Annotated in this window: 43 protein-coding genes and 1 riboswitch (1 of these 44 running past the window's edge); of the genes, 21 read left to right on the forward strand and 22 right to left on the reverse strand. The window is 49.8% G+C overall.

Annotation, left to right across the window (positions count from 1 at the left end; genetic code table 11):
* The 5 genes from AC5I6P_RS29660 to AC5I6P_RS29680 all read left to right on the forward strand — a co-directional run.
* On the forward strand, positions 1-352 hold a 352-nt coding region (locus tag AC5I6P_RS29660; RefSeq protein WP_495697383.1), incomplete at its 5' end, for a hypothetical protein.
* A gap of 29 nt (positions 353-381) precedes the next feature.
* Positions 382-651, forward strand: a complete 270-nt coding sequence (locus AC5I6P_RS29665; RefSeq protein ID WP_495697384.1) for a hypothetical protein — start codon at positions 382-384, stop codon at positions 649-651.
* Positions 644-904, forward strand: coding sequence for a type II toxin-antitoxin system RelE family toxin (locus AC5I6P_RS29670; RefSeq protein WP_495697385.1), 261 nt, complete (start codon positions 644-646; stop codon positions 902-904). Before AC5I6P_RS29665 ends, AC5I6P_RS29670 begins: the two co-directional genes overlap by 8 nt.
* Entirely contained in the window at positions 904-1,293 is a 390-nt protein-coding gene (locus AC5I6P_RS29675; RefSeq protein WP_495697386.1) for a hypothetical protein, read from the forward strand. Before AC5I6P_RS29670 ends, AC5I6P_RS29675 begins: the two co-directional genes overlap by 1 nt.
* 3 nt (positions 1,294-1,296) lie before the next feature.
* On the forward strand, positions 1,297-1,455 hold the full coding sequence (locus tag AC5I6P_RS29680) for a hypothetical protein (protein WP_495697387.1): 159 nt from the start codon (positions 1,297-1,299) through the stop codon (positions 1,453-1,455).
* A 45-nt stretch (positions 1,456-1,500) separates the two neighbouring features.
* Here AC5I6P_RS29680 and AC5I6P_RS29685 read toward each other — a convergent pair whose 3' ends face one another.
* From AC5I6P_RS29685 to AC5I6P_RS29695, 3 genes are all read right to left on the reverse strand, one after another.
* Positions 1,501-3,825: a S8 family serine peptidase gene (locus AC5I6P_RS29685; protein WP_495697388.1), complete on the reverse strand. Its 2,325-nt coding sequence runs from the start codon at positions 3,823-3,825 to the stop codon at positions 1,501-1,503.
* Positions 3,826-3,889: 64 nt separating this feature from the next.
* Positions 3,890-4,741, reverse strand: a complete 852-nt coding sequence (locus AC5I6P_RS29690; protein WP_495697389.1) for a S8 family serine peptidase — start codon at positions 4,739-4,741, stop codon at positions 3,890-3,892.
* Positions 4,742-4,885: 144 nt separating this feature from the next.
* The gene (locus AC5I6P_RS29695; RefSeq protein ID WP_495697390.1) at positions 4,886-6,190 is read right to left on the reverse strand and encodes a hypothetical protein; all 1,305 of its coding nucleotides are present in this window, start codon (positions 6,188-6,190) and stop codon (positions 4,886-4,888) included.
* Positions 6,191-6,939: 749 nt separating this feature from the next.
* On the opposite strand from AC5I6P_RS29695, the gene AC5I6P_RS29700 reads away from it, so the two are divergent.
* Positions 6,940-10,560 (forward strand): ATP-binding protein, encoded by a 3,621-nt coding sequence (locus tag AC5I6P_RS29700; protein WP_495697391.1) that lies wholly within the window; start codon positions 6,940-6,942, stop codon positions 10,558-10,560.
* On the opposite strand, the gene AC5I6P_RS29705 is transcribed toward AC5I6P_RS29700, so the two are convergent.
* From AC5I6P_RS29705 to AC5I6P_RS29725, 5 genes are all read right to left on the reverse strand, one after another.
* The gene (locus tag AC5I6P_RS29705) at positions 10,557-10,982 is read right to left on the reverse strand and encodes an allophanate hydrolase-related protein (protein WP_495697392.1); all 426 of its coding nucleotides are present in this window, start codon (positions 10,980-10,982) and stop codon (positions 10,557-10,559) included. The two genes, AC5I6P_RS29700 and AC5I6P_RS29705, sit on opposite strands and share 4 nt — an antisense overlap.
* A 126-nt stretch (positions 10,983-11,108) precedes the next feature.
* Complete coding sequence (atzF, locus tag AC5I6P_RS29710) at positions 11,109-12,494, reverse strand: allophanate hydrolase (protein ID WP_495697393.1); 1,386 nt, start codon at positions 12,492-12,494, stop codon at positions 11,109-11,111.
* A 99-nt stretch (positions 12,495-12,593) separates the two neighbouring features.
* Complete coding sequence (gene uca / locus AC5I6P_RS29715) at positions 12,594-16,199, reverse strand: urea carboxylase (protein ID WP_495697394.1); 3,606 nt, start codon at positions 16,197-16,199, stop codon at positions 12,594-12,596.
* Positions 16,200-16,429: 230 nt separating this feature from the next.
* Complete coding sequence (locus AC5I6P_RS29720) at positions 16,430-17,068, reverse strand: urea amidolyase associated protein UAAP2 (RefSeq protein ID WP_495697395.1); 639 nt, start codon at positions 17,066-17,068, stop codon at positions 16,430-16,432.
* Positions 17,069-17,150: 82 nt separating this feature from the next.
* Positions 17,151-17,882, reverse strand: coding sequence for an urea amidolyase associated protein UAAP1 (locus tag AC5I6P_RS29725; protein WP_495697396.1), 732 nt, complete (start codon positions 17,880-17,882; stop codon positions 17,151-17,153).
* Between the two features lie 105 nt (positions 17,883-17,987).
* Positions 17,988-18,116, reverse strand: a riboswitch (guanidine-I (ykkC/yxkD leader).
* 230 nt (positions 18,117-18,346) lie between these two features.
* Here AC5I6P_RS29725 and AC5I6P_RS29730 point away from each other — a divergent pair.
* Together AC5I6P_RS29730 and bioA are read left to right on the forward strand one after the other, a co-directional pair.
* A complete protein-coding gene (locus AC5I6P_RS29730; protein ID WP_495697397.1) occupies positions 18,347-19,213 on the forward strand; it encodes a biotin--[acetyl-CoA-carboxylase] ligase in 867 nt (288 codons plus the stop codon).
* 4 nt (positions 19,214-19,217) lie between these two features.
* Positions 19,218-20,501 carry an adenosylmethionine--8-amino-7-oxononanoate transaminase gene (gene bioA, locus AC5I6P_RS29735; RefSeq protein WP_495697398.1) on the forward strand — a complete coding sequence of 428 codons (1,284 nt, stop codon included), beginning with the start codon at positions 19,218-19,220 and terminating at the stop codon, positions 20,499-20,501.
* Positions 20,502-20,606: 105 nt separating this feature from the next.
* Here the strand turns inward: bioA and AC5I6P_RS29740 are convergent, their stop codons facing one another.
* Positions 20,607-21,263 carry a hypothetical protein gene (locus tag AC5I6P_RS29740; RefSeq protein ID WP_495697399.1) on the reverse strand — a complete coding sequence of 219 codons (657 nt, stop codon included), beginning with the start codon at positions 21,261-21,263 and terminating at the stop codon, positions 20,607-20,609.
* Positions 21,264-21,561: 298 nt separating this feature from the next.
* Complete coding sequence (locus AC5I6P_RS29745) at positions 21,562-22,158, reverse strand: Uma2 family endonuclease (protein WP_495697400.1); 597 nt, start codon at positions 22,156-22,158, stop codon at positions 21,562-21,564.
* Between the two features lie 242 nt (positions 22,159-22,400).
* Between AC5I6P_RS29745 and AC5I6P_RS29750 the strand changes: the two genes are divergently transcribed.
* The gene (locus AC5I6P_RS29750) at positions 22,401-22,964 is read left to right on the forward strand and encodes a 2'-5' RNA ligase family protein (RefSeq protein WP_495697401.1); all 564 of its coding nucleotides are present in this window, start codon (positions 22,401-22,403) and stop codon (positions 22,962-22,964) included.
* Here AC5I6P_RS29750 and glpK read toward each other — a convergent pair.
* Positions 22,915-24,438 carry a glycerol kinase GlpK gene (gene glpK, locus AC5I6P_RS29755; RefSeq protein WP_495697402.1) on the reverse strand — a complete coding sequence of 508 codons (1,524 nt, stop codon included), beginning with the start codon at positions 24,436-24,438 and terminating at the stop codon, positions 22,915-22,917. The two genes, AC5I6P_RS29750 and glpK, sit on opposite strands and share 50 nt — an antisense overlap.
* Before the next feature lie 307 nt (positions 24,439-24,745).
* On the opposite strand from glpK, the gene AC5I6P_RS29760 reads away from it, so the two are divergent.
* From AC5I6P_RS29760 to AC5I6P_RS29770, 3 genes are read left to right on the forward strand one after another with little or no spacing between them, the layout of a single operon-like run.
* Positions 24,746-27,988 (forward strand): non-ribosomal peptide synthetase, encoded by a 3,243-nt coding sequence (locus AC5I6P_RS29760; protein WP_495697403.1) that lies wholly within the window; start codon positions 24,746-24,748, stop codon positions 27,986-27,988.
* A complete protein-coding gene (locus tag AC5I6P_RS29765) occupies positions 27,985-32,655 on the forward strand; it encodes an amino acid adenylation domain-containing protein (protein ID WP_495697404.1) in 4,671 nt (1,556 codons plus the stop codon). Before AC5I6P_RS29760 ends, AC5I6P_RS29765 begins: the two co-directional genes overlap by 4 nt.
* Complete coding sequence (locus AC5I6P_RS29770; protein ID WP_495697405.1) at positions 32,652-36,785, forward strand: non-ribosomal peptide synthetase; 4,134 nt, start codon at positions 32,652-32,654, stop codon at positions 36,783-36,785. The genes AC5I6P_RS29765 and AC5I6P_RS29770 overlap by 4 nt, the downstream gene beginning before the upstream one ends.
* Before the next feature lie 198 nt (positions 36,786-36,983).
* Here the strand turns inward: AC5I6P_RS29770 and AC5I6P_RS29775 are convergent, their stop codons facing one another.
* The gene (locus AC5I6P_RS29775) at positions 36,984-37,217 is read right to left on the reverse strand and encodes a hypothetical protein (protein ID WP_495697406.1); all 234 of its coding nucleotides are present in this window, start codon (positions 37,215-37,217) and stop codon (positions 36,984-36,986) included.
* Positions 37,218-37,326: 109 nt separating this feature from the next.
* Here AC5I6P_RS29775 and AC5I6P_RS29780 point away from each other — a divergent pair, with 109 nt between their 5' ends.
* The gene (locus AC5I6P_RS29780; protein WP_495697407.1) at positions 37,327-40,182 is read left to right on the forward strand and encodes a glycerol-3-phosphate acyltransferase; all 2,856 of its coding nucleotides are present in this window, start codon (positions 37,327-37,329) and stop codon (positions 40,180-40,182) included.
* Between the two features lie 156 nt (positions 40,183-40,338).
* Here the strand turns inward: AC5I6P_RS29780 and AC5I6P_RS29785 are convergent, their stop codons facing one another.
* On the reverse strand, positions 40,339-41,112 hold the full coding sequence (locus AC5I6P_RS29785; RefSeq protein ID WP_495697408.1) for a M15 family metallopeptidase: 774 nt from the start codon (positions 41,110-41,112) through the stop codon (positions 40,339-40,341).
* Between the two features lie 121 nt (positions 41,113-41,233).
* Here AC5I6P_RS29785 and AC5I6P_RS29790 point away from each other — a divergent pair, with 121 nt between their 5' ends.
* Positions 41,234-41,437 carry a type II toxin-antitoxin system HicB family antitoxin gene (locus AC5I6P_RS29790; RefSeq protein WP_495697409.1) on the forward strand — a complete coding sequence of 68 codons (204 nt, stop codon included), beginning with the start codon at positions 41,234-41,236 and terminating at the stop codon, positions 41,435-41,437.
* Complete coding sequence (locus tag AC5I6P_RS29795) at positions 41,434-41,658, forward strand: type II toxin-antitoxin system HicA family toxin (RefSeq protein ID WP_495697410.1); 225 nt, start codon at positions 41,434-41,436, stop codon at positions 41,656-41,658. Before AC5I6P_RS29790 ends, AC5I6P_RS29795 begins: the two co-directional genes overlap by 4 nt.
* On the opposite strand, the gene pcrA is transcribed toward AC5I6P_RS29795, so the two are convergent.
* Both pcrA and AC5I6P_RS29805 read right to left on the reverse strand, forming a co-directional pair.
* Positions 41,655-44,006, reverse strand: a complete 2,352-nt coding sequence (gene pcrA, locus AC5I6P_RS29800) for a DNA helicase PcrA (RefSeq protein ID WP_495697411.1) — start codon at positions 44,004-44,006, stop codon at positions 41,655-41,657. The genes AC5I6P_RS29795 and pcrA overlap by 4 nt on opposite strands.
* A gap of 173 nt (positions 44,007-44,179) precedes the next feature.
* The gene (locus AC5I6P_RS29805; RefSeq protein WP_495697412.1) at positions 44,180-44,332 is read right to left on the reverse strand and encodes a hypothetical protein; all 153 of its coding nucleotides are present in this window, start codon (positions 44,330-44,332) and stop codon (positions 44,180-44,182) included.
* Positions 44,333-44,661: 329 nt separating this feature from the next.
* On the opposite strand from AC5I6P_RS29805, the gene AC5I6P_RS29810 reads away from it, so the two are divergent.
* Together AC5I6P_RS29810 and AC5I6P_RS29815 are read left to right on the forward strand one after the other, a co-directional pair.
* On the forward strand, positions 44,662-46,134 hold the full coding sequence (locus AC5I6P_RS29810; RefSeq protein WP_495697413.1) for a TldD/PmbA family protein: 1,473 nt from the start codon (positions 44,662-44,664) through the stop codon (positions 46,132-46,134).
* An 89-nt stretch (positions 46,135-46,223) separates the two neighbouring features.
* Positions 46,224-47,567 carry a TldD/PmbA family protein gene (locus AC5I6P_RS29815; RefSeq protein ID WP_495697414.1) on the forward strand — a complete coding sequence of 448 codons (1,344 nt, stop codon included), beginning with the start codon at positions 46,224-46,226 and terminating at the stop codon, positions 47,565-47,567.
* Positions 47,568-47,669: 102 nt separating this feature from the next.
* Here AC5I6P_RS29815 and rimM read toward each other — a convergent pair whose 3' ends face one another.
* The 4 genes from rimM to AC5I6P_RS29835 form a co-directional block, all read right to left on the reverse strand.
* On the reverse strand, positions 47,670-48,194 hold the full coding sequence (rimM, locus tag AC5I6P_RS29820; protein WP_495697415.1) for a ribosome maturation factor RimM: 525 nt from the start codon (positions 48,192-48,194) through the stop codon (positions 47,670-47,672).
* Between the two features lie 86 nt (positions 48,195-48,280).
* Positions 48,281-48,706, reverse strand: coding sequence for a hypothetical protein (locus AC5I6P_RS29825; protein ID WP_495697416.1), 426 nt, complete (start codon positions 48,704-48,706; stop codon positions 48,281-48,283).
* Between the two features lie 220 nt (positions 48,707-48,926).
* Positions 48,927-49,526: a hypothetical protein gene (locus AC5I6P_RS29830; RefSeq protein ID WP_495697417.1), complete on the reverse strand. Its 600-nt coding sequence runs from the start codon at positions 49,524-49,526 to the stop codon at positions 48,927-48,929.
* Between the two features lie 92 nt (positions 49,527-49,618).
* Complete coding sequence (locus AC5I6P_RS29835; protein WP_495697418.1) at positions 49,619-50,254, reverse strand: hypothetical protein; 636 nt, start codon at positions 50,252-50,254, stop codon at positions 49,619-49,621.
* Between the two features lie 123 nt (positions 50,255-50,377).
* Here AC5I6P_RS29835 and AC5I6P_RS29840 point away from each other — a divergent pair, with 123 nt between their 5' ends.
* Together AC5I6P_RS29840 and AC5I6P_RS29845 are read left to right on the forward strand one after the other, a co-directional pair.
* Entirely contained in the window at positions 50,378-51,619 is a 1,242-nt protein-coding gene (locus tag AC5I6P_RS29840; protein ID WP_495697419.1) for a serine hydrolase, read from the forward strand.
* Between the two features lie 85 nt (positions 51,620-51,704).
* Positions 51,705-52,193, forward strand: a complete 489-nt coding sequence (locus AC5I6P_RS29845; protein ID WP_495697420.1) for a crossover junction endodeoxyribonuclease RuvC — start codon at positions 51,705-51,707, stop codon at positions 52,191-52,193.
* 3 nt (positions 52,194-52,196) lie between these two features.
* Here AC5I6P_RS29845 and AC5I6P_RS29850 read toward each other — a convergent pair whose 3' ends face one another.
* A complete protein-coding gene (locus AC5I6P_RS29850) occupies positions 52,197-52,919 on the reverse strand; it encodes a Uma2 family endonuclease (RefSeq protein WP_495697421.1) in 723 nt (240 codons plus the stop codon).
* Positions 52,920-53,066: 147 nt separating this feature from the next.
* On the opposite strand from AC5I6P_RS29850, the gene AC5I6P_RS29855 reads away from it, so the two are divergent.
* Together AC5I6P_RS29855 and AC5I6P_RS29860 are read left to right on the forward strand one after the other, a co-directional pair.
* Positions 53,067-53,951, forward strand: coding sequence for an alpha/beta fold hydrolase (locus AC5I6P_RS29855; protein WP_495697422.1), 885 nt, complete (start codon positions 53,067-53,069; stop codon positions 53,949-53,951).
* Between the two features lie 65 nt (positions 53,952-54,016).
* A complete protein-coding gene (locus AC5I6P_RS29860; RefSeq protein WP_495697423.1) occupies positions 54,017-55,726 on the forward strand; it encodes an asparagine synthetase B family protein in 1,710 nt (569 codons plus the stop codon).
* Here AC5I6P_RS29860 and AC5I6P_RS29865 read toward each other — a convergent pair.
* Together AC5I6P_RS29865 and AC5I6P_RS29870 are read right to left on the reverse strand one after the other, a co-directional pair.
* Positions 55,723-57,024: a toprim domain-containing protein gene (locus AC5I6P_RS29865; protein WP_495697424.1), complete on the reverse strand. Its 1,302-nt coding sequence runs from the start codon at positions 57,022-57,024 to the stop codon at positions 55,723-55,725. The genes AC5I6P_RS29860 and AC5I6P_RS29865 overlap by 4 nt on opposite strands.
* 9 nt (positions 57,025-57,033) lie before the next feature.
* Positions 57,034-57,671: the 3' portion of a diaminopimelate decarboxylase family protein gene (locus AC5I6P_RS29870; protein WP_495697425.1), read on the reverse strand. It continues 667 nt past the right edge of the window; 638 of the gene's 1,305 nt are visible here — the last part of the coding sequence; its start codon lies off the right edge, out of view; its stop codon occupies positions 57,034-57,036.

Genomic DNA, 57,671 nt, shown 5'->3' on the forward strand with positions numbered 1-57,671 from the left:
ACTCGTGGAAGATTCCGATTCCGATGTGCGTTGGAGGGCGGCAGAGGCGTTAGGCGGAATCGCGAAGAAATACACAAACTCGATTGCTCAACATCTCCCCCATCTCCTAACCTTAATCCCATCCGATTCAGGTCAAGATGCTCATCGCACCATCCTCGCCATCCAAGAGAACTGTAAATACTATAACTACGAAATCTTTCAAGCCTATTTAGAAGCACAGAAAGCCGATCGACAAAAAAGCCAAACCAGCGATCGCTCTCTCATCACTCAAAACTTTTACGCTCCAGTCGATACCGTCGTGGGCAACGTCGAAGGTAACCTCATTGCCCCTCCATCCGATTCAGTAAACTAAACTTAGACACCCATTCCCAAAGCCATCTCATGAACCTAGCTAACTCTAGCGACACAACTGATACCGCGATCGCCCAATCTCAAACACTCCAAGCCCAACTCACTGAGATTGCACCCCAACTCTCGATCGAACATCTCCAAACCCTCACCGACTTCGCCACCTTCCTACTCGACAAAGAATCTACCGAAGCAACCGAAGAACTCAGCAGACATCCCAATCTCCTCAACGAACTCAAGCAAGCCCAAGCAACACCAATCAATCAGTTCAAAAATTGGAGAAACCTTCGCTCCGATGTATGAAGTCGTCCTATCTGCCAACGCCGAAGCGCTTTACATCAAACTCGATCTCGCTACCGCCAAGAAAGTCTCTCGATGCTTCATTCATCTTGAGCAGAACCCCCGCATCCACCCCAACATCAAACCGCTCAAAGGCGACTTCTCAGGCATCTACCGTTTTCGCACAGGCGACTACCGCGTTTTATACGCGATTGACGACGAAACCAAGATCGTTTCCATCCTCACCATCAAACATCGCAGCGAGGCATACGACTGATGAGCGATATCGCCAAAGTTCAACAAAATTTCAATGCACCTGTCTCAGGAGTCGCAGGCAATGTCGAAGGTGACATGATTGTTCATGCACCCGCCCCACAAGTCGCAGCAGCCTCACAAAAGCTCACTGACTTACTCACCCAACTCCGTCAGAAATATCCCACCGCCACAGACGAACAACTCTTCGATAGACTGATCAACGGCTTCCAGCAAATGCCTCAAACCAATCTTCAGAATTGGCAACGCTGGCAAGATACCTTCAGCGTTCTATTTGCGGGAGGCATTGAAGCCACTAAAATTCTTGTTCCAGTTGCAGGCATTCCGATTGAAGTTCTCAAACGCCTCTACGAGATCTACGATCGCAATCGAAGACAACTTCCAGGAGCCTAACCGATGCAAATTACAATTAACCTGCCCGATAACTTATCTCTTACAGAAGCAGACTTACGCCAAGAACTCGCGGTCAGCTTCGCTGTGCCAACGGCAACACACTCTTTCAACAAGACCACGGCATCCTCGGCATACTGCCGATTGCAAAACAACGTCAACTGATTCCTCAAGTTCAGCCGATTCTAAATGCCTTGTGCATCCCAATCGTCAAACCGTAATCTTTGTTTTGATTTGTCCGATCGTCCAGGCACTCACACCTGCTAAAGAGAGTCCCCAAATGCTGCTAAAGAAGCCGTGAGTAGCGCGATATTTCACAATGCGATCGGCTAACCAACTACCAATAGAAGGTAAGGTCATCAGTTCTGCCAGCGTTGCCAAATTAATGTTCAATCGACCTGCTGAATCATAATGGCTGGGTTCTGCCCCTTGGGGAGCAAATTGCACAGCGATCGCATGAGCCGTCGTGATGTTTTTGAAGGTATAAGACGGGGCAATATCGATGGAATTGCCGTCTATCAACAGTTCTGCAATCTGGTAATCGGCATCTGGCGCGATCGCAAAGGTCTGGTCTGCTCCGTGCTGAACCACAATGGAACCTTTTGGAGTAATTTGACCGTGTGATCCGGCAGTTGCAGTGATTGTATAGGTTCTATTCTGCGAGGGAACCAGCCGCTCTAGTGCTGCTCGTGCATTGATCCGACCTGCGCCCAGCATCCCGGCATACGGCGCATTCACCGCATCGATCGGATCGGCAGTGTCTTTAATGATTGCGATCGCATCTGCCGGACTTAGATCGGGTTTGACCGAGAATAACAGCGCAATCAGCCCTGCAACATGAGGCGCTGCAAAGGATGTCCCGCAGGTGTACACATATTTTTCTGGAGTCGATGTCGTGTAAATTCCGGCTCCTGCGCTGCCTTTTTCACCACCTGGTGCGGCAACAGTAATGCTCTGCTGCCCATAGTAAGAATAGCTAGCTTTGCGATCGCCTACCCCAACAGCGGCGACGGTACAAAGATTGGTCAACTGCGGATCGCGGTAAGTATGAGCAGACGGATAGTGGAGTTCATCGGGTCGTTGAGCAGCACCAGGGGCATAGTTACCCGCAGAAGCAACCACGGCAACCCCTCGATTTTGTGCCTCAACCAACGCCTCGCGAATCCCGATGTGTTCGCCATTGGTACGCCAGCTTAGATTGATCACTGCCCGCTCTCCGGGCTGGAGATACGTGAGTGCCTGGCGAATCGCAGCGGCTCTTAAGCCATAAGCTGGAGACGCAAACTGACCCGGAATTTTGATCGGCAGAATACGACAATTAGGCGCAACGGCATACGCAGCAGCATCTTGCCGACTGATCACCCCCGCAACTTTTGTACCATGGGCAATCACCGCTTCATTGGGCGATCGCTCGCTATCGAGAACACCTAAATCAAAATTGAGATCTAATGTCTGCCAATCGGAACGAAATGCGGGTTTCAACGCTTCATGATCAGTACGAGCGCCGCTATCGATAATGATGATCGTGACATTTGATGATCCTTTTGTGATCAGATGAGCTTCTGAGAGATGAATGGCATCGTAGTTCCAATAGCGATCGGACTCCTCAAACTCCTCATCGTTCGCCACAACTGATTGATCCAAACCAAAATCTTCAAATCCGACCTGATCGATTTCAGCAAAGAGAACGTCGTCTTGCTGTTGGGCGCGATCGATCGCTGCAAGTACCGCCCGAACTACATCCCGATCCTCTGGCATAACGCCCAACTTGGTGCGGTAATACCCCACTCCCGGTATGGCATTTGTCACTTGAAGTCCCAAGGCTTGAATCATTGACCAACACTGGGCCTCAGCAACATCGGGGCGAACCCACAAGTCGAGCGATCCTGGCACAAGATACCGCTCAAATCCTTCGGCGTCTCGCAATACGGGATGAACATTGCCTGCAAAAGCAGCTTTAAGATCATGGGGAGCGGGATCGGCTTCAAATTCGCTGGGTTGCACAATCCGAAAGTCAAACTCTGGTAGGGAAGGCAACACTTCGACATAGCCTGTCGCTTCCAGAGGATCAGTGGTTTCTAAATCGGTTTTTGCCGGAATTAAGTAGCGTCCCAAAACAGGTGTAAACGTGATTTCCTTGTGCGCTTGCTTATCCTGATAGCTCAGCGGAGCAATCAGAAATAGCTGGTCTAATAGAGCACGAGGGAGCGCAGTAGCCGCTTCTAGTTCTGCGATCGCATAATACGGTCGCCCTTGAGCCACGATTTTTGCCCGTTCAGATCTGAGATGAGGAATCCGAGCAATTTGAGTGGAGGTAATGCGGTTGGGGTTTAAGCGGAGTTGTCGAACGGCGGCGGGATTTTGCAACACGCGATCGACCGTGACGCGATCTAGATGCGTGCGATCGCAAATCGTTTTTGCTGGGATAACCAGCCGTCTTTCAAGGACGGCTTGGGCTTCTGCTGCACTCAGGCTAAGAACAAAGCATAGGGTTTCTTGCAGCGACACGCGCTGAAATGGTGGAGTGCTATTCATACTAAAGTTCAGTTTGAAGATTGGTGGGTTTGGAAAGGGATGAGGTAAGCATCATTCCGCATCCCTACTTTGATGACGAATCTGATGACGAAGCGCTAGTAAGCTGTGTCTGATCGAACGATGAACGCCAATCTACTTCATCCCTCGTCTTTGCTGACCTTGCCATTCGTAGCGCCGCGACTCCTGCTGCCAAAACCGTTGCGGCTGACGAACCATTAATGCTACTACCCCCTGCCAGATCGCTAGGAAAAACATCTTGTCCAGGAGCATAACAATCGACTTGAGATTGACAGCACCAAGACAGGGGCACACCCGCTAAAGTTGTGGCTGAGACAGCAACTACACCCGGTAATCGAGCTGGAAATAGGCAGACATCAACGCCATAATTTCCAGCCGCCGCAAAGATCTTGCAGCCTTTTGCTAGGGCTTGACGCACGGCTTGCTGCACGAGCGGTGAACTCTGACGCCGACCCAGAGGGAGCGCGATCACCTGAGCGCCTTGAGCCAGTGCCCAACGAATGCCTTGAGCGATCGCAACCGCGCTAGTCTCGCGATCTCCGCCCAAAACCTTGCCGACTAGCAATGTGCAGGCAGGCACAAGCCCTCTCAAATCCGTTTGTCCCACTAGTAATGCTGCACCTTTAGTTCCGTGTCCGCTTCGATCAAAGACACCGCCACTACCTGTAAAGTCTCGCGCCTGTATCTGAGCGCCTTTTAGCAATGGATGTTGCAACTGAATGCCGGAGTCAAGTAAGGCAACTCGAATACCAGCACCATCTTCTTGCTCTAGAGCGGTATCCCAGCGGAGAAAGGGGGAATGGTCAGTCGCAATAGTAAAGTCATGCAGCAAGTGGCGAAGATCGATCACGTTCTTTGACCATTGCTGCATGACAGCCAGAGGAAGAGTAATGCTCATAGAGGGAGGCGTGTTATGAATCTCTGTTCCTTAAACTTCGCCAAGATTCAGATCGAAGAATTGGGAAGAAATAGGGAGAGATGGCACCAGCGATCGCCCATTCTCCCTAGCTCTAATCAATCTGAGCGATTTAAAGTTGGCAGACTAGGCGTATAGCTTCCAGTAGTAGTTGACGATGTAGTGCCCACCATGCCCATAGAAGTGAGCGGTACGCACATCAGATGTTGGGCTGCCCCATGTGCCGTTAGGATAGTTCCACCGCGCATTAAAGCTAGGTACGGTACAACTTGCGGTGAAGACTGGGAAAATGTCATCTTGGAATGCAGTGATAATCCAACCAACAAGTTTGTCAACGATCCAAGCAACCGCTTGACCAATGGCTGCAGCAATGGCAGGGCCAACATATCCAGAAAGCGCACCCGTCACGGCCTTCGCGATCGCTTCTTTCACCTTTTCACCAATTTTTTCCCAAATGGTGTTGAGGGCAGTCGAGAGTCCACCATTGTCTTTCTCGGCGAGCATCAGCGCGACTTTGTAAGCCTTGGGCCAATAGTTGCCTTCTTGCATACTGAACCAGTGATAGTTCCAATTGGGGGAATAGTTCTTTTCATCCCCATCATCAAATCCGCCTCCTACATAATGTTCGGAGATTTTTTTGCTGTCGCCGTCTTCATCGACCGACACGCCTGCGATCGCAATTTCATCGCTGCCCCAGAACTCAGGGTTGGTTTCATCCACACACTTAACGCGGGTGACGTAGAACCCTAATTTGTCGGTAACGGCTTGCTCCTCAAACTCGTCCGCGCCCGCACCCGCAAACGGATCGGTCGAGTAGACGGGGCCCCAAATTTCTTGAAGCTTTTCTGCGTTATAAACATGAGATTCTGCCGCTCTCTGAGTAGACATGTCGATCGCATCTTCAAAATCTTCAAACCCCTGAGGCAGGTTTGCCGCCGGAATCAAAAGTCCTTCGGGTGTCATTCGTCCAACGCCTTGAGGAATCGAGAGGTGGGACGTTCTGATGCCGAGTAGCTTCTGATCGATGGCTAGAGGAGCGAGTCCTTCATGGGCACGGTCGAACCCAATGCTCACAAACTCTTTACTCTCAAGTTGTCCATACCGTCCAAATAGAGTAGTTCGCAGTTCTGGTGCAGCGCTCACGAGTTGTGTCGCTTTTGTTTGCACTCGCTCTAGCTTTGCCGCATCCATTCGCTTGAACGTTTGCTGAAATGTTTCTTCTAACGTATCGGCACGAACCGCTTGATTAGGATTAGCAGCAACCGAAGCAAAGGAATACTGCACAGCTTGAAGCACGTCGTTGGCAATCTTCCGAATCTCGCTATTGTCTGGTTCGGGAGCTCCAGAGGTATCTGTGGCGGTGGGTCTTAGAAGTTCAATCGGGAGGCGATCGAGGGGGAGGCGATCGAGGCGAGTGATCGATGTAGGCATATCAGTTTCCTTAATTTAGATTAAAGCGATTAGCGCAAGGCTCAACTCAAGGAACCGCATTAATCCACAAACGTTTTGAGTTTTGGCAGTGAATCAACGCAAGTAGCCGTCGTTGATTTCATCCTAAAAACTCAAGAGCGCTTTGGCAGTGCCCATTGGGGTACTCGTCGCAGTTAGATTGTAAAAACCGAAATGACGATCAACTAGGGAACGCAAGCCTCATTCCCTGCACATCTTAAATAGCGATTTTAATGAATATGATAGCGATTTTAATGAATATGATAGCGATTTTAATGAATATGATTCGGAAAGAAAATTTGAAAAAGTTACTTAAGGTGTCAATACAAATGCCGTGAGATTTACAAATATATTTTTAGAAGGATCACTTGCTAAAATGCGAGTAAAACGAGTTTATATTAATAGGACTAGTAATATAACTATTTAAGCGTAATAGTATTATGAACACATATTCAGTAAAATGAGATAATGAGGTCTATATTGGAAGTCATGCTACTTAAAATGAAGATGAGGTAAATGAGAACAATGATAAATGACAGAGTTTCGCAGCGTATTATCTTCTTTGACCCAACCCATCTTCAAACCAATAAGGAAGATCAATCGTCTCATTTATCAAGCTTTATAATTGGGTAGCAGTATCCTCCCGGTGGCTAGGGGCACATCGTAGCAGCGAAGATACTGTGACAAGCCGCCCAACAATCTGCCCCATCGAGTAGAATTTCTTTCCACCCATGCAGCACCCGATTGAGCAAAAGCCGGAGCCGTTATCTGCTTCAAGTGAAACAACAACTGAAACCGAGGGTTTAACATATCCGCACTGTGAGTTACTCGGAACTGGAAGCGAGATGGCGAGCCGAATCAGCTCCTTCGATTGGTCGCAAACTCCCGTTGGCGCGATCGCAACCTGGTCGCCAAGCTTTAAATCGCTGATCAAAACGATGCTTGCCTCACGCTACCCGATGGTGCTGACCTGGGGACGCGAATTTACGCAGTTCTACAACGATGCCTACTCACAGTTGATTGGCGATAAGCATCCCGCTGCCCTCGGACTCGACATCCGCATCACGCTTGCCGAGGCGTGGGACACGTTAGGCCCCATGATTCAAACGGTAATGGCAACGGGAAGCGCCAACTGGACGCCTGCTTTGCTGCTCTTGCTAGAGCGATCGGGCTACCGAGAAGAATCCTATTTCAGCGTCTCTCATGCCCCCGCTGAGGATGATGCAGGGCAAATCGTCGGCATGCTGGCCGTGTGTAGCGAAGTGACGCAGCAGGTTTTGGGAGAGCGGAGGCTGCGGCTATTGCGCGATTTATCCTCGAAAGCAGGCGAGACTCGCAGTGTTGAGGCAACCTGTCACGATGTGGTCGCGGCGATTGGGCTGCATCCGCTCGATGTCCCTTTTGCTCTACTTTACTTACGAGAACCAGATGGTACGCTGACTTTACGCGCCTCGGTGGGACTAGACGTGAATGATGTCATTCCACGATCGATTACCTTAGCCTCCTCCGATGAAATTTGGTCATTGGCGCGGGCGGCGGCAGGTGAAACTGTTGTCGTTGAGACCCTCGATCGCTTCATAACCGTTCTGGGCGGTCCGGGGGATGAGGCTGTTCATTCTGCTTTGGTCATGCCGATCGCGGCGTCTACTCAAACGGCCTCGCTCGGCGTTTTAGTTGCAGGCGTTAGCCCCAATCGTGCCCTCGATGAAGGCTATCGCTCATTCTATGAGTTGCTCGTTAGTCAAGTTTCAGTCTCGATTCGCAACGCTCAGGTCTACGAAGAAGAACGACGGCGGGGCGAGGCACTCGCTGAGCTAGACCGCGCCAAAACCATGTTCTTTAACAATGTCTCTCACGAGTTCCGCACACCTCTAACCTTGATGCTTGCCCCGGCTGAAGATGCGCTGGCAGATGTTGAGCATCCCCTTTCCCCACCGCAACGCCGCCGAATTGAAGTGCTGCATCGCAACAGTTTACGTCTGCTGAAACTGGTCAACACCCTCCTCGATTTCTCGCGGATTGAGGCAGGACGGACGCAAGCAACGTTTGAGCCAACGGATCTACCAACCCTTACTGTAGAACTCGCTAGCGTCTTTCGATCGGCGATCGAGCAAGCGGGTCTGCGCTTGACCGTAGACTGTCCCCCTCTACCAGAAGCTGTGTATGTCGATCGCGACCTGTGGGAAAAAATTGTCTTGAATTTGCTCTCCAATGCTTTTAAGTTCACCTTTGAAGGAGAGATTGCTGTTGCACTGCGTTGGGTTGGTAGTTCTGATGGAGACGGACAAGGCCCCAATCGGGTTGAGTTAGAAGTGCGGGATACAGGAACAGGCATTCCGGCTGAGGAGTTGCCCTGCCTATTTGAGCGGTTCCATCGTGTCCAGGGAGCGAGAGGACGCACGTTTGAAGGATCGGGCATTGGGCTATCACTGGTGCAAGAACTGGTGCATCTGCATGGCGGCGCGATTAGCGCAAAGCGCAACTCCGAAGGAACCGCGGTGCGCAGCGTGGTGAATCAAGGAACGAGCTTTACGGTATCCATTCCAACAGGTTGTGCTCATTTGCCAAGCGCAGCACTTCAAACGGGCACTGATTCTATACGAGCTGATGGTTCGGCCCCATTGACTAGGGCTTTGCCCTATCTCGAAGAAGCGTTGCGCTGGTTACCCCAGAACCCGGTTGAAAACACTAATGAAAACACGAAACTCGCGCCTCGGACGCATGAACAGCCAACAAGTCTGGACAGAACAGACAACGGGACGGAACGGAGCCAATCGCGCATTCTAATCGTGGACGATAATGCCGACATGCGCGATTACCTCAAGCGGCTGCTTCAGCCCCACTATGATGTAGATATTGCCGCAGATGGGGAAGCCGCGATCGCGCTGATCGCATCGTCAAATAACGCCACATCCCGACTGCCCGATCTCGTTCTCAGCGATGTGATGATGCCAAAGCTGGATGGACTCCAGCTACTCCAAGCGTTGCGAGCTGATCCTGCAACGAGAGAAGTGCCCATTATCTTGCTATCGGCGCGAGCCGGCGAAGAATCGCGGCTAGAAGGGTTAGAAACAGGGGCAGATGACTATTTGATCAAGCCCTTCTCCGCTCGCGAACTCTTAGCGCGAGTGCGGGCAAGTTTAGAGATGTCTCGACTCCGCAAACAAGCGGAACTAGAGCGGGCCGAGCGCATTCGAGAGCAGGCGGCGCGGGTAGAAGCAGAGACGGCTAACCGCATGAAGGACGAGTTTCTGCAAGTTCTTTCTCACGAAATTCGCACGCCCCTGAACGGGATGTTGGGCTGGGCGCAGATGTTGAAACAAGGGAAATTAGACGCTTCGACGAGCCTTCGGGCGTTAGATGCGATCGAGCGCAGTGCCAAAACGCAGGCGCAGCTTGTCGATGATCTGCTGGATGTTTCTCGCATCATTCGCGGGCAGCTACGCCTGGATCTTCAGCCCGTCTCGCTCCCCTCCATCATTACGGCTGCGATCGATGCGGTGCGCCCCAGTGCCGACGCAAAATCCATTCAGATCCAAACCCTACTCGATCCGGATGCAAGTCTTGTCTCTGGAGATGCAAATCGTTTACAGCAGGTGGTCTGGAATTTGCTCTCCAATGCAATTAAGTTCACGCCGCCCTCTGGACGGATTGAAGTTTGGTTAGAGCTGGTAGGTGAGTGGGTTCAGATCCAAGTTAAGGATACGGGAATTGGTATTCGCGCCGATTTTCTGCCTCACGTGTTTGAGCGGTTCCGTCAAGCCGACAGCAGTACGACGCGATCGCAGGGCGGACTGGGGCTAGGACTCACGATTGTGCGTCATTTGGTCGAACTGCATGGAGGAACGGTACGAGTAGACAGCGAGGGAACGGGACAGGGCGCGACGTTCAGCGTGCGGTTGCCAGGGTTACAGGTTCAACCCTCCTCTCCTAACCAGCAGCCGTCGATCTCAACTCAGCCGATTGGTTCCCTAAGCGGGCTGCGAGTGATTACCGTCGATGACGATGCTGACAGTCTCGCCCTTATCACCTTCATTCTTGAGCAGGCGGGCGCTGAGGTTACCGCCGTCACATCAGCCGTCGAAGCCCTCAACGCGCTACGTCAGGTTAAGCCTGATCTGTTGGTGTCCGATCTGGGAATGCCCGATCAGGACGGCTTTTCGCTGATTCGCCAAATTAGGGCATTGCCCGCCGAGCGGGGTGGCAGAATTCCCGCGATCGCGCTGACGGCCTATGCCAAAGAAGAAGACCGGAGACAAGCGTTGTTGTCTGGGTTCCAGACCCATATTCCCAAGCCAGTTTCACCAGAAGAGCTAGTCGTCGTTGTGGCAAATCTTGCGGCTAAACCTTAAGATTCGGTTTGGCGCATTTGGTCGAGGTACGCTCGCCAGCCTCCTAAGTGAGAAATATCGCGGGCGTCTGCCACGGCGTAAGACTCGCAGATAAAGCCCTGAACCGTTTCGCCATCTTCTAGAACCAGAGTGCCAATGCCAAGCGGAGACGGGATTTGAGCGACAAAGCGCCCATAGCCCGCGATCGCAAGTTCCCATACTTCGAGTGCGATTGCGCTACCCCCCTCGCGCTGACGAATCAAGCCAGGTTTAGGGATCGTTCCTCCGGTCAGGGCATAGAGGCGATAGATCGGGCTAGTGTTGCAGGCACGCACTAGGGTTGCCCCTTCGTCCGTCAGTTGATAGTTGAGCGGCTGTCCGGTGAGATGTGCTCCCACGACCGCCACTTTTACCCGTTCGAGTGGAGAAGATTGAGAGGTCATAGCGTCGTCACTTAATAAACTTAATGGAGTTGGAAAGGGAGAAGGAACGGAAAAACCTTTGGTTAATCTGTTGATTGAACTGGTTAATCTATGAATTGACTAATGAAAGAATGATTGTACTTAACTTCATCCCTCATGCCTTCTTAGAGGAACCTTGGTCGCGCCGAGAGTGCCACCAAGAAGGTCATGATAGGCGGCTCCTAGATGGCAAAGGGAGGCATCATGCCATGCAAGCGCGATCAGCGTTAAGCCAGTTGGTAGTCCGTTCGATTGAAACCCGCTTGGTACTGCCACAGCACAGAGATCCAGCAGATTCACAAAGTTTGTGTAGCGTCCTAGATTGCTGTTGAGGGCGATCGGTTCTGCTTCGACTTCTGCCACGGTGTAGATCGTGCCCGTGGTGGGAACAGCTAACACATCCATCGCTTGCCACTGGGTATCGGCTAACTGACGCAGATCGGCTAAGCGGTAGATCCCGCGAAAAGCATCCACGGCATCGTAGCGTTTGCCCCCGTTAATAATCTCATACACGGTCGGATTCATCAGGGCGGGGTTAAGAAAGTCTGCGATCGCGGCGAGCCGTTCTGCTACCCATGCCCCGCCGTACAGCAGTTGAGCCGCCTCTGCAAAGGGCTGGAAGTCGATTGGCACTATTGTGCATCCTAAGGTTTGGAGATGAGCGATCGCATCTCGATACTGCTGTTCTGCGGAGTGATTTCCGAAGAACGTCAAATCCTGATCGCCGGGAATGCCGACACGCAATTTAGCAATCTCTGGCAATGCGTTTACGGTTGGTTGACGCGAGAATCCATCTTCTGCATCGTAGTCGCCCGCCACTTGCAGCACCGCCGCCGCATCCTCGCACGTCAGAGCAAAGATCGACACACAATCTAACGTTCGCACTGCTGGAACGAGACCACGGGTGCTGATCAAGCCCTTTGTTGGCTTGAGTCCAATGATATTTGTGAACGCCGCTGGAACCCGCCCTGAACCAGCCGTATCCGTTCCTAGGGCAAAGCTAACAAGTCCGGCAGATACAGCGGCTCCTGACCCTGCGCTAGAGCCACCCGGAATGTAGTCTGAATTAAATGGGTTCCGACAGACACCGTAGGGGGTGCGAGTTCCTACTAATCCAGTAGCAAACTGATCTAGGTTTGTTTTGCCAATTGGAATTGCACCCGCTGCGCACAGTCGCTCAAGAACAGTGGCGCTGCGTTCTGGAGTGTAGGCATAAGCTGGACAGCCTGCGGTTGTGGGAATGCCTGCCCAATCTAAATTGTCTTTGATCGCAAATGGAATTCCGTACAGAGGAAGGCGGCGAGGATCTCGATCGGCAAGGGCTTTGGCACGAGCTAACGACTGAGCGATCGGGGCGAGGTAAATCCACACCGCCGGATCAGCGTACTGCTCAATGCGATCGTAGACGAGCTTGATGACAGCTTCCGGAGTGGTTTGTCCTGTTGCATATTGGTGAGCCAGCGATCGCAGGTCTAAACTCTCTGTCCAATCCATACCGTTGTTATCCTTTCAAGTAGTGCCGTTAGGACGATTGGTTTTTGTTCAGCAAGGGATGAATTCAATCTTGCTTCATTCCTCATCGCTCGCTCTTGCTCAATCCCCAAGCTGAATCGCCGCAAGAACTTGTCCTGCTGTCACTGTCTGCCCTGGTTGACAGAACACTTCCGCGATCGTGCCTGGTTCATCCGCGATGACCGCTATTTCCATTTTCATCGCTTCTAAAATCATCAGTTGATCGCCTTCTGCAACCGCATCTCCAGGCTTGACCAGCACTTGCCAGACATTCGCCGAAACGTGAGCAACGATCGCTTCTGTTCCGGGCGGCAAGGTAATTGCCACTTCATCTGCTGCGTCTAACGCTTCTTCTGCCTTGGCTTCGGCCTCAAATTCTCCGGCGGCTGACCAGCGATCGCGCTCTGCATTAAAGGCAGCTTGCTGAGTCGCTTTAAACTGAGTGATTTGAGGCGCGATCGCGTCTAAAGACTCGTAGTATTGCTTGAGGCTGAAGGTGGTTTCTTCAATTTTGAGTTGCACTTTTCCTTCTAGGAAAGCAGCGCGATCGCGCTGCAATTCCTCATGCGAAACGGGATAGAACCGGATTTGGTCAAAAAAGCGCAGCAACCACGGTTGACTGAAATCAGCGGTTTGTTTGAAGCGATTCCACATTTGCAGCGTGCGTCCTACAAATTGATAGCCGCCCGGGCCTTCCATCCCGTACACACAGAGATAAGCGCCACCAATGCCGACCGCATTTTCCGGTGTCCAGGTTCTCGCGGGGTTATATTTGGTCGTTACCAAGCGTTGACGCGGATCAAGTGGAGTGGCAACGGGCGCGCCGAGATACACATCTCCCAACCCCATCACCAGATAGCTGGCGCTGAAGACAATCTCTTTCACCTGTTCGACGCTTTCCAGCCCATTAATCCGACGAATAAATTCAATATTGCTCGGACACCAAGGCGCATCAGAACGCACAGATTGGATGTACTTCTGAATGGCTAATTGTGTTGCTTCATCATCCCAGGACAGGGGTAGATGTACGATTCGTGTTGGTACTTCTGCTTCCATCACGGAGGGCAGTTCGTTTTCGGCAGCAATCAGAGCATCGAGCAACGCTTGTTGTGACAACACACGACTGTCGTAGTGGACTTGCAGCGATCGCATTCCGGGCGTGAGATCCAAAATCCCCGGTATGTGATGGGCGATTAACCAGTCCATTAGGATATGAGCGCAAAAGCGCAGTTTGAGATCGAGGATTTGAGATCCGTATTCGATCAGCACGTACTTGTCTCCTGCCTGTCGATAAGTGACCCCAATGTGATCAGGAGAATCAGGAATGCAATGGAGAATGGGAGAATGAACAGTTTGGGAAACGCCAGATTGCACTGGCGGCGTGACTTGTAGCGTTGCAATTTGCTGGTCTTGCGCCAGTTCACGCTGCAAGGCTTCTGCAAACGTTAGACGGTAGAAGCGAACCGTATCGCCTGGTTTAAGTTGTCCAATTTTCCACAGTTCTGCCTGAACGATCGTGGCAGGGCAAACAAACCCGCCGAGACTCGGACCATCTAGCCCTAAGATGATCGGCATATCGCCCGTGAAATCAATGGTGCCGATCGCGTAGGCATTATCGTGAATATTAGATGGGTGGAGTCCAGCTTCGCCGCCGTCAGAACGGGCCCATTTCGGTTTTGGCCCAATCAACCGAATGCCGGTGCGCGTTGAGTTGTAGTGAATTTTCCAATCGGTCGAGAAGAACAGAGCGATATCTTCTTGGGTAAAGAAATCGGGCGCACCGTGAGGACCGTAGAGGACACCAATTTCCCAATGGTTGGTATAGGTTGGAATCAGTTCCGTTGGCAGCGTAGACTCCGCGTGTTCCAATTCAGCCGACTGATTCAGCTTAAGGACATCTCCCGGACGCAGGGTTCGTCCTGCATGTCCGCCAAATTTGCCTAATGCAAATGTCGATTTGCTCCCCAAATAATCGGGGACATCAAACCCATGTTTGACCGCTAAATAGGTACGATAGCCATCTCCCTGAACGCCTTTTAGCTTCAAGGTACTTCCCGCCTGAACCGGAACAGCGCTCCAAAAGGGTACGGGTTCACCATTCAGCGTTGCTTTCATCTCAGCACCCGTGAGACAAATGACGGTATCGGTATTGAAACGCAACGTTGGACCTGTAACCGTAAACTCCAACCCTGCTGTCGATTCAGGGTTGTCGAGCACCCGATTTGCCAATCGAAACGCGAGATGATCCATCGGACCTGACGGCGGCACACCTACATTCCAATAGCCAACCCGTCCTGGATAGTCTTGAATGCTGCTATAGGTTCCCGCATCCAGAACATCGATCGTGAGCGGCGCATAGTGAAAGGAATTTAGAAAGCGGGTACTCAGGTCTCCCCGACTGAAACTAGAATCGTCTAGAATTTGGCGCAAATACGCCAGATTGGTTTCGATGCCATCAATGCGGCTGTTGTCGATCGCTGTTTTGAGATGCGCGATCGCGTCCTCACGATTGTCCGCGTGAACAATCACTTTTGCTAATAGGGGATCATAGTACGGCGTGACTTCCGTTCCCGTCTCGATCCAGCGATCGCAGCGCACCGTGTCGGGAAACGTGACTTGATGCAACGTGCCAGAACTCGGTTGGAAATTTTTCGCTGGATCTTCAGCATAAATCCGTACCTGAATCGAGTGTCCTTGTGGCTGATACTGAAACTCTGATAGGGGAAACAGATCGCCCGATGCCTGCTTGACCATCCACTCGACTAAATCAACTCCGTTAACGGCTTCAGTAACGCCATGTTCAACCTGCAAGCGGGTATTGACTTCTAAAAAATAAAACTGCTGCGTTTGCACATCAAACACATATTCCACTGTTCCAGCCGATTGGTAATGGACAGCTTTTCCCAGCCGCACGGCTGCATCTGACAGTTCTTTTCTTAATTCATCAGTGATATTCGGTGCAGGCGTTTCTTCAATCACTTTTTGGTTGCGGCGCTGTGCTGAACAATCGCGCTCACCGAGGGCAACAACATTGCCGTTTCCGTCTCCAAAGATTTGCACTTCAATGTGTCGAGCCGTTTGAATGTATTTCTCTAAAAATACTCCGCTCTGTTTGAAGTTGCTTTGGCTTAAGCGTTGAACTTTCTCAAACGCCTCTGTTAGATCATGTTCGGTGTGACACACCTGCAACCCAATCCCGCCGCCGCCTGCTGTACTTTTAAGCATGATTGGATAACCAATTGCGATCGCGGCGGTTTGGGCTGCCTCTAAGCTTTCTAGCAAAGGCGTTCCGGGCGTGAGGGGCACTTGATTCGCCTCTGCTAGTTCCCGCGCAGTATGCTTCAGACCAAACTGACGCAACTGAGTAGGCGTCGGCCCAATGAATACAATACTGTCTCGTGCACACGCCTCCGCAAACTCAGCATTCTCGCTCAAGAAGCCATAGCCCGGATGAATGGCTTCCGCCCCGGTTTGCTTTGCTACTTCTAGGATGCGATCGTAGTTCAAATAGCTTTTCGCCACGGCGGCTTCACCGATACACACCGCTTCTGTTGCCATGAGCACGTGTTTTGCGTGAGCATCTGCTTCTGAGTAGACCGCAACAGAAGCGATCCCTAAGCGATCGAGCGTGCGAATAATCCGACAGGCAATTTCACCTCGATTGGCAATCAGAATTTTGTTGAACATGTGTGCTTTTGAACTCAGGAGTTTGAAGACGGCATAGAGGCCGGTTGACTAACAAATTTTCAATTGCCCTCACCCTACTGCTCCCCTAGGAGAAGGAACAAGAATTGGATTGACTTCCTAAATGGGGGATGAGGGCAAAGAAATTGTGTCACCACAGGAATTCACAGAGTAAATCAAGGGCAACATAACAGAGGGACAGACGTTTTTTCTTATGCCTTCTCTGTTGTGACTTACATCGCGTCCCAGATGATTAACCGAATCGGAGTGGGATTGTAAGCATTACAGGGGTTGTTCATTTGCGGACAATTAGAAATAGCAACCAGCACGTTCATCTCAGCCCGCAGATCTACAATACTGCCTGACGCGGAAATCCCATCAACAATCTCTAATGTGCCATCTTCTGACACCGGGACATTCATAAAGAAATTGATGTTACTGACCATATCGCGTTTGCCTAGCCCGTAAGGAGCCAGTGCTGTTAGAAAGTTCTCCACACAGGCGTGCTGGTACTTTTTATCTAAACCAAAGCGCACCGAATTACTTTCACAGCTACACGCTCCCCCAGATGTATCGTGTCGTCCGCAAGTGTCCTTCAGAATGGTCATGAGGACTCCACCATCATTGGAAATCAGTTTACTGTCTGTGGTCAAATAGATGTTGCCTTGAGCAACAGTTGTATCTTGAGCGCTGTATCGCTCGGATGGGTCATCAGCGTTATACACCAAAAAATCGACCGCTTGATTTCCTCCCAAATCTTCGATGCGAAGAATCTGTCCCTGCTTCACCACATGAGACCAGGGATGTCTAGCAGGTAACACCTCGTCGTAAATCGCGGTAGCGGGATCAAGGACACGTTCAGCAGTGATCATGATTGAGTTCTCCTACAAAAAATGCAATGTCTAGATGAATGACAGATAGATTGCTAGGCAAAGTAAATTTAGCCAAAGTGAATTACTGCGCGAATAAGGCATCGGTGTTGATGAATCCACGAACTGCTTCAGGATTCGCTGTCCGGCACGAGTCGTCAGGTTCGGGTGCAGGGGAATCCCAAATGGTGACTTGAATCGGTTTTGGGTCAAACACGTTGCTGGGGTGAAGTACATGCGGACAGTTGGAGAGAATCACCAGCACATTCATCTCTGCTCGCAGGTCAATAAAGCTATCCGCAGCGCCGCCTTCTACAAAGCTCATCTTGCCGTCTGGATCGACCGCAACGCGACTAAACAAATTGAGATTAGGCATGATGTCTTTTTTGCCCAACCCCCGGCGCGTTAGTGCTTTGAGAAAGTGATCGCGGGAATTTTGCCAAAAGTCGCCGCCCTCATATTTCGCGGCATTGCGGCTGGCATTGCTGCATCCGCCTAACAAATCGTGATAGCCAGACGTATCTTCCGTGATGGAGAACAACACGCGCCCCATATCGGAATAGATCACCATGCCTTTTTTGAGAAAGGCGTTGAACTGAATTTTGGAGGTGTCAGCGACGTTGAGCCGCTCGATCGGATTGTCGGCGTTGTAGGCGAGTAGCGACACGCCTTGTGAACCTGCTAAATCAGTGACTCGCAGCGTATTGCCGCGTTTGATTACGCCCTGCCAATATGCACCACCTGGTACGGTTTCGTCTAGAAGCACTAGGTTTGGCGAGATGGCGGCGTTTGGTTGAGTAGACGCGGTGTGTCCCATAAAGTCCTCCAGTTACGATGATTCAAAGACAATGACTCAAACAACGATCAAAGATCCAAACAACAAAGCCCAGGAAGCCGACAACAGTGCCCCTCTGTTGCTTGGCTCTCCCGGGCTTTTGTCCCGCCGTGTGACCGCTTCTGAACTCTGATGGAGTTAGATCTAAAAGCGGCTGCTTCTCTCGGACCAGACATCTCGCTCGCAAGCCAGACCGGAACCCTAGAAGCAAAGAATTAAATGTGATGCAATTAGCGCAACTCTGGAGAAGATGGCTAGGCCAAGCTTCAAAGACTTGCTGAAATACCCTACCCCTACGTTAGAATTCTGCTGAACATGCTTCCTAGGCAATAGCTAGATTTTTAGCACAGCTAAATCTCTAAGGCAACTGATCCTTTAGGTAGATAACTGTAAACCAGTCCACAAGATTGTAGCGACAGCTACAATTTTTCATTCTAGGTTCCATCATGCCGCTTTCCGATGCCGCTAACTGGTTGCACTGGCTAGAGTCTTGCCCTAGCACCAATACTTGGGCAATGAATGCTTCGCGCCACCCAAACGAAACGGCCCAAATCCGGTTGCAGCATGGAGATGTAGTATTTACGCCTCAGCAAACGGCTGGACGAGGACAGCACGGGCGAATCTGGCATTCCCCTCCTGGCGTGTTGACGGCCAGCATTGTCCTTGATCGAATTCCTGCTGTGCATTTACCCCAATTAAGCTTGGCAGCAGGACTGGCAGTGATTTATGCGATCGAAGATCTGCTACCCGATTTGAAAAATCGGCTGCGCTTGAAGTGGTCGAACGATGTTTTATTTGACGGGCGAAAGCTAGCAGGCATTTTGTGTGAAGCAATTAGCCCGTTGTACAACTCCGAGTACAACTCCGAAGGAACCGCGAGTCGTGGAATGGGACGAGCCATAGTCGGGGTGGGACTCAATCGCTGTGTCGAGTTTGAGCAAGCTGGATTGGATGCCAGTGTGGTTGCTTCGGAGGTGCGCGAAGCGCTGATTAGTCGGGCCGTCAGCTTACATCAAATCTCGCCGATCGTGCCCGACGAGTTCCTGTTGTTGGAGCGGTTGCGGCATTACTTACTGCAAGCTTCAGAATTGATGCGATTAGAGAAACGCGACGCGGAGGACTGCCCTGGACTTACAGCACTATTACCCGCACTCCGCCAGCGGGATGCTCTGCTTGGTCACTTCATCACGGTAGATTTGGGCAATAAACAGATTTCAGGCGAGGCAGGCGGCATTAGCGATCGCGGACATCTCCTCTTGAAATGCGCCGATGGCAAGGTACGATCGTTCGTCTCAGGACACATTCTCTGGTGAATTCATGCTCAACTCTGATTCCCCGATCTGGCGACCCTACACTCAGATGAAAACTGCCGCGCCTCCGCTTAATGTCATCAAGGGCGAAGGCATTTGGCTGGAATTGGATGATGGGCGGCGGATCATGGACTGCATTTCTAGCTGGTGGGTGACAATTCATGGACACGCTCACCCTGCGATCGCCCAAACCTTGTATCGGCAAGCACAGCAGTTAGAACAGGTGATCTTTGCTGGATTTACTCATGAACCCGCCGAGCAGCTAGCCCGCAAATTATTAACCCATGTTCCGGCTTCTCTAACTCGCGTCTTTTTTTCCGACAACGGTTCAACGGCGGTTGAAGTGGCGCTGAAGATGGCATATCAGTATTGGCACAATGGGGGAGAGCCACAGCGATCGCGCTTTATTAGCTTTGAGGGCGGTTATCACGGTGATACGATCGGGGCGATGTCGATTGGCAAGAGTTCTCCTTGGTGGCAGGCGTTTCAGCCTCTGCTGTTTGAAACTGATGTTGTTCCGTTTCCAGCGACGTTTGATGGAGACGAGCAGGTTGAAGCCAAGGAATCCGAAGCGCTGGACAAAATCGAATTTTTGCTCAACCAAGGGCATCATGCCGGAATCGTGATTGAGCCGCTAATACAGGGAGCCGCCGGAATGCGGATGTGCCGCCCCCAATTTCTGCAAGCCCTCGCTCAGCTTGCCCGTCAGTTTGGCGTTCTGTTAATTTATGACGAAGTAATGACGGGGTTTGGTCGCACAGGTTCGCTGTTTGCCTGTTTGAAGTCTGCTACAGCGCCCGATATTATATGTCTTTCTAAAGGGCTGTCAGGCGGCTGTTTACCCCTGTCGGTAACGCTGGCAACCGACGCGATCTATGAGGCGTTCTACAGCAACGACGCGACGAAAGCGCTGTATCACGGTCACACTTACACGGGCAACCCGCTTGCCTGCGCCACAGGATTGACCTCATTAGAACTCCTTCAACAGCAGCCTCACTTCCAGGACATGGAAAACCATCACCGTCGCTACTTGGTGCAGTATCTGCAAGGGCATCCGAAACTTGAACACCTGCGGATCTGTGGCACGATTGCGGCAATGGAGGTGAAAACAGACGGAACAGACGGCTATTTCAATGCGATCGCGCCCATTCTAAAAGCCAAATTTCTAGAAGCAGGATTTCTAATTCGTCCGCTGGGCAACACAATTTATCTAATGCCGCCTTACTGCATTACGACAGATGAACTCGAATCGATTTATCGAGTGATTCGACAAATTCTGGATGAGTTGTAATTCTTTTCCTGCCGCGCTGAGCAGATGTGTATGATTATCGTATCTGTATCAATAGCGAGTACAAAGATTGGTGATTACAAAGTTGAACAGCAAGTGCAATGAAGGTTAGGCATCGCGATTCTGCTTGGATTTATACAGACTACACCCTAAGTGCGACTTGGCTAGCATTACTTTGGCAACTTCTTGTCCATAGATGTGACTTAACAAGGGAGGCAACCAGCCAAGGGTGGGTTCAATTCCAGACTCCCTGAAACCCCGATAACGTTCAAAAAAATCATATACCTGCATATTGAAACTAGGGACACCTGATTCAATCATTGCCATAAAATCTGGTGAACCACCGAGTAATCCACAATATTCATGGCACATCATGATTCCCCACCTACCCTGAGCAGAGTAGATAACACTGTCTAATTCATAAATGTCCATCCCTAAGTTGATACCAATCATCTGGTTATCATTGCCTGTGGTGTCACCGTACCCAACAAGCAGTTCTGAGAGAGAGACATAGCAATGGCGGGGAGCGCCTTCATCTTCCCATAAAGAGGTTATGTAACAACCTTCATCACCTACTTCAGTGGCAGCAGATACTAAAACTTTAACAGGAATGGCTTCATCAAATGAGCCACCACAAGGATAGACAATCCTACGCTCAGTTATAGCAGATGAAAAAGGCTGGTTAGTAAAATCGTAATCGACAAAGACTCGTTTTAACATAGGTTCAGCTTCTTTGCGGAACTCGGCTTCTGTTAGCGTATACACGGAGCATTCCTCGAAATAGTAGCAATCCCAAAAATCATGAATGTCTCTGATTATCACATTTGGCAACAGAGTAATTTATTGCTTCTGTGTCAGGGTTTCAGAAAGTTTTGATTAGGAGTACCAATGGTTTTAGGAGTACCAATGGTTAAAGAGGTTAAAGATATTAGGTTCTGTTGACAATTTAACGCAGTCAGATCAAGGAGAGATCGCGAGTCGAATCGGGTGTGGGTGAGATCGCGCTTTCCAAAGATTCAGGTTTACGAGGAGCGATCGCTCTGATTGAAATCAGTCGCTGTTTCTATCTTGCGATCGCCTGCTGGAAAACTCTAACTGCTTCTCCTGCATCTGTTTCAGCTAGCAGAATACAGCGTTTCAGTAGATCGATATCCAGGTCTTCTAACCCTGGTAGGTTGCTGCAATCAATGCGTTCATATCCACTGGTGCTGAGCGCGTAAAGCATCAACACCCCGTCTTGCCAGAACCAAACTTCGGGAACGCCTAATGCCCGATAACGTGCAAGTTTATCGATGCCGCCACTAGTGAAAACAACCTCGATCGAAAGGTCAGGAATCGGCTTGACGCTGCCAATGCAATAAGACTGATCCGCTTGAGCCGATGCCTCTTGTTCTCGCTCTTGGGTCATAGCGCCTGTCGGCTGAAAGAAAATTCCCTTCTGCGCCAGAAAGCATGTTGTTAACCAACCGATGATGTGCCCAAAGAGTTCGTGTTCGCGTCCTGGCATCAGAATTTCAATGGTTCCATCATAGTAAAACAGGCGTACCCCAATCGAGTCTTCAAATCCTTTCTGAATGTGTTTGAACTGCTCCCAGGTTCGTCCCGGATACACAATGCGTTGATCTTGAGTTGGGGTTTCTTTTAGTGGCGTTTGTGTCATCTAACAAAAAGAAGTCGAGGACTGATAAGAGCAAGTATGGCACGTCGAGACAGAGCGCGATCCTTCGCAAAGCCAATCGTACTCCTGCTAGGATTAGTGCGTTACACCGCTTTAGTAACTGTGGGCGATCGCGAGTCGAGAGGTTAATAAGCGATCGCACTTCCCTGTCTCTTGAAGTGGATGGCATGATTTCAACCCTTCGCTACAGTAAACGGTGTTAGCCTCTAGAACCATGTTTGCTGATGTCGTCCCCTCCTCTCGTTCTGACCCTCAAGCTAGACCAATCCACCTTTGATGGATTTAACGAGCTTCGTCAGCAGCACTTTCCCCCCGCCAGAAATTTTATACCTGCCCACATCAGCCTTTTTCATGCGCTACCAGGTGAGCAGGAATCGAGCATTCGGCAGACGCTGCAAACGCTGTGTTCACAAACTCCAACCCTGTCTCTCGAGTTTCCGAAGCCCCGGTTTTTGGGCAAAGGAGTAGCGGTAGAAGTTCAGGCTCCTGAATTGGTGCGGCTCCATCAACGGTTGGCAACGCAATGGAGCGACTGGCTCACGGCTCAAGATCGCCAAGGCTATCGACCCCACATCACGATTCAAAACAAGGTTGCGTCGGATGACGCGAGGCAGTTGTACGAGCAACTTACCGATGAGTGGAAACGCTTCAACGGAGTCGGAGAGGGACTGCTGCTCTGGCAGTATCAGGGCGGGCCTTGGGCACTAGTAGAGGAGTTTCTGTTTCAAGGCACAGATGTTAGCTCGTCCAATGCTTCGCCCGCTCGACCGCATTCTGCCACATCATAAAATGAGAGATCGCGCGATCGCTATCTCGCGGTTCAAACACGCGATCGATCTGACGGTGAACGATCAACGCTTGGTCATTCTGCCAAAATCCGCTTGCTAGTCCTGCGGCAAAAGCGGCTCCTTGTGCGGTTGTATCTTGCATCTTGGGTCGTTCAACGGGAATGCCTAAAACATCTGCCTGAAACTGCATGAGAAAATTGTTCTGACAGGCACCTCCATCTACCTTCAGTCGCTCGATCTGCACGGCACCAGAGCGATGAATGGTTTCCACCACGTCTTTAACCTGGAACGCGATCGCTTCTAAAACAGAGCGCACCATGTGTTGTCGTTGTACCCCTCCTGTCAACCCCAAAAATGCCCCCCGTGCTTCCATGTCCCAGTGCGGTGCGCCTAAGCCGCTAAACGCAGGAACAAAGTAGACTCCTCCATTATCGGGCACTTGTTGCGCTAAAGCTTCGGTTTCAGCCGCTGTGCGAATGATCTGAAGACCATCGCGTAACCACTGAATGCACGCCCCAGTTGTGAACATACTGCCTTCTAAGGCATAGCTCGCGCTCTTGTGTCCCGTCGCATCGGTTTGAGTCCAAGCCACGGTCGCAATCAGTTGATCAGAACGGACAATCTGAGTCCCGGTATGAGCAACCAAAAAACTACCCGTTCCGTAAGTACACTTCACCAAACCAGCGCGATCCTTCGGAGCTTCGCAAGGCGAATCGCAGCCCTGTCCAAACAGAGATGCTTGCTGATCTCCCAGAATTGCCATAATTGGAATTTCTGCCCCCACTACGCCAGAATCAGTCGTACCAAAATGCCCCAAACTCGGTTGAATATTAGGCAACAGATGTGCCGGAATGCCAAATAGTTCAAGCAGTTGTGCATCCCACTGCCGCGTCGTGAGGTTAAACAACATCGTGCGGCTGGCATTGCTGTCATCTGTTGCATGTACCTTGCCTCCTGTCAGCTTCCACAAAATCCAGGTGTCAATCGTGCCTGCAAGCACATTCTCCAGGCTCGTATCAGCGACCACATGTTCTAACAGCCAAGCTAATTTTGTGGCAGAAAAATAAGCATCCATCACGAGTCCCGTTCGCTCTAAGATCTCTGCCGCGTAGCCCTGCTCCTGCAACTGCTGACACTGGGAGGCAGTGCGGCGATCTTGCCATACGATCGCGTTGTAAAGCGGTTGTCCAGTCGTTTTATCCCACAGCAAACAGGTTTCACGTTGTACTGTTAGCCCGATCGCGTGAATATCTGAAGCTTGTATCGCTGCGTGTTGAACTGCCGACTGGATTACGGCACAGGTAGTTTGCCAAATTTCAAGCGGGTCGTGTTCTAGCCATCCGGGGCACGGGTAGTACTGGGTTAATTCCTGATATGCCTGACTGATGATACTGCCCGTCGCATCAAACAAGAATGCGCGATTTCCTGTTGTTCCTAAATCGAGTGCCAGAATGTAACCAGAAGATGCTGCCATTGTTCTTTGCCCGCAACCAATTTCACTCTACAGCGCAAAGTGGGCGTTATTTCTTCTGTGTCGATGGTTTACGCTCTGTTTCGTTTCAACAAGGTTTCGTTTCGACACGGTTTAATTCAACACGGTTTAATTTCAGCAAGGGCAAGCCTATTCAAAGGCGAGACCCATCTCGAGATCCATCTACAGAGAGAAGCAAAGAAATCAGTGCGTCATCTAGATCAATGCTTACTCGTCTTAACACTCTTGAGTATCTAAAATTAAGTTAAATTTTGTCTCGCTTGCGAGCAATCACTTCTATAAATTGGGAATGACTCCAAAAGCAATCCCTACTGATCTTTCCTCAACCGAAGCCTATCTCTTTCCGACCTCTTTTGCTCAGCAGCGCTTATGGTTTTTTGATCAGTTATCGCCGCAAAGTGCCGTTTACAACGTGCCTGCCGCCATTCGGCTCACAGGCTTGTTGAATGTGGCTGCCCTACAGCAAGCCCTGAATGAGATTGTTCGTCGTCATGAAACGCTGCGATCGACATTTCGGATGGTCGATGGACAGGTCGTTCAGGTGATTGCGGCTCAGCACAGGATTGCTTTGCCTATGGTAGATGTGCAACAAAGCTCACTTCCACTAGACTCATTTTCACTAGGCTTTAAGCCGCTAATTTTAGAGGAATCGCAACACCCGTTTGATCTGACCCAAGGAGCGCTAATTAGAGCCAAATTGCTGCGCCTCGACTCCACAGATCATATTCTGTTGCTCACCCTCCATCACATTGTTTCAGATGGCTGGTCAATGGGTGTGATGATGCGAGAACTAGGCACGCTCTATACCGCTTTTGCGAATGGCAACCCGTCTCCGCTCCCAGACCTACCGATTCAATATGCAGATTTTGCCCATTGGCAGCAGCAGTGGCTTCAGGGTGACGTGCTGGAAACGCAGCTAGACTATTGGCGACAGCAGTTAGCGGGTTTGCCTGCAATCGATTTACCAACCGATCGATCCCGTCCGGCAGTTCAGAGTTATCGAGGAGCAACGCAATATTTAGAGCTATCTCCAAGCTTGACCGAGGCGTTAGAACATCTGAGTGGGCAAACTGAGGTTACGTTGTTTGTAACATTGCTGACAGCGTTTCAAATCTTACTCTTTCGCTATACGGGACAAACCGATTTAGCAATCGGAACGCCAATCGCTAATCGTAACCATAGCCAAACCGAGGAATTGATCGGTTTCTTTGTCAATCTATTGGTGATGCGAGCAGATTTATCGGGTCAGCCCACGGTGCGATCGCTACTGCATCAGGTGAGATCGATCGCGCTAGATGCTTACAGCCATCAAGATTTACCGTTTGAGCGCTTGGTGGAAGAGCTTCAGCCAGCGCGGAGTTTGAGCCATACGCCCTTGATTCAGGTAATGTTTGCGTTGCAATCGGCTCCGACTCCACCGCTAGAATTGGCTGGGCTAACACTGGACTATATGGAGGTCGAAAGCCAGGTTGCTAAGTTTGACTTAACGCTGTCGTTTGAGAACACCGGACAAGGGCTGAAGGGATCATTAGAGTACAGCACCGATCTATTTGATGCAGCGACGATTGAGCGTCTGCTACAACACTTCCAAATTTTGTTAGCCGGAATGGTGGCGGATCCTGATCAAGCGATCGCAGAACTACCATTATTGTCAGCAGCAGAACGACAACAAGTACTGATCGATTGGAATCAAACTGAAGTTAATTACTCACAGAAGCTCCTTGTGCATCAGCAATTTGAGGCGCAGGCTGAAAAAACACCCGACAGCATTGCGCTCCAATTTCCAACGCAACAGTTCACCTACCGGGCGTTAAATGAGCGAGCCAATCGCCTCGCGCACGAGTTACAGCAACTCGGCGTGAAACCGGATGTATTGGTGGGGCTATGCTGCGATCGCTCTTGCGAATGGGTGATAGGCATGTTAGCAATCCTCAAAGCTGGAGGCGCTTACGTTGCCCTTGATCCTCATTCTCCAGATGAACGTTTGAGGGCAATGTTGCATGGTGCTGGAGTCGCGATCGTATTGACGCGATCGCATCTGAGCGACAGCTTGCTGACCTTAGATGAGCGATTAAGAGATGAGCAATTAAAGGTGATTGATGTTGCGAACTTTGTGTCGCAAGATTCAGGAGAAATACATCACAGATCTGACAATCCGACTAGTCAAGTTACGGCAGATGACCTGGCTTACGTTATCTATACCTCTGGCTCAACAGGTCAGCCAAAAGGCGTTCAAATCGAGCATCGAGGATTGGTCAATTTAGTGAGTTGGCATCGCCAAGCGTTTCAAGTTGCACAGAACGATTGTGCCACTCAAATTGCGGCTCCTGCGTTTGATGCCTGTGCATGGGAAATTTTTCCTTATCTCACTGCTGGAGCCAGCCTCCACTTCCCGGACGAAGCAACTCGGCTATCGCCAGAAAAATTGCGAGATTGGTTCATTGCTCAACGCATTACGATCAGCTTTCTACCAACGCCGCTTGCCGAGTCACTATGGCCGCTGGATTGGTCGGGTACGTCCTTACGATCGCTCCTGATTGGCGGCGATCAGCTCCGTCAATTGCCCCCTGCTTCATTACCGTTTACCGTTGTGAACAACTACGGCCCGACTGAGAATACGGTCGTGACAACATCGGGTGTGGTGTCTGCGGGAGAAACACCAACGATTGGACGCCCGATCGCCAACACGCAACTGTACGTGTTAGACGCTCATCTACAGCCTGTCCCGATTGGAGCAAGGGGTGAACTGTACGTTGGCGGAGAGGGCGTAGCACGAGGCTATTTGAGCGGTTCAACGGAATCCTTTATTGCCAATCCGTTTTGCGTGGATTCGCGGCTTTACAAAACAGGAGACTGGGTACACTATCGAGCCGACGGACGCTTAGAGTTTTTAGGTCGCGGCGATGATCAAGTGAAGATTCGCGGCTTTCGGATTGAGCTAGGAGACATTGAGCGTGCCCTGCTGGAGCATCCAACGGTTCGAGAAACCATTGTTTTGGTTCAAGAAATTACGCCCATAGATAGGGGATTAGTGGCCTATGTCGTCTTAGATTCAGCAGGGGTGCAAAAGGGGGGGCTACGCCAATTTCTAAAAGCAAAACTGCCGGAATACATGATTCCGTGGAGGTTTGTGGAAGTGGACGCCCTGCCACTGACGCAAAACGGCAAAGTCGATCGTCAAGCTTTGGCAGCATTAGATGTAGTTTATCCTGAGGTAGAAGCGATCGCGCCTCGAACGCCAATTGAAACGGCACTGGCGCAGCTTTGGACAGAGGTATTAGGGCGACCCGTTAGTCTCTATGACAACTTCTTTACCTCAGGCGGACATTCCTTACTTGCCACGCAGCTTACGTCTCGAATCCGAGACAGCCTGCAGGTGGATATTCCCCTGCAACTGCTGTTTGAGTCACCAACAGTCGCAGAGGTCGCAGAGTACATCGAGACCGTTCGTTGGGCAACCGCTGTGCATCCTGCTGGGATCAAGCGCGACGAACCAGAAGCAAAGGATTCCCGTGAGGAGGTCGAGTTTTGAAAACAGTTGAATTTCTAGCCCATCTAAGAAGTCTGGATATTCAGATTTCTGTTGATGGGGATAAGCTACGCTGCAATGCTCCTGAAGGGGTTCTCACATCAAATCTACAGCGCGAGATTCGCGATCGCAAAGTAGAATTGGTCGCTTTTCTGCACCACGCTAAAACAACACTCCAACCGTCCGAATTTCAACGATCCCCTCGGCGCACTTCAGCCCCACGACTGTCGTTTGCACAACAGCGGCTGTGGTTTCTAGAGCAACTTGTTCCCGGAAATGCGTTCTACAATATTCCAACAGCAATGCGGTTGACGGGAGCGCTCAATATTGTTGCGGTAGAGCAAAGTTTTAACGAGATTGTTCGTCGCCATGAAACGCTTCGCACGAGGTTTCGGATGCAAGACGCCCACCCAGTACAGGTAATTGCACCTGATATTGCGCTGTCGCTGCCCGTGGTTGATTTACGATCCCTAAGGTTAGAAGATCAATTTGCTCAGGTGCAAACGCTCGCGATCGCTGAGTCTCAACAGCCGTTTGACTTGGCTCAAGCTCCGCTATTGCGAGTGAAATTGTTACAACTTGACCAAGCAGAATTTGTGTTGTTGTTGACGTTGCACCACATCATTTCAGATGGATGGTCGATCGGAGTTTTGGTGCGCGAGTTGGGGACGCTATACACCGCCTTTGCTAATGAACAACCTTCTCCGTTAGCCGATTTACCACTTCAGTACGCCGATTTTGCTGATTGGCAGCGAAACTGGTTGCAGGGAGACGTTCTAGAGTCTCAACTAACTTATTGGCGACAGCAACTTGAGAATTTGCCAGCGCTAGACTTGCCAACAGATAGACCAAGACCTCCAGTTCAACAGTACCGGGGGGCAACGCGATCGCTAGAACTTTCTGCTGATCTAAGCCATGCCCTAGAAAGCTTGAGTCAAGATTCGGGCGTGACGCTGTTTATTACATTGCTCGCGGCCTTTCAAACGTTACTGTGTCGCTACACCGGACAAACAGATATTGCGATCGGTTCCCCAATCGCAAACCGCAATCGCAGTGAGATCGAAGGCTTAATTGGTTTTTTTGTAAACAGTTTGGTGATGCGAACAGATTTGTCAGGTGATCCAACATTCAGCGAATTGTTGGAGCGATCGCGGCAAGTGGCGCTTGATGCCTATGCTCACCAAGACTTGCCCTTTGAGCGGTTGGTCGAAGAACTTCAGCCCGATCGCGATTTGAGCCGCAACCCATTATTTCAAGTGGTGCTTGCTTTGCAAAATGCGCCCAGAGAAGCACTAGAGTTACCTGGAGTCATACTAAATCCAATCGAGTTTGATCCGGGAACAACACGATTTGATTTGGAGTTTCATGTCAGCCATTCTACGCATTTGGGAGATTTAACAGGCGGCACAACTGGGCTGACGGTACTCGCGGTTTACAATACGGACTTATTTGATGCAGCGACGATCGCGCAGATGCTCCAGAGCTTTCAAACTTTACTCGTTAGCATTACCACGAATCCAAATCAATCGATTTCAAGATTGCCAATTCTTACAACTGATGAATATCAACGTCTAGTGAAATGGAACCGCACTCAGGTTCCATACGCTACAGACCAGTGTATTCAACAGCTATTTGAAGCTCAAGTAGAACGCACACCAGATGCACTTGCAGTCGCTTCTGCAACGGTGCAGCTAACCTACCGCGAATTAAACGATCGCAGTAATCAACTCGCCCATTACTTGCGCTCGCACAACATTACCGCCGAAACTCCCGTTGGTATTTGCGTCGATCGCTCTCCTGATTTACTCATCGGATTACTTGGTATTCTCAAAGCTGGAGGTGCTTATGTGCCAATTGATTCAGCTTTTCCTGCAGAGCGTTTAGCGTTTATGCTAAACGACGCTCAAACTGCAATTTTGCTGACTCAACAGCATTTAATCGATCGGTTCTCTGACATTTGCGATTCTTTGAAGCAGCGCGTTATTTGTCTTGATCACTGGGATACTTTTGCAGCTTGTAGTCAGGAAAATCTCAATCCCTGCGTTACGGCTAACAATCTGGCTTACATCATCTACACATCTGGCTCCACAGGTCAGCCTAAAGGAGTGTTAGTCGAACATCGAAGTTTGCTGAATCTAATATTTTGGCATCAGCGCGCCTTTGAAATTTCGGCGAGCGATCGCGCAACTCAAGTCGCTGGAATTGCCTTTGATGCTTGCGGTTGGGAACTGTTTCCCTATCTTACGGCTGGAGCCAGCATTCACATTCCCGACGACATAACGCGAACCTCACCTACGCACTTGCAAGCGTGGATGGTTGAGCAACAGATTACGATTAGCTTTCTACCTACCCCCTTAGCTGAGAAAATATTTGATCTTGATTGGTCCAACAGTAATGCGTTGCGGTTCCTACTAATTGGCGGTGACAAGCTGCGTCAATTACCCGTTGCCCTACCATTTACCGTAGTGAATAACTATGGATTGACAGAAACAACGGTTGTAGCAACATCAGGACAAATCACAGACGATGTTCCGACCATTGGAGATGCGATCGCAAACACGCAACTTTATGTTCTCGATGCCAATCTTCAACCCGTGCCGCTTGGCGCAAAAGGAGAACTTTACGTTGGTGGACATGGTCTAGCACGGGGCTATCTCAATCGTTCTGAGCTAACGGCTGAACGCTTTATTACCAATCCGATTAACCCTGGATCGCGGCTCTACAAAACGGGTGACTGTGTGCGCTATCGAGCCAACGGACAGTTAGAGTTTCTTGGTCGATTAGATGAGCAGGTCAATCTTCGCGGGTACCGGATTGAACTCGGAGAAATTGAGACGGCGTTAGCGCAACATCCTGCGGTGCAAGCTGCGATCGCGATCGCAGATGAGCATGAAGGCGACCCCCGTTTAATCGCGTATGTGACGCAACGCCCTGACCCCCTTGACGCCAATCAAACAACAGAATTGCAAGCTGAGCAAGTGTTGCAGTGGCAAATGCTGTATGAAGAAACCTACGGGCAGCCTGCTCCGGTTGATCCAACCTTTAATATTATTGGGTGGAACAGTAGCTACACCGGGCAACCACTTCCGGCTAAACAGATTCAGGAATGGGTCGATCGCCGCGTTGACTACATTCTGTCATTACAGCCTCAGCGAGTGCTAGAAATTGGCTGCGGTACAGGGCTGATGTTGTTCCGACTTGCTCCACACTGTACCCAATACTGCGGAACTGATTTCTCTGAGGTTGGACTTCGCTCTATTGGTCAGCAGTTGTCGGATGGCTCACTTCCACACGTCGAACTTCTGCAAAAAGTGGCAACCGATTTTGATGGAATACCACCAAATTTTGATGCGGTCATTCTCAATTCGGTTGTGCAATATTTTCCTAGCATTGAGTATCTGGTGCAGGTAATAGAGGGCGCAATTCAGGCGCTGCACACCCCTAAAGACGCATCTGCCCCGTCTGGCTTTATCTTCTTGGGCGACATTCGGAGTCTGCCATTGCTAAAAGCGTTCCACACCTCGGTACAGCTTTATCAAGCGGAATCGTCGCTGGATAAATCCCAACTGAGACAACGAGTTCAGACCCAAATCCTTCGGGAATCAGAACTCGTAATTGACCCCGCTTTTTTTCAGGCGTTGCGCGATCGCTTTCCTGAAGTCACTCACGTTCAAATCGATTTAACTGAAGGACATCACCACAATGAAATGACTCAGTTTCGCTATAACGTGACGCTACATATCGGAACCAAAATCACGGCTCCAACCGATTCTCCAACGTGGCTTAACTGGACGAACGATCGCTTAAGTCTCTCCAGTGTGAAACAGCTTCTACACGAACAGCCCGACTTTTTAGGAATCACTCAAATTCCAAATGCGCGGTTATCTCATGCAATGCAAGCGGTGCAATGGTTAGAGGGCGCAGAAGCTCCTGAAACGGTCGGAGAATTTCGCGGAATGCAGGCTGCATCAGGTGTAGATCCTGAAGCCCTGCGATCGCTGATCGACGAATTACCTTATACGATTCGGTTGTGTGAGTCAGGTTCTAGCGCAGGACATTACGATGTTTTGTTTATTCACAATGGCAATAAAACAACGCCTGAATTTCCATTAGTAAAGCATTCTAATTCTTGGCAGTCTTATGCTAATAATCCTCTACATGCTAAGTTAGCGGCGCATTTAGTTCCCCAATTGCGATCGCACCTTAGTAAAAAACTGCCCGATTATATGATTCCTAGTCAATTCATCGTTCTGGAATCATTTCCATTAACTCCGAATGGAAAAATCAATCGTCGCGCTTTGCCTAAGCCTGAGGGGACTCGCTCTCAATCGATTAAAACCTATGCACCACCCCGCTCTGAAGTTGAACAACTGCTGACCGAAATTTGGTGCACTGTGCTGAGTCTAAAGCAGGTCAGTATCTACGATAACTTTTTTGAACTGGGGGGTCACTCGCTGTTAGCAACTCAACTGGTCTCTCGCATTCGCGACATCTTTGAGGTTGAGTTACCCCTGCGTAGCTTATTTGAAACGCCAACAATAGACGGATTAGCAACCGAGATTGAACGCTTGCAGAATAGCATGGTTAAGTCCAAAGTTCCCGCGATCGTGCCGCTCTCGCGGGAGAGTTATCGCGTCAAACTATCATCCCTTCAAAACGATCCGAAATGACTCAAACGCTCTCTCATGCTGATTCGGAAGCCGAAGTTTTCGTCCTGCCAACCTCCTTTGCTCAACAGCGACTTTGGTTTCTTCAGCAGTTGATGCCCGAAAATCCGGCTTACAATGTGCCGCTTGCAGTCCAGCTTAGCGGCGAACTGAATATCGCCGCTCTAGAGCAAACGTTTAATGAAATTGTGCGCCGCCACGAGTCGCTACGGACGAATTTCAAAATGATAGGAGGGCAGCCGAGGCAAGTGGTGCTGCCGCAGCTGACGTTGCCTCTGCCATTAATCGATCTACAAACTTTGCCACCAGCAGACCAGCAAGCAGAAGTTGAACGACTAACAATTGAAGCATTTCAGCGCCCGTTTGATCTGGTTCAAGATGCGCTGTTACGGGTAAAACTGCTGCAATTAGACGAAACCAACTATGTACTGCTGCTCACGATGCATCACATTGTTACGGATGGTTGGTCGATCGCCGTGTTGATTCGTGAACTAGAAGCGCTCTACATCGCATTCGCGGCTGGGCATCCTTCACCGTTAGCCGAGTTGCCAATTCAGTACGCTGATTTTGCTCATTGGCAACAAGACTGGCTTCAGGGAGAAGTGTTGGCAAGTCAACTCGCCTACTGGCAGCAAAAACTAGAGGGCGCAGCTCCTATTTTGGAACTGCCCAATCTAGGGGAGAAAACTGTGGTTCCTTCGGAATTGCACTTTACGTTTAGCGAAAAGTTTCAGGGCGCACGCGAAGCGTTAGTGTTGCCCAAAGCATTGAAGTCAGCAATCGTTCAATTGAGCGATGAAGCAAATGCGACTCCATTCATGACTCTGTTAGCCGCATTTCAAACATTACTCTTTCGGTATACCGGGCAAACTGATATCTCTGTCGGCTCTCCGATTGCAAATCGCAATCACAGCGAACTTGAGAGCTTGATTGGTTTTTTTGCAAATAGCGTGGTCTTGCGAACCGATCTATCAGGTAATCCTACGTTCTTAGATTTGCTCAACCAAGTGCGAGAAGTCGCATTGGGCGCATATGCCCATCAGGATTTGCCGTTTGAAAAATTGGTAGAAGCCTTGCAACCCGATCGCGACTTAAACCGCAATCCTCTGTTTCAAGTGGTATTTGCTCTGCAAAACTCGCCTGCTGAGTCATTAGAGTTGCCTAAGTTAACCTTGAGCCCTGTGTCTGTTGATCCGGGTACAGCCCGATTTGACTTGGAGTTTCAAATTGTAGAATGCTTAGACACACTGGGCGTTGTGGCAGTCTACCGCACTGATTTATTTGATCAAGCCGCGATCGCACGCATGCTGAAGCACTTCCAAACGTTACTAGAAAACATCGTAGCGGCCCCCAACCAACGCCTCTCTGATCTGCCAATCTTGACTGCTGTTGAGCAGCATCAACAATTAGTTCAGTGGAACGCAACTGAGGCAGAGTACCCCAAAGATTGGTGTATTCATGATTGGTTTGAATCGCAGGTCAACCAAACTCCCGATGCCGTTGCCGTTGTTTTTGCAGACCAACAGCTTACCTATCGTGAACTGAGCGATCGCAGCAATCAACTCGCCCATTCCTTACAACAATTCGGTGTTGTTCCTGACCGATTGGTGGGAATTTGTGTAGAGCAATCGCTTAATATGCTGATTGCGGTTCTGGCTGTTCTGAAAGCCGGAGGTGCTTACGTTCCGCTCGATCCGACCTATCCTACAGAGCGTCTGCAATTCATGCTCCAGGATGCTCAAGTTTCTATCTTGCTCACTCAGCGATCGCTAGTCGATCGGTTTGTAGAGTTAGGACAAACTGTGATCTGCCTAGATCAGCAAGAATATCGAACCGGCAGCAATCCTCCTCTCAGCCGCGTTACCGCTAATAATCTTGCCTATGTGATTTACACTTCTGGCTCTACCGGGCAACCGAAAGGTGTACTTGTCACTCATCAAGGATTGTCTAATCTTGCTCAGGCTCAGCACCAAATCTTCAATGTGCAACCGAGCGATCGTGTTCTACAATTTGCGTCTCTTAGCTTCGATGCGTCAATCTTTGAAATCATCATGGCGTTGACGACTGGAGCAACTCTCTACTTGATCCAATCTGCTTCGCGATTAGGAGCAAACCTGGTTCAATTTTTACAGGAGCAGCACATTACGCATGTGACTCTTCCTCCTGCTTTGCTCAACCTTTTACCCGAATTGCCTGATCTCAAAGTCGTCATCGCGGCTGGAGAAGCGTGTTCAAGCGAGCTAGTCGATCGCTGGGCAATGCGTCGCCGTTTTTTCAACGCTTATGGACTGACCGAAACAAGCGTTTGGTCAACCATTGCTGAACTGAAAGTGGGTCAAACCGTAACGATTGGACGCGCGATCGCAAACACTCAACTCTATGTCCTCAATTCCGATCTCCAACCCGTGGCGATTGGGGTTCCCGGAGAACTATACATTGGAGGTGACGGACTCGCAAAAGGCTACCTCAATCGCGCCGATTTGACGGCTGAACGCTTTATTCCCAATCCCTTCAAACCTGATTCACGCCTGTACAAGACTGGCGATCGCGTCCGCTATCGCTCTGATGGCAACCTTCAATTTCTCGGTCGCATGGATGAGCAAGTCAAGCTTCGCGGCTATCGGATTGAACTTGGAGAAATTGAAACCGTATTGAAACAACATCCTGCGATCGCAGCGACGGTGGTCGCTGTTCAAGTTGCAGAAAAGACGGTTGAGGAAAAGCATATTGTGGCTTGCGTTGTGCCAAATTCAGCCGCACCGCCTGAATTAAATTCCCAGTTAAAGGCATTTCTACAGCAACGATTACCTGCCTACATGATTCCGTCGGTCATTGCCATTCAGCCCACGTTACCCCTGTTACCTAATGGCAAGATAGATCGCCAATCTCTTGCTACCTTGTCACTCAATACTGCTGCGGTTGCTCCCCGCACTGAGACAGAAGTAACTCTGGCAAAACTTTGGGCTGAGCAGCTTGGCCTCACAGAAATAGACGTGACCCAAAACTTTTTTGACATGGGCGGAGATTCTCTCAAAGCTATGCGTCTGATGGATCAAATTCATCAGCACTTTGAGCAATTGGCTGTGCCAAATGGGGTTGGCGGAGCAAAGTCCGTTGGAGCGCTGCCGCTCTCTAGCTTATTTCTTGCTCCTACAATTGAACAATTAGCACAGCAACTCGATCAAGCGAATTGTTCACCTTCTGCGTCCGAAATTTCTAGCTTGGTGCCGCTTCAGCCTACAGGTTCAAAGCCGCCTTTCTTTTGCGTACATCCCATCTTTGGTACTGTTTTTCCCTATTACCAGTTGGCGCAGCAGTTCAGCGCTCCAACGGATTCCGCGAAGCGAACTTCTATTGCTCAAAGTACTTTGGAACTTGGTAAAGCCAATCGCCCGTTTTATGGATTGCACCCGATTGGCCTAGAAGGTCATCCACCGCATACGACGATCGAAGAGATGGCTGCCTACTACATCAAAGCGATTCGCCAGATTCAGCCTCAAGGCCCTTACTACATTGGTGGATGGTCGTTTGGTGGGGTGGTTGCTTTTGAGATGGCGCAGCAGCTTGAACAAGCCGGACACGAAGTTGCATTACTGGCAATGCTCGACACCGCAAGTCCAGGGCATCAGCTCTCTTACCGAGATAATTTCAACGTGCTAACCACCCTTACGCGATCGCTGCTTCCTTTCCTAATCGATTACGGTTGCTTGCTCAAATCTTCTCTTCAAACTCAGGTTCAAACTCAGAGCGCACAATTTTTGTCTAGTTTCCTCAAGTCTTTTCAGCGTCAACCGAGGGGCGACAACGAACTTCGCGCCGCGAACCCCGCTGAAGTTTGGCATAGCCAATCGCAATTGCTAAATGAGCTATCCTTACGTCCCATACTCCAAACTTATCGTGCCAATGCTGAGGCATTCCTGAGCTACAGTCCTCAAAGGTATTCCCACCCAATCACGTTATTCAAAACCAGCAAAACTAACCAGGATTCAACGTTAGGCTGGAAAAAGCTGACGAAGGAGGTCAACCTTTGTCCGATTCCAGGAAATCATCTCACCATGCTAAGAAGTCCTCATGTTCAATACTTAGCCCAACAGTTAAAGCAATGCATGGGAGAAGGGCAACTAACATCGTGATCAAGAGCTTACTAAGGAGCGTGGATTAAATAACCTGTAATTCTGGCTTGGCCGTGTAGTTCCATTGAGGCAAGTGTCGGTCAAATACAATTTTCATCGTTGATTTGAAGTCTTCAGCCACTTTTCTTCCGGTTTGATACGACTTGTCGAGAATTTTTAGTTTGGACTAGCAGGCTTCGAGCTGCTTGACTGACAAAACTAAGAAGCTGGGATGCGGCTGAGGACGCTGAATTCACGCTTTAGGGATTCATCGTGTTGTCGCTGGGAAGCAATCGCAGGTTGAGGGCCAGGTGAACAGGAGAGAAACGGATAAACCTGAATCTTCCATTGCTGGGTGATGGCAAGTCGAATCCAATTCCAGCCCAGTTTGAGATAACTCATGCCTCGCTTCCAGTGAGCATCAACTTGGCGACGCTTACCTGAAGCAACCACTTGTACCCCTCACATAACCGCCTCAATTCAGATTCGCCAAAAACAGTAGTGCCCTCCACTCACGTCAAACGATCTAGACTTCAAGAGGAATGACGTTGAACGATCGCACATGACACTGACACAAGTTTGGGGTTCTCTGCTAATTTTTCTGCTGTGCCCAATTTTGGGCGGATTGCCGCTAATCGAGTGGATTACGGTTGCGCTGACTCGAAAGCGATTAAGCCGAATTGGGACGAAAAATGTCAGCGTTTCGGCTGCGTTTTATCACGGCGGCAAGGTGGCAGGCATTTTAGCGGTGTTGTCTGAGGCACTAAAGGGCATTTTGGCGGTGCTGTTGGCGCGATCGTTCTTCCCAGATCATCCTGAATGGGAGTTGATTGCGCTGATCGCTCTCGTTTTTGGGCGCTACTGGATTGGTAAAGGTGCGGGCACAACGAATGTGACGTGGGGCTATATTGTGCATGATCCGATCACATCTTTTCTGACATTTTTGATCGGTGGCATCGGATTTACTCTCCTACGAGAACGAAAGCTAGGGCGATTTGGAGTTTTAATTCTGTTTCCGTTGCTCACTGCCGCAAGACATGCAGACGATTCAGCTCTAATCGGAGCATCGATTTGCCTTGCAGGTCTGATGGGATGGATCTACACTCAAATTCCAGATGATTTGGAGTTGAAGCCAGATACGGCTCAGACGGATTCACAAACCATGTTTAAATTCTTTCGCGGCGATCGCGCTGTTCTTTCGCTAGATCAGCCCCTGCAAGCCAATAAAGTTGGAGAAAAGGCAGCGACTCTTGCCCATCTGAAAGGATTGGGCTATCCAGTTCCAATGGGATGGGTGCTGCTGCCGGGAGATGATCCACAACCGTTGATCGAACTGTTGCAGCCGTCGGAGCAAACCCCGTTGGTCGTGCGATCGTCGGCGGTTGGCGAAGATTCGGAACTCGCGTCAGCGGCGGGACAGTATGAGACGATTTTAGGTATCACACAGCAACGCGATCTGTTGAGCGCGATCGCGCAGTGTTTGGCGTCTTACGATCAGCCGTCTGCGGTCAGGTATCGGCGCGATCGCAATTTACCAGATACCTCAATGGTGGTGTTGATTCAGCAGCAGGTTCGCGGCGTGTTTTCGGGTGTGGCATTTAGCCGAGACCCGATCGCGCGGCAAGGCGATTCAGTCTTGGTTGAAGCGTTGCCCGGCAGTGCTGAACGGGTGGTGTCGGGGCAAGTGACGCCTGAAAGTTATCAAGTGCTGGTGTCAGAGATCGGTTCGAATTGGACGTTGCCCGATGAAATGACGCTGGAGGTGCAGGGAAGCGGGGAAGTGCCGCTTCACTTGGTGCAGCAGGTGGCCTACTTAGCTCGCCATCTAGAGGCGCACTATCACGGCATTCCCCAAGATATTGAGTGGAGCTATGACGGCCAGACGCTATGGCTCCTGCAATCTCGCCCGATTACGACCTTGATTCCGATCTGGACGCGCAAGATTGCTGCCGAAGTGATTCCGGGCGCGATTCGTCCGTTGACATGGTCAATCAATCGCCCGTTGACCTGTGGCGTTTGGGGAGAGTTGTTCTCGTTGGTACTAGGTCAGCAAGCTCAAGGATTAGATTTTAATGAAACGGCAACGTTGCACTATGCTCACGCTTACTTTAATGCGTCGCTATTAGGACAAACGTTTCGCCGCATGGGATTGCCTCCAGAGAGTTTAGAGTTTTTGACCAGAGGTGCAAAGTTTAGCAAGCCACCAATAAAGTCAACGCTGCAAAACGTCCCCGGATTGCTGAAGCTAGTCCGACGAGAACTACGGCTGGAGAAAGATTTTCAACGAGATGACCAACGCTATTTCTCACCTGCGTTAACCGAATTTGCAACGCATCCAGCAACGCAACTTTCGACAGGAGAGGTGTTAGATCGCATAGACAAAATTCTGGAATTGCTAAAACGAGCGACGTACTACAGCATCCTTGCTCCGCTCAGTGCAGCGTTGCGACGGTCAATCTTTAAAGTTTCAGAGGATGAAATTGATAACAGCCGAACGCCCGAAGTTGCAGCCTTGCGATCGCTTCAAGCCATTGCCACTAGAGCAAAACAAACTGGCAATATTTCTCATCAACTGACGGCTGAGCAATTGTTTGAGCACCTGAGTGAGACGAAGCAAGGGCGGGATGTGTTAGCCGAGTTCGACCTGTTTCTAGAGCAATACGGCTATTTAAGCGAGGTCGGAACTGACATTGCTATACCTACGTGGAGAGAAGATCCAAAGCCGATTCGAGAGGTGTTTGCTCAGTTTTACTTTCATCCGATTGAGCGAGAGGTGGTGCCAAGTCGATCGCGCGTTCAGCAACGAGTTGATCTCAAAGGCAAGGTAACGGAAGTGTATAGCCGACTGTTGGCGCACTTGCGCTGGAGCTTTGTGGCGTTAGAAGAACAATGGTTAACCTCTGGTACGTTAGAGCAGCCGGGAGACATCTTCTTTCTGAAGTATGACGAGATTCGACACGTTGCTGCGACGTCAACCTTTCCTCGTCTCATTGAACAACGGCGATCGCAGTTTGAACAAGATCGCCAACTTGCCCAAGTGCCGCAGCTTGTGTACGGAGACGATCCACCCGAACCTAAGCTAGAAACCTGGCAAGCCTCTCAAACGTTGCAAGGCATTGGAGCAAGTCCTGGACAAAAAGAAGGACGCATCAAAATCATGAAGTCACTCTCGAGCGGAATTCGCCTCGATCGCGATACTATTTTGGTCGTGCCCTACACCGATTCGGGCTGGGCAGCAATTTTGGCGCAGGTGGGCGGGCTCATTTCCGAGGTGGGCGGCAAACTCTCTCACGGCGCGATCGTCGCGCGAGAATACCGAATTCCTGCCGTGATGGATATTCCGAATGCCACAACCCGCTTACACGATGGGCAGCAAGTTCGGATCGATGGACAACGCGGCAGAATTGAGATTCTATAGCGATATTTAAAAGGCAAAAACCTCTGTTTCCCAAAGAAATCGGAGATCTAAACATGCCATCTTGGGGTTCACGTACTGACGACGAGCAAATAGCGGACGAAGGATCTAGTTTATTTCTTCATTCCTCATCCTCGCGAAGCGGGTCAAAGCTCTCCCTTATCCCCGCTCTCGTGCTGTTGCAAACAGTCGCAGCGCTTGCTCCGAACCCACAAACCGCCAGTGCCAAGGCTCATAAATCACACGTTGAGCATTGTTAGGGCGAAACGATAACTCAAATCCAAATTTCTTAGCATTTTTGCTCATCCACCGAGAGGCAGACGAGCGAGCAAACGCTTGAGAAATATCTAAATAGGGAGCGCGACCATCACCAACATCAATCGCATATCCTGTGTGATGTTCACTGTACCCCGGAGGTGCAACGCTCCTAGCGGCTCCCTCCAGTCCGCGCCGCCGCACGCGATCGCGAAATAACATTGCTTGCTCATCAATACTACGAAACCCAGAAATCGGCACAATGGATACCTTATTCGCTTTCGCCGCACTGACCATTTGTTGCCATGCGATCGCGGCTTCAGGCGCTAATTTCTCCACGCGCCCCCCGTATTTACCAATGGCAACCAGTGTGTTTAGCTCCGCTTGAGGGTAAGGAAAGTGCCCTAGTTTAGGCGAAGCCTTAGGGGAAGGGGTATTGAGCGGCAGGCGGGGACGTGGATCAGGCAACAACGATGAATCAGGCGTGCTGGGAGTGGGTGATTTCAACAACAATTGTGCAGAGTTTGGGCGTGTCGGCAGTGGCGAAATTGGCGTTGGTTCAACCGATGCGCCCACGCTGAGATGCAATCCACTATGATTGAGCGCGACTACCCAACTAAAAGACGTTAGGGCAACAATCAGTAAGGCGTGCGATCGTAACCAGCTTAAAATTCTCATCAACCCAAAATCGTTAAAGTAAGCGTTTGCAGGCAACGTAAATTCATCACCGTCAGTTCTGGCAACCAGGCTATCTTATACACTTGAAATGATGGTGAAATGACAGCACAGGTAAAATTCTATGAAATGGCAAGTGGTTCTTGAACCTGATGCAGAAACTGGAGACTGGGCTGTTTGGTGTCCACAATTACCAGGATGTGTCTCTGCTGGAGAAACGGAACAAGAAGCGTTAGACAACATTCGAGCCGCGATCGCGCTGTACTTAGAACCAGATCCTATAGATCTAACCTCTAGCGCGATCGTGCGAGAGGTGTCAGTTGAATGACACGCACCCGTCGAATGACTGCTGTTGAAGTCGAGCAAATCTTGCAACAGTATGGATTTGTTTTCGTATCGCAAAAAGGAAGCCATCGAAAATGGAGACAGCCAGATTCGAGCCTTCAGGTGATTGTGCCATTTCATAAAGGTCGAGATTTGCCCATCGGTACAATGCGTAACATTATGCTAAACGCCAACATTCCAGATATCGAATGGAAGACAGATTAATCGAGCGGCTGGAGGGCGCGATCGCTAATCGGTAAAATCTTCCGCTTCATTCCCGGCAAGCCATCAAATCGGATCGCCAGCGTTGCTTTGGTTCCAGAGCCAAAGACATTTGTAATTTCACCCACGCCAAACTGGCTGTGAATCACGCGATCGCCAACGCTCCAATCAGCATCGGCATCCGCATGGTTGACCAGAATCGGCGGCTTGGCTTGAGCCGCACCTTTGGTCCACTTCGCTGGAATTGAGGTTGCCGTATTAGAATCCATTAACTCACGCGGCATTTCCGCCAAAAATAGCGAAGGACTGGCAGGTTCACGATTTCCATATAAGCGGCGTTCGCGAGCATGAGAGATGAACAATCGCTCCTGAGCGCGGGTAATGCCGACATAACAGAGCCGCCGTTCTTCCTCGATCGCGGCCGGATCATCGAGAGAACGATAGCTCGGAAACAAGCCTTGCTCCAACCCAACTAAAAACACAATCGGAAACTCTAATCCCTTCGATGAGTGCAATGTCATCAGCGAAACGGTTGTCGTTTCTTCTGGCGTGTTGTCTAAATCTGACGCGAGGGATGCACTCGCCAAGAAGCCAATCAAGCTCTTGTCGTCTTCATTTTCTTCCTCATATTGCAGCACCGCGTTGTAGAGTTCCTGCACGTTCTGAAAGCGATCTTCCGCTTCGTCTGTGCCTTGCGCCTTGAGATCTTGAACGTATCCCGAATCTTCTAACACGCCTTGCACAATCTCAGATGCCGAAACAGCATCGAGCATCTCCCGATATTTCTGAATGATATTGGCAAACGCAATCACTCCCTTGGCCGAGCGTCCAGCCAGGGTTTTAACCGAGGTTTCATCGCTGATGATCTCCCAAAGCGGAATGCCCAACTCGATCGAAGCTTTTTGCAGAGATTCAACGGTCGATTTGCCGACACCCCGACGAGGCGTATTAATCACGCGCAGCAGGCTGATAGTATCGGCAGGGTTTACGATCGCTCTTAAATACGCCAACACGTCTTTAATTTCTTTGCGATCGTAGAACCGCAACCCGCCAACAATCTTATAGGGCACCCCCCAACGCACCAAAATATCTTCAAACGCACGCGATTGAGCGTTCGTCCGGTAGAGAATCGCGAACTTACCCCAGTGCAAATCAGGATTATTTTGCTCTAGCTTTCGCATTCGCTGAACCACAAATTCAGCTTCATCAATTTCATCTTGAGCGCGATAGCAGAACGCAGGTTCTCCCTGTCCACGAGTGGGTTTGAGAATTTTGTCGATCCGCTCCGTGTTATTTTCGATCAGTTCGTTCGCAAGTTGGAGAATGTTCTCAGTGGAGCGGTAATTCTCCTGGAGCTTCACCATCGTTCGGGTGTCGTCATCCGGCAACCCATCTCCAAAGTCGTGTTGGAATCCCATCAAGATGGTGAAATCTGCCATGCGGAACGAATAGATAGACTGGTCAGCATCGCCTACCACAAAGACGGAGCGGTAGTTCCAGTCATCGAATTTAGTCGCTGATTCTCCATTTGTAACCAACAGTTGAATCAGATCGTATTGTGTGCGATTTGTGTCTTGATATTCATCTACTAAAATGTGGCGAAAGCGTTTGTGCCAATAGGCTCGAATCTGTTCATTCTGACGAAACAGAAGTACCGGAATTAGGATTAAATCATCAAAATCTACAGCATTGTTTTCGGCTAACTTGTCTTGATACACGCTGTAGATATTACTAATCACACGACCTCTAAAATTCGGCTGCTCTTTCTCATACTCTTGCGGAGAAAGTCCTTTGTTTTTCGCATTGCTTATCGCATACCGAACTGATCGCGGATCGAATTTCTTTTCGTCTAAATTTAGCTGATTGATAATAATATCTTTGACGAGGCTCTGAGCATCTGACTCGTCAAAAATGGAAAATGCCTTTGTCCATTTGCGCCCCCGCTCATCCTGAAATTTTTCGATATCAAAACGCAAAATTCGGCAGCACAGCGCATGAAACGTGCCAATCCACAGATCTTTGGTAATGGTTTTGTAGATGTGCGATCGTAGCTTTGTCTGCACGTATCCCGGCAACGACTCTAGCGGTTTACCATGCTCACGCATTGCCTCCCGCTCGGCAAACAGTCGCTCGATCCGCTCTTTCATCTCCTTAGCCGCTTTGTTCGTAAACGTCACCGCTAAGATATTCTCCGGGTCAACCCGATGCTCTAGCACCAAATTGGCGATTCGATAGGTCAGTGCCCGCGTCTTGCCTGATCCTGCTCCCGCAATCACCAGTAATGGACCGCAAAAATGCTCCACCGCTTGTCGTTGTGAAGGGTTGAGATGGCTCAAGAAGTCAGTAGTCATGGCGAGGGCAAAAAGATGATTTTACTCCATGACCAGCCTATCGCATTCCCAGAATCGCGCGGTGAGAGAAGTGGTTGAGAAAGCCGAACGGCAGGAAAGCGTGATAAAGATGAAGATGCGCGATTAGCTCAAGGGCAATGCTAGGAACCGTACGATCGCTGAAGAATTGCTTCTTAGGAACTCTTGCTCGTTTCCATTAGCCGCAAATAGGCAAATGTAGCCAGGAAGAAAAATGGAACAAAAAACCACTCTGGAGAACTGCGGTATACCCAAACCATCAACGCCAGCCACAGGAGAAGACTAAGCAGTGCAAGTAACTCACGCATGGGAATACCTCACGAACTGTCATAGGAATTCCCTACTTTCTTCAGTAAACTCACTGAGAGGTCAGCTAGAAAACCTTAAAGACTTTATAAAAGGTTGACGAAAATTTCTTTCAAGATAGGTAAAGGATAAGAATGGCTCATTGAAACGCTGGGTATTTCTCTCTGTAGCTCTTAGAATTCTTAACACAACGCCATCTAGCGAGGGTATGTTTAAGCCGCAGGTAGGGAAAGCACACCCTTCTTTATCTTTCAGTCTTTATTCCCTTCGCTACAATGAGCAGTAAAGCTGAGCAATAAAGCGCCAGTCCAGTATTTAAAGAGGCATTTCGATGCAAGCACCGACCTTATTAATCTCTAAGGAATTACCGAGTCTTAAGTACACCTACGCCCCCGATCGCTTCGATGAAACCTGGGAAGCTCCCCTTTCCATTCTGCTGGGGTTAGGACGGGCAGCAGGCGCAGATTTTATTGAATTCTTCTTAGAACGGGTGAACTATATTAGCTGCATGGCGGAAGATGATGCCATCACTAGCATTTCACCTCGGCTTTCCACCGGAGCAGGCGTACGTGTGTTTCGAGGCAAAGCAGACTGTTATGTCAGCACGAATGATTTGTCGTTCAACGGGCTAAAAGCTGCCCTAGAGAAGGGTTTGTCAATCATGGGCTTACATTTGCCCTCGCCCAACGCATTCATTCCTGAAATTCACCTTGAGCTGCTGCGCGACTACGCCACTAAAAAAGGAAAGGATGCTTGGCTAGGTAACTGTAGCTCCATGCGCGAAATGGGGGATGTGTTGCTCTCCGCGAATGGTGAACTGGCACAAAAAGCGGATCACGTCCAGTCGCGTCGGGCGGTCTATTTCCGGGATTGGCAAGAGGTCTTGGTCGCGTCGAGCGATGGCACGTTTGCGCGCGATATTCGCCTGGCTCAATCGGTTGGCTACAGCTTACTCTGTGCAGACGGCACGAATCGGTCTTCGATCAGCAAGCGATCGGGCAGCACAAGCGATCCTAGTTTCTTGAGAACGTGGGACTACAAGGCAGACGCTGAAGATGTGTCAGGATCGGCGGCGAAGATGCTGTATGCCGATTATGTTGAGTCGGGTAGCTACCCGGTAATCATGGCAAACCAGTTTGGCGGCGTGATTTTCCACGAGGCGTGTGGTCACTTGCTGGAGACAACTCAGATCGAGCGCAAAACGACGCCGTTTGCTGACAAAAAAGGCCAGAAGATTGCTCATGAGAATTTGACGGCTTGGGATGAAGGCATTACCTCCGACGCTTTCGGAACGATCGACATGGATGATGAAGGAATGCCTGCTCAGCGCACGTTGCTGATCGAGAATGGCGTTCTAAAGAATTTCATCAGCGATCGCGCTGGCTCGGTTCGTACCGGACACCCCAGAACGGGCAGCGGTCGTCGTCAAGGTTTCACTTTTGCCGCCGCTAGTCGGATGCGAAACACCTATATTGCGCCAGGTGAGTACTCGATTGAGGATCTGTTCAACTCGGTTGAGAAAGGCATCTACTGCAAAAAAATGGGCGGCGGTAGCGTTGGACCTACCGGACAGTTTAACTTTGCGGTCGATGAAGCTTATCTGATCGAGAACGGCAAAATCACCAAGCCGCTCAAAGGAGCAACGCTGATCGGAGAAGCCACCGAAATCATGGACAAGATTTCCATGTGTTCTAACGATCTGGGCTTGGCAGCCGGATTTTGCGGTTCGGTGAGTGGCAGCATTTATGTCACCGTCGGTCAGCCTCACATCAAGGTTGATTCGATCACAGTGGGCGGTCGTTAACTTCCGTTCAGCTCATGATTCTTGAGGGATGCGTGCTGATGCATCCCTACCCGTTTCAATAGCCCCCGATATTTAACCAGAAGATTTCTATGCCAACGATCAACGAAATTGCGTCCTACGCCCAAACCGCCGCGCAGAAACTGGGCATTCAGAAATTTGACATTTACGGCTCCACGGTTGATGAAACTAGCGTGCAGGTCGATCAGGGCGAACCCCAACAAATGAAAGCCTCGAATCGATCGGGCATTACCGTTCGCGTTTGGAATGATGCTCATACGGTTGGTGTCACCTCGACCACTGACGTTGACCCAATCGGCTTGCAACTGGCGCTAAAAACGGCTCACGAGGCGAGTGCATTTGGTGTCAAAGACAATGTGCCCGACTTTAGCCCTGAAGCAACTGCCGCGATCGCTCATGCCAACGCTACTGATCGGTCTCCGCAGGCAGAAGTCTCACAACTGCTTCAAACCCTTGTGGGTGCAGAAAAGGAATTGTTAGAAGCGCATCCTGCGATCGTCGGCGTTCCCTACAATGGATTGGCGCAGCGAGATATCGATCGCTTCTATCTCAACAGCGTCGGAGCCTTGCGGCATGAAGCCCATTCGTATGCATCGCTCTATCTCTACACCAAAACCGAAGAAGAAGGCAGAAAGCCGCGTAGTGCTGGGGCCTTTCGGGTCAGCACTGGGTTAGCAAAGCTCGACATTAACGGCTGTCTCAAAGAAGCGGCTGAGAAAACAATTAGCCATCTCAACTATGAGAAGGTAAAAACCGGAAAGTATCGGGTTGTTTTCTCCCCAGAAGCCTTTTTGAGTTTGCTGGGCGCGTTCTCTAACTTGTACAACGCTCAAAGCATTCTCGATAACCAGAGTCTTTCGACGCCAGAATCGCTCAATACTCAAATCGCCTCTCCGTTGCTTTCGGTCTGCGATGATGCGCTGCATCCTGATAATGTTGGAGCAGAAACGTTTGATGGAGAAGGCACGCCGACGCGTCGCGTACCTCTGATTACAAATGGGGTGTTGACGAGTTTTCTGCACAGCGCTGGCACAGCAAAGCGAATGAATACAGAACCGACTGGAAACGCCAATATGGGCGCAAAAGTGACGGTTAGCCCGAACTTCTTTCATGTGTTTCCGGGAGAATCTGCTTCAGAGGAATATAGTCTGGACACAGCAGACAATGTGATTTTGATTGACGATCTGAGCGCCCTTCACGCAGGTGTGCAGGCGTTGCAAGGATCATTTTCGCTGCCGTTTGATGGTTGGTTGATTAAAGATGGCAAGCGCATCAGCATCGAGTCGGCAACGGTCGCGGGTGATATTCGCGAGGTGCTGAATTCGATTATTTACGTAGAGAAAGATCTGGAATTTACCGGATCTGGAGTTGCACCTAGAGTGTGGGTGAATGAACTATCAGTGACGGGTGAATAGAGCTTGTTGGCAGCGGATGTAATGGATTAGCGGAAGGTTTTCGTTGCCTCTGTTAGCCCATCCGCTGCCACATTGCATAATCACTAAATTCATCATGTCTGATCACTCAATCAATCCGCTCGGAGGCGTGATTTCGATTCGACGATCGCGCAGATTGACAACAGGAACGATCGCTTCGACAAACGGAATCAAAATCGATTTGCCCTGCGGAGATTTGACCTCTAGTAAGTCGTGACCCGCAGTCATGACATCGGTTACGGTTCCGACGAGAGCTTGATTGGCTTGATGATATACCGGAAGCCCGATTAGATCTGATACGTGAAATTCGCCGTCTTCAAGCTGAGGGCGATCGCGCTCTGGAACGTGGAGTGTACAGCCTCGTAGCGCTTCTGCTGCGCTGCGATCGCGCACTCCTTCCAACTGCAAAACATACAGTCCTTTCCCATCCAAATAGCGGCCCCCAATCAACCGAATTGGTTCTGGCTCTTGCTGATTCGGACGCAACAACCACCGCTCTCCGGGCACTTCAAAGCGCTCTGGAAAATCTGAGTTTGGGTAAACGCGCACCTCTCCCCTAATTCCGTGAGCCGCCACGATTTTGCCAATTTCTAAGAACTCAGACGCCATAATTTGAGCATGAGCGAACCCTGATTACTCTATCACAGGAGTATGGGAGGCGGTTGCGACTCAACCGCCTCCCACTGCAAATTCTCTTAATCTTGCGGATCGAATCGATAGCGCACTTTCATCCCCGTGTTGTACTCAGCTGGAGTTTGGGGAAACACATTTGAGGGATTCGCCCTCAGATCAAGACCGCCGCCACCAATTTCTAAACTGCCAAGCGGGCCTCTGTACTGAGGAGACTGCCCGACTCCAGGTAAGCTAAAGCTGGCAGGGGATGGCAGGGAAGTATCTCTTAGCGATCGCGTCTGCAACCCAGACAACGAAGCGGCATCTCCAAACCCTTCCACTGAAGGCGCAACGGGTTGCATTTGAATTCTGCTTTGTGAAGGTCGAACCTGTGAAGATCGAAGCGGTTCATTTGGCGCTACGCTCTGCTCAACTTGGAGAGATTGAGCAACGGCAGGACGAATGCTCGCTAACATTAAGATGGTTAATACAGCAACGGCTTTATTCATGGGGTGGCTCCAGCTAGGTTGGCTGAACGTTACTCATAATGTATAACCAGAATGCCCTGATGGAACAACAGGATCGCCATAAGTAAGAAAATTTAGACATGCAGAACGACAACAAGGGATTGTGATCCGCAAGCTCTAGAGCTTTGTGAAACGAATCGCATTCAAGATATGTATTCTAAAGGTTGTTCAGAATGCATTAAATTTGGCAATGGAGCGAATTTCATTCGCAGCCATCAGCGCTTTGTTTGCGGCACTGCTGTTCGCTTAAAATGGCACTATTGAGATCCTTCAACGGAATTACTTTGAAGTGATAGAAGCGTTCTCCTTGACTGGGTTCCTTGAATTCTAAAGTGGTATAACCAAATCGCTTGCCTTGAAAGAATCGTAGGTCTACATGATTGAACTCAACTCGCGCCACATATTTCGATTGTTGGAAGTCGTTAGCAACGTTAGCAAGTGGTTGAGTGTAGATGCTTCGAATGAGATTTAATCCTTCCGTATTCGTTCTAGTAAAGGCTGCATTTGCTCTATTGCTTTGAGTTCGATAAGCGATCGCTTCCTCTCCAACTACTATGTCTGTTTGATCTGTGGGATTCATGGCAAACACAATACTGCCACCTTTTACTTTTGCTTCACTGGTGTAGAATGGCAATCCGCTCAACTCTCCGATGTCGCGCTTAAACGGAGATAACAAGGAATGCTTTTGCGCCCACTGCAATACGGTCTGGATCTTCTGCCCAGGAAGGGCTTGAGCAGATGAAGCGGTGCCTAAGAAAGCTAGAGTGAGTCCGATAACAGAAATGACATTGCGGTGAATCATAATTAGAAATAGTAGCGATCGCACTTAGCAGCACAACAAAGAGTGATACAAAAATAAATTGTTCAATTTCCGAATGAATGGATTATTGATTACTAGCGTAGTACTCGAACTTGCTCAGCAAGATTGCAGCAGGTGCAGTCAGCACCACCATGTACGTCGAACGAGAGAACAAGAGAAACGGGCTGACTAACAGATGTGTTAAGAATTCTTTTTTGATCTGCTGGCGTAATGTAAACTTTGTTCTCTTGCATCATGTCTCCTACAATTCTGCCGCGATCTAAACAGCCCAAATTAAAGTCATAAACTCCGTTGCTAACTGAGTTAACGCTGTTTCCACTATCGACCCCTTTTTTGATCGCCGTTTTGAAGCCTGGATCATAGAATTTATTGATGCGAAAGTAGGCAACATTGACGTTCTGCTCAAAAATTTCTTCTTGTCGTGTGATTAAATATCCACACACGACAGTGTCAAACTGATCATTGCCAAAGATGCCATAGCGATTTGTTTTCTTCAAATTGGTGGGCGGAGTGACTTTACACGTCGCAGATTGAGCGGTTCTCGGCGCGGCTTGAGCGGTTTTCACATTGGTTCTTACATTGCGCTCTGCGCTGATTGCAGGCTGATCGGTTCCTACGGAGTTGTGCGCTGCGCTAATCGGAACAACCGCTAGATTCAACAATAGTGCGGCACTCAGTCCCTTTAACCCTTGAGCTAACTGTGCAACCATACCCGTTTCCTCACTCTTCGCCTATCTAGAGCTACACCTTGCCATTTCAATCTTCCGCAAGGTTCCATCAGGATTTGAAATCGTTTGTGAGACACTTTAAGCAAGTGCGATCGGGAAACTGAAATGCTGCTGTTGTCTCTACCTAAACAACTACGGTTCGCCAAATACCTGATTCGTGTAAGCCTAGTCGTCTTACTCGTGGTCGGGCTTACTCAGCCTCTGCTCCAAACCCCAGCCGTTGCGATGCAAAACCAGCAATCAATAACTCCGCAAACAGCATTAGAACGCCTCGCTACCGCCAATGCTGTTGCTTCAGAATGGTTTGCGCCCAGTTTTCTAGCGCAAGTTTCGGTACAACAAGTTCAAAATATTTTAATGAGTTTGACAACTGAACTCGGGAAGTATCAGCGCGTCGAGCCAAGTGGCAACGACTATCAACTGGTTTACGAGAAAGGAGTTGTTCCAGCTAAAATTGTCCTCGATCCGAAAGGACAAATTGTAGGATTACGATTTCTACCTGTTCAGGCACAGTTTAAGAGTCTAGACGATGCGATCGCGCAATTCAAACAGCTACCCGGTAAAGTTAGTCTGTTGATTGTAGAAAACAACGTTAAAAAGGTTGGGTTAAATGAAAGCACACCCTTGGCAGTAGGATCGGCATTTAAGCTGGCAGTACTGGCAGCACTAAAGACTCAAATTGAATCGGGACAACATCGCTGGGATGAAGTAATTTCCTTACAAGAGCGTCAGAAGAGTTTGCCTTCAGGATTTTTACAATCTTGGGCAGATGGTTCTTTGCTCACGGTGCAATCGGTGGCAGCTTTGATGATTTCCCAAAGCGATAACACTGCTACCGATCACCTAATTCATCTGGTCGGACGAGATGCGATCGAGCCGTTGACGCCTCGCAATCAACCGTTTTTGACGACCCGTGAGGCATTTATTCTAAAAGCTCAAACGAATCACGATTTGCTGCAACGCTATCGAGCCGCTAATCTATCCGCCCGTCGTGCCTTGTTAGACGAAATTGCTCAACGACCTCTACCAGGTGTAGAAGAATTCGTTGCTGATCCGGTTGCCCTTGATATCGAATGGTTTTTCACACCCGCAGAACTGTGTTCTCTCATGAATCGGGTGAAAGATTTGCCGCTCATGAGCATCAATCCAGGTATTTCCAATTCGCAGGCATGGGCGCGAGTGGCGTTCAAAGGCGGCTCAGAGCCAGGCGTGATCAATCTCACAACAGCGCTGCAAGCTAAGAATGGAAAGCAGTATTGCGTGGTTGCAACTTGGAATCACAATCAGGCGTTAGACGAAACCCGCTTTGTCTCGCTTTATGAAAGTACGATCGCGTTGCTGAAATGACGCAGAACCTCTCTAATTAATAGTTCGCGTGTATTATGAGAAATATACCCTTCAGGCTCGACCAGAGCGGCTTACGATATTCCTCATGCTAGATTTGCGAGGCAAAACAATTTTAGGCATTGATCCCGCGATCGCAACGATTGGTTACGGGGCAATTCACGATGAAAAAGCGCTCGACTATGGGGTGATTGTCACGCCTGCAAAAGCGCCAATTTATGATCGACTCAAACAGATTCACGACGACATCCGCGAACTCTGCCAACTCCTAAAGCCCGATGTTGTCGCTTTAGAAATGCCGTTCTTCACACGAGAAAACACGAATGCCAATAAGGTGCTGCGGGCACTGGGCGTGATTCAGTTGGCGCTCGGAGAATGCGGACTGGATGAACCAATTTTTCTGCATCAATCTCAAGTCAAAGCGGCAGTCGCAAAATACGGAGCTGAAAAATCTGAAATTCAACAATCGGTGATGCTGATTTTTGGACTGGCAGAGATTCCTAAACCCGATGATGCCTCTGATGCTCTAGCGATCGCATATGCAGCTCAAACAGGCGCTCGCGCTAACGTGAAGTAGAAGCTACTCGCGTTGCAAAGTGTGGATCTGCTGCACAAACGCCTCATGTTCTGGTGACGCTAACCCCTGCTGCAACGTTGCGATCACCGACGGCATATCCCCCGCTAATAATGCGTCTGCCGCTAACCACAGTCCTGGAAAAACTCGACTGCGAATGATTCCAGTCTTGTCGGGTGTCAAGGCCACGTATTCATCGTCCTGTAAGACAAACCAATCCAGCTTGTTCTCAAACATCTGCCACACAATGTATTCCTGCACTCCATTGCGTCGATAGGCTTTCTTCTTATCGCCCAAATCATAGGCTGCGCTACTCGCTGCCACTTCTGCAATCAGTTCAGGTGCGCCCTCAAGGTAGTCATCGTCTGAAATGTGTACTTGCCCACCCACAGACGAATCGAGAAATAAAGCAACATCGGGCTGCGGTTCGTTGTCAAGATCGAGCCGCACAGTTGAATTATCAGCCAACTCAGTTCCTGGAGTTGAAACTTGATAGTTGAACAACCAACCCATTAATTCAGCATGGGGTTTGCCATGACTTCTAAAGCGCAGTGCAGCAGCCACGTAGACAACTCCTTCAATGAGTTCTGCTTTTTGAATGTGTTTTGCGGCAGCATAGCGACGCTCAAATTCTCGACGGGATACACGATCGCCACTTTCTAGCGGTGCGACTCGTGTGGAGTGAGGCGAGTCGGCGTGAGCGTTGGTTTGAGACGCATTCGTTACCATAGAGTCCATCAACTGTGCAGACTGCAAAGAATTCGTTGGTCTTATTGTAAACGAACCGGATTTGTCGGTATTGCTATCTGACGATTTAGCAGCCTTTGCCCACGACCGTGAGTAGTCGTTGATAAAACCCCTGTTGATAAAACCCCTATGGTCACACCATTTCTACCTGCATCTGTAAAGGCGTTAACTGAGCCTGAATCGATTCACGCCGTTCAGTCCATTCGACGCTGCGCTGTTACTACTCCTCTATCCCCAATTCCGATTCAGACGGCATACGTTCAGCAGGGGCAGGGCGAGACTCCGATTCTGCTGCTGCATGGCTTTGATAGCTCTCTGTTAGAGTTTCGCTATCTTCTGCCACGATTGGCAACCCAAGCGGAAACTTGGAGTGTCGATTTACTTGGATTTGGCTTTACCGATCGTCCTTCAGGAATCGCGTTTAGTCCGCGCACGATTCAATCTCATCTTTACGAATTTTGGAAAACCATGATTGGGCGTCCAGTGGTGTTAGTGGGGGCATCGATGGGAGGAGCCGCTGCGATCGCGTTTGCGCTTGCCTATCCGTCGCTCGTTGAGCGACTGGTGTTGATCGATAGTTTGGGTTACACCGTTGCTCCGCCGTTGGTGAAATTCTTGTTTCCGCCGCTCGATTATTGGGCGGTAGAATATCTGCGTCAGCGTAAACTGAAGGCGCTAGAGCTGAGCATGGCGCTGGGGTCAGAGGCTAAAGTCATTGATTTGATTCGGTGTTCGTTACTGCATACAGAAATGGCGGGATGGCATGAGGCGACGATCTCCTTTACGAAAAGTGGTGGATACGATTTTTTAGCCGATCAGATTTGTAAGATTCGCCAGCCCACGCTGATTCTGTGGGGTGAGTCAGATGATGTGTTGGGAACCGCCGATGCTCTAAGATTTCGTCAAGATATTCCCAATAATCAGCTAGTTTGGATTCGAGATTGTAAGCATGTTCCTCACATTGAGCAGCCCGAAGTGACGGCTCGCCACATTCTATCGGTTGAGCCGATTTAACCGATCGCTGCTAATCTTAAACTCTTCCTACGATCCCAATTAAAGAAAGTTGTGTCGCTTTCCCTATGGTATTTCATGCCTTTAGACGCTCCAAAGCGGTTTCAACTTGTGTCAGCCCAACGGCTTGGAAAGTCGCTTGGGGAGGGTGCGCTTCCGATGAAAATGTTTTGTGGCGTGATGATCAGTTTGCAGTCGTTGCTCCAACCAATGCATCTCCCTCGATTCCGTTTGCGTTGAGTCCTACGGAGCGATTCGTGGTCGTGGGTGATGTGTGGCTGACCCAGACAGATGCACTGTGGCAAACGGTAGGCTTGTCGCCACAACAAGACGATTTGCGGCTGATTGCCGCTCTATGGGAACGGTTTGGGACGGACACGCTGAAATTATTAATTGGCATGTTTGCGATCGTTGTTTGGGATCGAGAGCGACAAGAACTGTGGTTAGGGCGCGATCGCACGGGGAGTCAAACGCTTTACTACACCCAGACAAAGGGGACTCGATGGGTGTCGCCTCAACTGCGATCGCTAACACCTCATCGCTCAAATGACATTGATGCGATCGCGTTGCGCGATTATCTTTGCTGTGCGTTTGTTCCAGGAGAGCGAACGCTATGGCAACAGATTAAAGAAGTGCGACCAGGAACAGTGCTGCGATTGCCAGATGAAAAAACACATCGCTATTGGCAACTGCAAGAACAAATCATTGACGCATCATTAACATGGCATAGCGATCGTCTCCGCGTATTGCTTGAGCAAGTCGTGCAGGACTATTTGCCCAAAGAGCCTGTAGGAGTGTTTCTTTCAGGGGGCTTAGATTCTAGTTGCATCACGGCACTGGCCGCAAAGCATACGAAATCGGTTCATACATATTCGATTCATTTTGGTGAAGCATGTCCAAACGAATTAGCGTTTTCGAGCCTGGTTGCAGAGCATTGTGGAACGCAGCATCACATTCTAGAAATTACATTCAAGGAAATGTGGGCGCGATTGCCAGAAGTCATGGCGTATTTGGATGATCCGATTGGCGATCCGCTCACCGTGCCAAATTTTCTGTTGGGAACCTTAGCACGTCAGTCGGTAAACGTAATTTTAAACGGTGAAGGCGGTGATCCTTGCTTTGGCGGCCCTAAAAACCAGCCGATGTTGATGAATCGGTTGTATGGCTCCGTGGCGGGTCAGGATGCCTTGCAAGCGTATTTGATGGCGTATCACAAGTGTGCGTCGGATCTGCCACAGTTGCTAACGTCCGAGTGGTCATCTGTGCTGACAGAACCGTGGATCTTTTCTGAAGAACTGGAGTCGGATGCAAATTACTTAAATCGATTGATGACATTGAACATCAGATTTAAGGGAGCCGACCAGATTTTAACCAAGGTGAACAATCTGACGGGAGCCGTTGGACTGCACGGGCGATCGCCGCTGTTTGATCAGCGCATTGTTGATCTGAGTATGCAGATTCCTCCTCACTACAAGCTGTCTGGAGTCGAAGAAAAAGCGGTGCTGAAACAGGCGGTTGCCGATTTACTACCGGATGCGATTCTAAAGCGTCCGAAGAGTGGCATGATGGCTCCGGTGCAACTGGGATTTCGGAAGTATTGGAATCGGCAGGCAAGAGCGCTGTTGCTCGGTAAGAATGCCGCGATCTCGCCCTATCTCAATCAAGCGCTCATTCGCCAATGGCTCGATTATGAAGGCGATGTTTGGGGACGGTATGGCGTGAAGCTGTGGCTATTGGTAAGTCTAGAACTGTGGCTGCAAGCGCACGGGAGCCGTTAACCAAAACTATCGGTGCTGTAGACATAGCCGCTATCGCCAATCAGCAGGAAGCCGTCGCTCCCACTGGCGTCTAGTTCCTGTGTACCTGCGATGCCGCGATTCAACACTTGAATCAAGCGCTGGGGGCTAAATGACTCTAGTTCCACGAAATTTCCCGCTTCTAGCCACTCCACGTCTGCGATCGATAGACTGTCACGAACTTCAGGAGACAACTGTTTAGCGGCTTGCGCTGATTCGGGCGACGACTGAATGAACATGCCTTGTGCTGCCAGGATTTGCTTAGGAAGCAATCCAACATCAATCATGACGACATTGCTATTTTGAAACCAACGCTCACTACTGCTTAGCCGATGGATTAATTCAACTCCGCGCGGACTGCAATCGTGAAAGACATAGACCTTCAGAGCGGGGTTGCGTCGCAGCATTTGCATTGTGGTGTCGAAAATGCTTTGCGGATATCCCGTGATGCTGAGAATCGCGCAGTTGTTCTCGAAATGAAAGTTGTTGGCGATTAGGAGTTGAGCGATCGCGGCGGTGTCACACACGACCAAGCGATCAAAACTATAGGTGCTGATTTCTGGACTAATCGTTACGGGTGCTGCCTGTTCATTTGGAGGAGGCAACAGCTGAGCAATCGAGCCATTGACGTTTTGCCAACGTATTAGCCATTCCGCTAGATCGCTTTGCCCAATCAAGAATTCCTGAGAAAACTCACTTTGACGGCTCTTCTGTAAGCGACCTAAATAGATCGTCATCATACCCAACACAATGCTAAAAGCGCAGAATAGGAACGATTCGATTGTAATACTAATAATGATTCCGACAACAAGAATGATCACGCCAACGACAATCAAACTTTCTGCACTAGCTCGACGCTGCTTCGTCGTTGCTCGAACGGCTCGACTAGATCGATACAGCAAATAGACAAATAGCGTGCTAACTACGATCGCAACCCAAGGAATTAAACTGAAATTCAAAATATCAGACAGAAAACTACCAATCAGTAACGAGAAGAAGCCCGTTACAAAGAAGTAAAGAAAAATCCAACCTGCTTTTGACATGGAAGCTTTAGATCGCAGTCGTCGGTCTAGAAAGTAGAGGAGTTGCTTTGGCGTGTAGAACAGGCTGTTGTTCGCGGATAGATCTGCGATCGCTTTAGCAAACATCGGGTCAGTGACTTTAACGGCTGGCATCTGAGTCGGCTCAAATGCAAACCGATGCTGGCAGTTTTTACACGCTCCTAGATGTTCGGTTCGATCTTTTAACGTGTTATCGGTTCCACACTGGATACATTTCATATTTCATGTCTATCTTGATGATGAAAACACTTGATGATCTACCAAAACACTATACGCTTCACGTTGACGAATTAATCGATGCGCCTCTTGCTCTAGCAATACCTCAGCCGGGCGGGGGCGATGCAGAAAGTGTGATGACATCGCATATCCGTAAGCACCAACATCTAAAATCGCGATGACATCGCCCGTTGTAAGCGCAGGTAGCGCACAGCTTTTGCTGAGATAGTCGCGAGAATACGTCGTGTTGCCGCAAACCTGAGTTGGGTGAAGCACCGTATCCGATCGCCAAGCGGCAATCTCGCGATAGCCACCATGAACCGAGGGAACCGACAAATTGGCAACCGTCGTGTCAACGCCCACGATCTGCACGTTGCCTTGCCACTTGACGGAAACAACAGTTGCGAGTAGCGTGCCGCACCGTGCGATCGCAGAGCGTCCAGGTTCAATCACTAGCTCGATCGATCGTTCACAGTGCTGGAGCCGTCGATCTAACTCTGTTCCAAACTGATGCCAATCAAACGCTGCCCCTCCGCGATGTCGATACGGATAGCCAAACCCGCCACCAAAGTCGAGATATCGCCAATCAGGTAAACCTTGCGCGGCAGCAATCACCGTATCCATCGCGCTTACAAAAGCGTCAGTCGCGT

It is taken from the genome of Myxacorys sp., assembly GCF_059501405.1.

Coding starts and splice junctions, on each gene's coding strand:
- AC5I6P_RS29665 (WP_495697384.1), top strand. CDS start 382: ATGAACCTAGCTAACTCTAGCGACACAACTGATACCGCGATCGCCCAA.
- AC5I6P_RS29670 (WP_495697385.1), top strand. CDS start 644: ATGTATGAAGTCGTCCTATCTGCCAACGCCGAAGCGCTTTACATCAAA.
- AC5I6P_RS29675 (WP_495697386.1), top strand. CDS start 904: ATGAGCGATATCGCCAAAGTTCAACAAAATTTCAATGCACCTGTCTCA.
- AC5I6P_RS29680 (WP_495697387.1), top strand. CDS start 1,297: ATGCAAATTACAATTAACCTGCCCGATAACTTATCTCTTACAGAAGCA.
- AC5I6P_RS29685 (WP_495697388.1), bottom strand. CDS start 3,825: ATGAATAGCACTCCACCATTTCAGCGCGTGTCGCTGCAAGAAACCCTA.
- AC5I6P_RS29690 (WP_495697389.1), bottom strand. CDS start 4,741: ATGAGCATTACTCTTCCTCTGGCTGTCATGCAGCAATGGTCAAAGAAC.
- AC5I6P_RS29695 (WP_495697390.1), bottom strand. CDS start 6,190: ATGCCTACATCGATCACTCGCCTCGATCGCCTCCCCCTCGATCGCCTC.
- AC5I6P_RS29700 (WP_495697391.1), top strand. CDS start 6,940: ATGCAGCACCCGATTGAGCAAAAGCCGGAGCCGTTATCTGCTTCAAGT.
- AC5I6P_RS29705 (WP_495697392.1), bottom strand. CDS start 10,982: ATGACCTCTCAATCTTCTCCACTCGAACGGGTAAAAGTGGCGGTCGTG.
- atzF (WP_495697393.1), bottom strand. CDS start 12,494: ATGGATTGGACAGAGAGTTTAGACCTGCGATCGCTGGCTCACCAATAT.
- uca (WP_495697394.1), bottom strand. CDS start 16,199: ATGTTCAACAAAATTCTGATTGCCAATCGAGGTGAAATTGCCTGTCGG.
- AC5I6P_RS29720 (WP_495697395.1), bottom strand. CDS start 17,068: ATGATCACTGCTGAACGTGTCCTTGATCCCGCTACCGCGATTTACGAC.
- AC5I6P_RS29725 (WP_495697396.1), bottom strand. CDS start 17,882: ATGGGACACACCGCGTCTACTCAACCAAACGCCGCCATCTCGCCAAAC.
- AC5I6P_RS29730 (WP_495697397.1), top strand. CDS start 18,347: ATGCCGCTTTCCGATGCCGCTAACTGGTTGCACTGGCTAGAGTCTTGC.
- bioA (WP_495697398.1), top strand. CDS start 19,218: ATGCTCAACTCTGATTCCCCGATCTGGCGACCCTACACTCAGATGAAA.
- AC5I6P_RS29745 (WP_495697400.1), bottom strand. CDS start 22,158: ATGACACAAACGCCACTAAAAGAAACCCCAACTCAAGATCAACGCATT.
- AC5I6P_RS29750 (WP_495697401.1), top strand. CDS start 22,401: ATGTCGTCCCCTCCTCTCGTTCTGACCCTCAAGCTAGACCAATCCACC.
- glpK (WP_495697402.1), bottom strand. CDS start 24,438: ATGGCAGCATCTTCTGGTTACATTCTGGCACTCGATTTAGGAACAACA.
- AC5I6P_RS29760 (WP_495697403.1), top strand. CDS start 24,746: ATGACTCCAAAAGCAATCCCTACTGATCTTTCCTCAACCGAAGCCTAT.
- AC5I6P_RS29770 (WP_495697405.1), top strand. CDS start 32,652: ATGACTCAAACGCTCTCTCATGCTGATTCGGAAGCCGAAGTTTTCGTC.
- AC5I6P_RS29780 (WP_495697407.1), top strand. CDS start 37,327: ATGACACTGACACAAGTTTGGGGTTCTCTGCTAATTTTTCTGCTGTGC.
- AC5I6P_RS29785 (WP_495697408.1), bottom strand. CDS start 41,112: ATGAGAATTTTAAGCTGGTTACGATCGCACGCCTTACTGATTGTTGCC.
- AC5I6P_RS29790 (WP_495697409.1), top strand. CDS start 41,234: ATGAAATGGCAAGTGGTTCTTGAACCTGATGCAGAAACTGGAGACTGG.
- AC5I6P_RS29795 (WP_495697410.1), top strand. CDS start 41,434: ATGACACGCACCCGTCGAATGACTGCTGTTGAAGTCGAGCAAATCTTG.
- pcrA (WP_495697411.1), bottom strand. CDS start 44,006: ATGACTACTGACTTCTTGAGCCATCTCAACCCTTCACAACGACAAGCG.
- AC5I6P_RS29805 (WP_495697412.1), bottom strand. CDS start 44,332: ATGCGTGAGTTACTTGCACTGCTTAGTCTTCTCCTGTGGCTGGCGTTG.
- AC5I6P_RS29810 (WP_495697413.1), top strand. CDS start 44,662: ATGCAAGCACCGACCTTATTAATCTCTAAGGAATTACCGAGTCTTAAG.
- AC5I6P_RS29815 (WP_495697414.1), top strand. CDS start 46,224: ATGCCAACGATCAACGAAATTGCGTCCTACGCCCAAACCGCCGCGCAG.
- rimM (WP_495697415.1), bottom strand. CDS start 48,194: ATGGCGTCTGAGTTCTTAGAAATTGGCAAAATCGTGGCGGCTCACGGA.
- AC5I6P_RS29825 (WP_495697416.1), bottom strand. CDS start 48,706: ATGAATAAAGCCGTTGCTGTATTAACCATCTTAATGTTAGCGAGCATT.
- AC5I6P_RS29830 (WP_495697417.1), bottom strand. CDS start 49,526: ATGATTCACCGCAATGTCATTTCTGTTATCGGACTCACTCTAGCTTTC.
- AC5I6P_RS29835 (WP_495697418.1), bottom strand. CDS start 50,254: ATGGTTGCACAGTTAGCTCAAGGGTTAAAGGGACTGAGTGCCGCACTA.
- AC5I6P_RS29840 (WP_495697419.1), top strand. CDS start 50,378: ATGCTGCTGTTGTCTCTACCTAAACAACTACGGTTCGCCAAATACCTG.
- AC5I6P_RS29845 (WP_495697420.1), top strand. CDS start 51,705: ATGCTAGATTTGCGAGGCAAAACAATTTTAGGCATTGATCCCGCGATC.
- AC5I6P_RS29850 (WP_495697421.1), bottom strand. CDS start 52,919: ATGGTAACGAATGCGTCTCAAACCAACGCTCACGCCGACTCGCCTCAC.
- AC5I6P_RS29855 (WP_495697422.1), top strand. CDS start 53,067: ATGGTCACACCATTTCTACCTGCATCTGTAAAGGCGTTAACTGAGCCT.
- AC5I6P_RS29860 (WP_495697423.1), top strand. CDS start 54,017: ATGGTATTTCATGCCTTTAGACGCTCCAAAGCGGTTTCAACTTGTGTC.
- AC5I6P_RS29865 (WP_495697424.1), bottom strand. CDS start 57,024: ATGAAATGTATCCAGTGTGGAACCGATAACACGTTAAAAGATCGAACC.